This is a genomic window from Microcoleus pseudofavosus SVA1_A4 (assembly GCF_036700565.1).
Classification (GTDB): domain Bacteria; phylum Cyanobacteriota; class Cyanobacteriia; order Cyanobacteriales; family Microcoleaceae; genus Microcoleus.
The window spans coordinates 1-44329 of the sequence record NZ_JAUBPE010000069.1 but is presented as its reverse complement, the minus strand read 5'-3'; the positions used below and the strand labels follow the sequence as shown (position 1 = coordinate 44329).

42 protein-coding genes are annotated in these 44329 nt (G+C 45.8%); 23 read left to right on the top strand and 19 right to left on the bottom strand.

Annotated features, from left to right (window positions below; all coding sequences use genetic code 11):
- The first annotated feature begins 48 nt into the window (after positions 1-48).
- Together QUA02_RS24930 and QUA02_RS24925 are read left to right on the top strand one after the other, a co-directional pair.
- Positions 49-237, top strand: coding sequence for a DUF4926 domain-containing protein (locus tag QUA02_RS24930; RefSeq protein ID WP_445305205.1), 189 nt, complete (start codon positions 49-51; stop codon positions 235-237).
- A 241-nt stretch (positions 238-478) separates the two neighbouring features.
- Positions 479-2221: a cellulose-binding protein gene (locus tag QUA02_RS24925; RefSeq protein WP_445305204.1), complete on the top strand. Its 1743-nt coding sequence runs from the start codon at positions 479-481 to the stop codon at positions 2219-2221.
- Between the two features lie 16 nt (positions 2222-2237).
- Here the strand turns inward: QUA02_RS24925 and QUA02_RS24920 are convergent, their stop codons facing one another.
- The 4 genes from QUA02_RS24920 to msrA form a co-directional block, all read right to left on the bottom strand.
- Positions 2238-2819, bottom strand: coding sequence for a DUF948 domain-containing protein (locus tag QUA02_RS24920; protein WP_333031720.1), 582 nt, complete (start codon positions 2817-2819; stop codon positions 2238-2240).
- 37 nt (positions 2820-2856) lie between these two features.
- Positions 2857-3198, bottom strand: a complete 342-nt coding sequence (locus QUA02_RS24915; protein ID WP_333031719.1) for a YtxH domain-containing protein — start codon at positions 3196-3198, stop codon at positions 2857-2859.
- Positions 3199-3319: 121 nt separating this feature from the next.
- The gene (locus QUA02_RS24910; protein WP_333031718.1) at positions 3320-3625 is read right to left on the bottom strand and encodes a hypothetical protein; all 306 of its coding nucleotides are present in this window, start codon (positions 3623-3625) and stop codon (positions 3320-3322) included.
- 350 nt (positions 3626-3975) lie between these two features.
- Complete coding sequence (msrA, locus tag QUA02_RS24905; RefSeq protein ID WP_333031717.1) at positions 3976-4629, bottom strand: peptide-methionine (S)-S-oxide reductase MsrA; 654 nt, start codon at positions 4627-4629, stop codon at positions 3976-3978.
- Between the two features lie 317 nt (positions 4630-4946).
- Between msrA and QUA02_RS24900 the strand changes: the two genes are divergently transcribed.
- Positions 4947-5084: a hypothetical protein gene (locus QUA02_RS24900; RefSeq protein ID WP_333031716.1), complete on the top strand. Its 138-nt coding sequence runs from the start codon at positions 4947-4949 to the stop codon at positions 5082-5084.
- Between the two features lie 265 nt (positions 5085-5349).
- Here the strand turns inward: QUA02_RS24900 and QUA02_RS24895 are convergent, their stop codons facing one another.
- Together QUA02_RS24895 and QUA02_RS24890 are read right to left on the bottom strand one after the other, a co-directional pair.
- Positions 5350-6264: a DUF6999 family protein gene (locus QUA02_RS24895; protein ID WP_333031715.1), complete on the bottom strand. Its 915-nt coding sequence runs from the start codon at positions 6262-6264 to the stop codon at positions 5350-5352.
- Positions 6264-8132: a 3-oxoacyl-[acyl-carrier-protein] synthase III C-terminal domain-containing protein gene (locus QUA02_RS24890; RefSeq protein WP_333031714.1), complete on the bottom strand. Its 1869-nt coding sequence runs from the start codon at positions 8130-8132 to the stop codon at positions 6264-6266. Before QUA02_RS24890 ends, QUA02_RS24895 begins: the two co-directional genes overlap by 1 nt.
- 215 nt (positions 8133-8347) lie before the next feature.
- Here QUA02_RS24890 and QUA02_RS24885 point away from each other — a divergent pair, with 215 nt between their 5' ends.
- Complete coding sequence (locus QUA02_RS24885) at positions 8348-9364, top strand: hypothetical protein (RefSeq protein WP_333031713.1); 1017 nt, start codon at positions 8348-8350, stop codon at positions 9362-9364.
- 170 nt (positions 9365-9534) lie between these two features.
- Here the strand turns inward: QUA02_RS24885 and serS are convergent, their stop codons facing one another.
- The 5 genes from serS to QUA02_RS24860 form a co-directional block, all read right to left on the bottom strand.
- A complete protein-coding gene (gene serS / locus QUA02_RS24880; RefSeq protein ID WP_333031712.1) occupies positions 9535-10815 on the bottom strand; it encodes a serine--tRNA ligase in 1281 nt (426 codons plus the stop codon).
- Between the two features lie 370 nt (positions 10816-11185).
- Positions 11186-12817, bottom strand: a complete 1632-nt coding sequence (locus QUA02_RS24875; RefSeq protein ID WP_333031711.1) for an iron uptake porin — start codon at positions 12815-12817, stop codon at positions 11186-11188.
- 230 nt (positions 12818-13047) lie between these two features.
- Positions 13048-14052: an ABC transporter permease subunit gene (locus QUA02_RS24870; RefSeq protein ID WP_333031710.1), complete on the bottom strand. Its 1005-nt coding sequence runs from the start codon at positions 14050-14052 to the stop codon at positions 13048-13050.
- Positions 14049-15593: a sugar ABC transporter ATP-binding protein gene (locus QUA02_RS24865; protein ID WP_333031709.1), complete on the bottom strand. Its 1545-nt coding sequence runs from the start codon at positions 15591-15593 to the stop codon at positions 14049-14051. The genes QUA02_RS24870 and QUA02_RS24865 overlap by 4 nt, the downstream gene beginning before the upstream one ends.
- A gap of 257 nt (positions 15594-15850) precedes the next feature.
- Positions 15851-16831 carry an ABC transporter substrate-binding protein gene (locus QUA02_RS24860; RefSeq protein ID WP_333031708.1) on the bottom strand — a complete coding sequence of 327 codons (981 nt, stop codon included), beginning with the start codon at positions 16829-16831 and terminating at the stop codon, positions 15851-15853.
- Between the two features lie 668 nt (positions 16832-17499).
- Here QUA02_RS24860 and QUA02_RS24855 point away from each other — a divergent pair.
- Entirely contained in the window at positions 17500-18666 is a 1167-nt protein-coding gene (locus QUA02_RS24855) for a glycosyltransferase family 4 protein (RefSeq protein ID WP_333031707.1), read from the top strand.
- Between the two features lie 106 nt (positions 18667-18772).
- Entirely contained in the window at positions 18773-19153 is a 381-nt protein-coding gene (locus QUA02_RS24850) for a hypothetical protein (protein WP_333031706.1), read from the top strand.
- A 224-nt stretch (positions 19154-19377) separates the two neighbouring features.
- Here QUA02_RS24850 and QUA02_RS24845 read toward each other — a convergent pair whose 3' ends face one another.
- Positions 19378-19626 (bottom strand): CRR7 family NDH-1 assembly protein, encoded by a 249-nt coding sequence (locus QUA02_RS24845; protein ID WP_333031705.1) that lies wholly within the window; start codon positions 19624-19626, stop codon positions 19378-19380.
- 264 nt (positions 19627-19890) lie between these two features.
- Here QUA02_RS24845 and sir point away from each other — a divergent pair, with 264 nt between their 5' ends.
- The 6 genes from sir to QUA02_RS24815 all read left to right on the top strand — a co-directional run bounded on the left by sir (position 19891) and on the right by QUA02_RS24815 (position 25132).
- Positions 19891-21879 (top strand): sulfite reductase, ferredoxin dependent, encoded by a 1989-nt coding sequence (gene sir / locus QUA02_RS24840; RefSeq protein WP_333031704.1) that lies wholly within the window; start codon positions 19891-19893, stop codon positions 21877-21879.
- A gap of 343 nt (positions 21880-22222) precedes the next feature.
- The gene (locus QUA02_RS24835; protein ID WP_333031703.1) at positions 22223-23047 is read left to right on the top strand and encodes an RsmE family RNA methyltransferase; all 825 of its coding nucleotides are present in this window, start codon (positions 22223-22225) and stop codon (positions 23045-23047) included.
- Positions 23041-23358 (top strand): hypothetical protein, encoded by a 318-nt coding sequence (locus QUA02_RS24830; protein WP_333031702.1) that lies wholly within the window; start codon positions 23041-23043, stop codon positions 23356-23358. The genes QUA02_RS24835 and QUA02_RS24830 overlap by 7 nt, the downstream gene beginning before the upstream one ends.
- Positions 23348-23695 carry a type II toxin-antitoxin system PemK/MazF family toxin gene (locus QUA02_RS24825; protein ID WP_333031701.1) on the top strand — a complete coding sequence of 116 codons (348 nt, stop codon included), beginning with the start codon at positions 23348-23350 and terminating at the stop codon, positions 23693-23695. Before QUA02_RS24830 ends, QUA02_RS24825 begins: the two co-directional genes overlap by 11 nt.
- A gap of 106 nt (positions 23696-23801) precedes the next feature.
- Positions 23802-24242 (top strand): lysozyme inhibitor LprI family protein, encoded by a 441-nt coding sequence (locus QUA02_RS24820; protein WP_333031700.1) that lies wholly within the window; start codon positions 23802-23804, stop codon positions 24240-24242.
- 137 nt (positions 24243-24379) lie between these two features.
- Complete coding sequence (locus QUA02_RS24815; RefSeq protein ID WP_333031699.1) at positions 24380-25132, top strand: pre-peptidase C-terminal domain-containing protein; 753 nt, start codon at positions 24380-24382, stop codon at positions 25130-25132.
- A gap of 18 nt (positions 25133-25150) precedes the next feature.
- Here the strand turns inward: QUA02_RS24815 and QUA02_RS24810 are convergent, their stop codons facing one another.
- Positions 25151-25375 carry a YgiT-type zinc finger protein gene (locus QUA02_RS24810; protein ID WP_333031698.1) on the bottom strand — a complete coding sequence of 75 codons (225 nt, stop codon included), beginning with the start codon at positions 25373-25375 and terminating at the stop codon, positions 25151-25153.
- Complete coding sequence (locus QUA02_RS24805) at positions 25365-25688, bottom strand: DUF4258 domain-containing protein (RefSeq protein ID WP_333031697.1); 324 nt, start codon at positions 25686-25688, stop codon at positions 25365-25367. The genes QUA02_RS24810 and QUA02_RS24805 overlap by 11 nt, the downstream gene beginning before the upstream one ends.
- Before the next feature lie 108 nt (positions 25689-25796).
- Between QUA02_RS24805 and QUA02_RS24800 the strand changes: the two genes are divergently transcribed.
- A complete protein-coding gene (locus QUA02_RS24800) occupies positions 25797-26954 on the top strand; it encodes a tetratricopeptide repeat protein (protein ID WP_333031696.1) in 1158 nt (385 codons plus the stop codon).
- 105 nt (positions 26955-27059) lie between these two features.
- Here the strand turns inward: QUA02_RS24800 and QUA02_RS24795 are convergent, their stop codons facing one another.
- A complete protein-coding gene (locus QUA02_RS24795; RefSeq protein ID WP_333031695.1) occupies positions 27060-27521 on the bottom strand; it encodes a hypothetical protein in 462 nt (153 codons plus the stop codon).
- Between the two features lie 317 nt (positions 27522-27838).
- On the opposite strand from QUA02_RS24795, the gene QUA02_RS24790 reads away from it, so the two are divergent.
- The 4 genes from QUA02_RS24790 (at position 27839) to QUA02_RS24775 (ending at position 29887) form a co-directional block, all read left to right on the top strand.
- Positions 27839-28456, top strand: coding sequence for an esterase/lipase family protein (locus QUA02_RS24790; RefSeq protein WP_333031694.1), 618 nt, complete (start codon positions 27839-27841; stop codon positions 28454-28456).
- 2 nt (positions 28457-28458) lie between these two features.
- A complete protein-coding gene (locus QUA02_RS24785; protein WP_333031693.1) occupies positions 28459-29070 on the top strand; it encodes an esterase/lipase family protein in 612 nt (203 codons plus the stop codon).
- Positions 29071-29159: 89 nt separating this feature from the next.
- Positions 29160-29432, top strand: a complete 273-nt coding sequence (locus QUA02_RS24780; RefSeq protein WP_333031692.1) for a hypothetical protein — start codon at positions 29160-29162, stop codon at positions 29430-29432.
- 2 nt (positions 29433-29434) lie between these two features.
- Positions 29435-29887 carry an HNH endonuclease gene (locus tag QUA02_RS24775; protein WP_333031691.1) on the top strand — a complete coding sequence of 151 codons (453 nt, stop codon included), beginning with the start codon at positions 29435-29437 and terminating at the stop codon, positions 29885-29887.
- A 135-nt stretch (positions 29888-30022) separates the two neighbouring features.
- Here QUA02_RS24775 and QUA02_RS24770 read toward each other — a convergent pair whose 3' ends face one another.
- Positions 30023-30454: a VOC family protein gene (locus QUA02_RS24770; RefSeq protein ID WP_333031690.1), complete on the bottom strand. Its 432-nt coding sequence runs from the start codon at positions 30452-30454 to the stop codon at positions 30023-30025.
- 11 nt (positions 30455-30465) lie between these two features.
- Between QUA02_RS24770 and QUA02_RS24765 the strand changes: the two genes are divergently transcribed.
- The gene (locus QUA02_RS24765; protein ID WP_333031689.1) at positions 30466-31305 is read left to right on the top strand and encodes a DUF92 domain-containing protein; all 840 of its coding nucleotides are present in this window, start codon (positions 30466-30468) and stop codon (positions 31303-31305) included.
- Between the two features lie 176 nt (positions 31306-31481).
- Here the strand turns inward: QUA02_RS24765 and hetR are convergent, their stop codons facing one another.
- The 3 genes from hetR to QUA02_RS24750 form a co-directional block, all read right to left on the bottom strand.
- Complete coding sequence (gene hetR, locus QUA02_RS24760; RefSeq protein WP_333031723.1) at positions 31482-32387, bottom strand: heterocyst differentiation master regulator HetR; 906 nt, start codon at positions 32385-32387, stop codon at positions 31482-31484.
- Between the two features lie 995 nt (positions 32388-33382).
- Positions 33383-33598: a heterocyst-inhibiting protein PatX gene (patX, locus tag QUA02_RS24755; RefSeq protein ID WP_333031688.1), complete on the bottom strand. Its 216-nt coding sequence runs from the start codon at positions 33596-33598 to the stop codon at positions 33383-33385.
- 96 nt (positions 33599-33694) lie between these two features.
- On the bottom strand, positions 33695-35605 hold the full coding sequence (locus QUA02_RS24750; RefSeq protein ID WP_333031687.1) for an FAD-dependent oxidoreductase: 1911 nt from the start codon (positions 35603-35605) through the stop codon (positions 33695-33697).
- A gap of 329 nt (positions 35606-35934) precedes the next feature.
- Between QUA02_RS24750 and cysC the strand changes: the two genes are divergently transcribed.
- From cysC to QUA02_RS24725, 5 genes are all read left to right on the top strand, one after another.
- Entirely contained in the window at positions 35935-36459 is a 525-nt protein-coding gene (cysC, locus tag QUA02_RS24745) for an adenylyl-sulfate kinase (protein WP_333031686.1), read from the top strand.
- Between the two features lie 37 nt (positions 36460-36496).
- A complete protein-coding gene (locus QUA02_RS24740) occupies positions 36497-38089 on the top strand; it encodes a polysaccharide biosynthesis/export family protein (protein ID WP_333031685.1) in 1593 nt (530 codons plus the stop codon).
- 140 nt (positions 38090-38229) lie between these two features.
- A complete protein-coding gene (locus tag QUA02_RS24735) occupies positions 38230-40557 on the top strand; it encodes a GumC family protein (RefSeq protein ID WP_333031684.1) in 2328 nt (775 codons plus the stop codon).
- A gap of 277 nt (positions 40558-40834) precedes the next feature.
- Entirely contained in the window at positions 40835-42202 is a 1368-nt protein-coding gene (locus tag QUA02_RS24730) for an NAD-dependent succinate-semialdehyde dehydrogenase (RefSeq protein WP_333031683.1), read from the top strand.
- Between the two features lie 159 nt (positions 42203-42361).
- Positions 42362-43999 (top strand): acetolactate synthase large subunit, encoded by a 1638-nt coding sequence (locus QUA02_RS24725; protein WP_333031682.1) that lies wholly within the window; start codon positions 42362-42364, stop codon positions 43997-43999.
- The last annotated feature ends 330 nt before the right edge of the window (positions 44000-44329 follow it).

Here is a 44329-nt window from a genome sequence, read left to right as displayed (position 1 = left end):
TTGCCCAACAATAGCTCAAAACCTCTGCCCTAGTATTTCTGAGTATTTATACTCATCGCAAAAGTGACACGCTCCCTGCCAGTTGGACTTGTGGGAACTATTATTGAAGTGTATGATACGGGAAAGGAATGTCAGTATTTAGTGGAGTTTGCTGATAGTCAAGGGATTGAATATGCTATGGCTATGTTGAAAGCCGATGAAATTTTAGTTCTGCAATATGAACTTGCGGTTGCTTAGTGATTTGAGGAGAATAGAAGTTAGATAAGGGCGATCGCACTTGGGAACAGAAAGGGCGATCGCCCCTCCACTGAGAGGCAAAAATGTTAATAATCTTATAGCTGATAGTTTTAGAAGGAACTTTTTGATAAGATATCAAAATTAAAACTGTCTTACCGCTCGGATTTTACCTAAAAAAATCAAATTAGCCAAATTTATGTCTCGATTAAGTATCCGATCGAACAAAAAAGCTCTGGGCTTTGTGCTGGGTTTATTAATTTTTGTCATTTTCATTCCCGGATGTTGGGCTTTAACAACTAATATTGCTCCCACAGTAGCACGGCCAGCAGATAACAAAGTAGCTGTGCGTGCAGATGTACAAAATACATCAAATTCTCGCTCTTCTTTAGGAGTTGGGCTTAATGGTATTGCTGACTCGTCAACACAATTACCCTTTTTAGATGCTTTCAAATCTTCTAGACAATGGATAACTCAATGCGTTAGCGGACAACCAAACTGTAAAGGTGAATGGGATACAGAGGAGTATAATCTTTTAAACCTTGATGAAAATGGGTGGGTGAAGTCTCTCCCATCTCCCGAAGAGGCTCCTAAATATACTAGGGTAAGTACGCTATTACTTAGGGAAATCCCCAATCGCTATCCTTCAGGGCAGTATATTGTTACTTATGAGGGTGAAGGTGCGATCGAATATAAATTTGATTCCAAAAAAGATGAGGCTGCGTCGAAACCCGGGAGGGATATCATTAATGTGGATGCCACACAAGGCGGAGGCATAATGATTACAATTACTGCTACCGATCCAAAGAAAACAGGGAACTATATTCGCAATATTAAAGTTGTTCGCTCCCAAGATGAACAGCTTTATCAAAGCGGTGAAATATTTAATCCGCTGTTTATAGACAAGATTAAAAAGTTTAAAGTTTTGCGTTTTATGGACTGGATGGGAACAAATGGTTCGCAACAAAAAGACTGGTCAAACCGACCTAAACCAGAGAGCGTATCCTATGCTTATAGAGGAAGTGTTCCCATAGAAGTTATGGTGAATTTAGCTAATAAAGTCCAAGCAGAACCCTGGTTTAATATGCCGCATCAGGCTACTGATGAATATATGACTAACTTTGCTAAAAGGGTAAAAGATAGTGTAGATCCCAAGCTGAAAGTTTATGTAGAGTATTCTAATGAGGTTTGGAATTGGTCATTTCCACAATCGCATTATGCTTTGGAACAAGGTAAAGCGAAGTGGGGAGATAAAGGCGATGCTTTTATGCAATGGTACGGAATGCGTACTGCTCAAATGTGCGATATCTGGAAAGGTGTTTTTGAGGATCAAAAGAATCGAGTTGTCTGCGTGTTGGGAACTCAAAGAGCCTGGAGAGAGTTAGGAAATTATGCTTTAGATTGTCCCTATTGGGTAGCTGAGGGCAATAAACCTTGTTATCAACACGGCATTGATTCCTATGCTATAGCTGGATATTTTAGTGGCAACTTGGGCGGTAAAGAAAGTGTCAGCACAGTAGAGTCTTGGTTGAATGACGCCGATGGCGGGTTTGGCAAAGCTTTTAAGCAATTAAAAGAGGGCGGGTTGCTCCCTGGCTTCAAAGATAGTTTGCCCGATGTGGATAATGACTTTAGGTATTTCTTAGATGTGGCTCAAAAAAAAGGTCTCAAGTTATTTGTTTACGAGGGCGGTCAACATATTGTAGGTATTGAAGGAGTTGAGAATAATGAAAAACTGACCAAGTTTTTTATGGAATTAAATAGGCGGCCAGAAATGTATGAGATATACACGCAATTACTGAATAGTTGGAAACAAGCTGGAGGCAGTCTTTTCATGCACTTTGTGGATGTGAGTTCATTTAGTAAGTGGGGAAGTTGGGGGGCTTTGGAGTATGTGGAACAAAAGGGTTCGCCTAAGTATGATGCTTTGATGGATTTTATTGATAAGAATCCTTGCTGGTGGGATGGGTGTGCTGTGGAGGGATGATGAGGAATTGGTGCAATCAAGAATCGTTCGATCGCACTTCCTCAAACTCTTCCGCATCCCCCGGCAAACCCGAACCCTCGCTACCCCTCAACCGGGGCGATTCCCCATTACTCGCACCCGCACCGTAAGCCCCAGAATACCTATCCTCCAAACCCGAATCCCTCAGCGAAATCGCACTTCTTTGACTCGGCGACAATCTCTCTGTCGATCGGCGATTTGTCCCAGAAATCGGCGGCTTCCGAGTTAAAGTTTTCCAAGCAGCCTTAATCCCAGTCACCACGCTGCGAGTTGTTACCTGCACGTTTTGCGCCTGCTTTTTAGCGCTACCAATACTTCGATCGACCTGTTTGACAACCTCCCCCGCACTTTGCACCCCATCGCTGACATCATCCGTCAACTCGCTAATTTCCAGCCCCGTCAACCGAATCGCCTCCAAAGTGGGCGGAAATTCGCGAGAAAGCGTGTCAGCGAGCTTTTCCACGCTGCGGGCAGCCCGGGCCAGCGCTTGCACTGCAGGTATTAAAGTCACTAAAACAGCAGTCAGGCTAACTGCCACTAGCAAAATCGAAAGTCCTAGCCAAAATATAGGATCGCTCACTTGAATCTGGGATTGGGGGTTGAGAATTTCATGCCATTTAGCGGATGGGAGGGCGCGACGGGGGACTCACTTGAGCTTCAGTTTCCGACAGTATTTGGCGTTCCCGCTGAGTCGCTTCCAAACCTGCCGCGATCGCCTCTTTGAGTCTAATCAAAGTTTCGTCCCAATTTCTGATTGCAGTTTCAGAAAGTCGATCGGCCTGCAACTGCACGCTAGTCGATAAATCTTCCGCCAACTCCGGCAAAGCATCGGCCGATTTTTTCAATATCTGCCGCGTCTCCTTGCCCGTTCGCGGCGCCATCAGCAACCCAGTCACGGCCCCGATCGCAGAACCCACAAGCAAACCGCCAATAAATAATCCTGAACGTTTAGTTGACATTTTTATAACTTCTCTCCATACACCAATTTTAGGGGCGTTTGCCCGATCGCAGCCCTTTACAAAGGTAGAAATATTGTTGAAAATCCTACGGAGTCAGCACGGGCGGCAGTTTTAGGATAGCTTACCTCAAAGGTCGATCGCGCCTGGGCCAAAGCATCCGTCCCAAACCCAGCAATCCCAAAAGTTGCTGAACCTGTTGCAGTTGCAATTCCAGTTGTTGATAGCGCCGTCGCAGTTGGCGGGCACCTTGCTGCCTGTTACCAAGGAAATCCGGCGACATACTGAGGACATTGCTGCTACAGCGTTCGATTAGTGCGATCCGAATTTCCAAACGTGCGATCGTCCGCCTGATTTTCCACACCTTCGCAGCGATATAAAAGCAAACCAGAGATATTAGTAGATTGATAATTACAACAGCACTCAACATTTAATACCTGTTTTAAACTACTAACATATTCAGCTTTTTGTGGCTGCCTAGAAGCCCTCTTGTGTAGGGACACAACAATGTTGTGTCCTCATCCATTTTGTAGGGACACAACATTATTCATTAGTATCAACTTAACTTCAAACCCAGTCACAGACCGCTGTTTGACTTTAAATCTCGATCCCCCCTAGCCCCCTTAAGAAGGGGGGAACCGGAAATGCTCAAAGTCCCCCTTCTTAAGGGGGATTTAGGGGGATCGAGACTCGGCTATAAACGAGAGATACAAAGGTTTTCAGACTTAAGTTGACACCAATGAACATTGTTGTGTCCCTATCCATAAGCTGGCTCAAGTTTTAAGCCTGAGACATAGCAGGCAAACAAACCTTAGTACCCCCCAAACCGCAATAACCGTTCGGGTTTTTAGCAAGATACTGCTGGTGATAGCTTTCTGCGTAATAAAACTCAGGAGCCTCAATAATCTCAGTGGTAATCTTGCCGTAACCGGCCGGGGTCAAAGCTTGCTGGTAAGCATCGCGCGAAGCTTCAGCTTGCTGCATTTGGGTAGCTGAATACGTGTAAATGCCCGATCGGTACTGAGTACCAGAATCATTGCCCTGACGCATTCCTTGAGTAGGATTGTGACTTTCCCAAAAAACTTTTAGCAGCGTTTCGTAACTAATTACTTTCGGATCGAACACAACCAGAACTACTTCATTGTGTCCCGTCATCCCGCTGCAAACTTCGTCGTAAGTAGGATTTGGAGTAATCCCGGCTGCGTAGCCAACAGCCGTCGAAAAAACTCCATTTTGCTGCCAAAATTTCCGTTCTGCTCCCCAAAAACAGCCCAGGCCAAACAAGGCAGTCTCCATGCCGTTTGGAAAGGGAGGTTTGAGCGGATTGCCGTTAACAAAGTGAGTTGCCGGTACCGACATCGACTCTGCCCGTCCGGGTAATGCCTCTTGGGAAGAGGGCAGGCTCGACTTTTTGCCAAATCCAAATAGCACCATAAGTTTGTGAGGGGATCTCTGATAAACGTCTTTACCTTACTTAATAATATCATATCTACACTAAAATAGTCGCTCTCTTGAAGGTAGAAGGTAAAAGCCAAAAGGCAGATTTTTTTTACGGATGCTTTTTGGTGATACTGCTCACTGCAAACGCAGTTTTCAATCACATTAGGCCGCTGCTCGCTGTCACCAAACCATACCTAAAATATCACCTATTGTTGAGCTATAAATCACGCGGATTTTATGCAAAACAGCCGATTATTAAAAGTATGGTGTTGTAGTAGTTATTCAATACCATTTATTGGGAGTGTGTACAAATGGCCGCTAAACCTTGCAGTGAACCTTTAAAATCCAATCCGTTTATTACTTACCGCGACCCGATTACAGGTAAATGGATTGTTGTGAATCAGAATTTGCCCAAAGCAGCAGAACAAGCACAGCTAGCAGCAGCTTGAGTTCTCCTCTTAACTTTACCTGAAAAATAAACTATAATTTCTGATTGCGTAAGGGCGGGTTTTACCAACCATCAATGCCTAAAACAAACAATCTCGTAAACCCGCCCCGATCAACGGTCAATTGGAATCTACATTTTTTTTATTCCCAGAAATGGTTGATGTAGATTATTAGTTGTATGGGGCGGGTTTAGGTAGATTGTTTGCGGTTATTAAATATTTTTAGTAAAACCCACCCCTACGGTATTTATGGTTATTTAATCGGAGTTTAGTTCATCTCTTTTTGCAGTTCCAAATACCGATAGAGATATTCCGAAATTATCCCGTGCAAAAACAAGTCGCGTGCCGCATTAAACGGACTGTTTGGCGCTAGCGGATGGCGGTTGACAATTACATGATTCCAGTCGCAATTTCCAGTAATCTCGCTGACGTAAACTCCGAAGTTTTCATCTAACTGAAGCGACATCACTGCTCGCGCAAATTCGTCGCTAGTCAAACACAGAGAATAAAATACTTTAAACAATTCGATCGCCGATTCCAAATCCAGAATTTTTAGCCATCTGCGTTTTTCAAAATCTATTGCAACTTCTACTGGTTGAATGCTATCATAATTAATTCCCCGTTTTTTGACGACCTGCAACCAGTTAGGATTTGTCAGCATTGCCTGGTTGTAATCCCAGACAAAGTTATAGAGAATTAAGTCATGTTCGAGAAACGCATTGTCAGCTAAATCGCTAACTGTGCGCGGATAAAGCTTTGACTTTTCAATCTGGGTGTCGGGGCCGTTGTCAATCAAGAAGTTGATAATGTTGGAGCCGGCGCAAATGTGTCGCACAATTAAATAACAAGCTTCTGGCGAGACAAAGTTATTGAGGAAAAATGCAGCCGATTTGTGCATTAAAGTGTAAGCGCGAAATTGAAAGGGCAATAAGCGCTTTGTTGTCATAATTACCGCCAGCAATACGTTAGCAATTACTTTGATCGGGATGAGCAAATAATTGCGAGTCCAGCTTTGCAAATCCCGCATCATGTAGGCTTTTGCCGCTAAATCGACGGGAATCGACCGATCGCAAAACAGCACGTCCCAAACATTCGGATCTCGGCGGTTGTAGGGTTTTGTAGCGTAAGGGATTTTTCGCTCATCTGGGAGATTTTCGGTATCTTGTTTTTGCAGCTTTTGCATTAGCGCATTTCCTCCAATTGCAGCAAATATAAACGAGCAGTGACGCGAGCGGTTTTGACAATGCGGCGGGCTATATCATCTGTCATCCATTCAGCATTAATCAAATTTTCCAGTTTGCCGAGGTGCGACTCGTCGTTAGCTCCGTGATAAGCTAAAAACGATACTTGTTCATCTTGCAAACCGAGAGTTTCTTGAATTTGTTTTGCCCATTTTCCTGCCAACCGATTGCCCAATCCTTCGATGATAAACATACTGCCAATTAAATCAACCGGATTTTCCCGCGATGCTTGGTGGAAGATAAAAGCTGACAGTGCTTCGCTGCCAATATTCTTATCATATTCCACAATTTGTGACAATTCACCGCCCACAGCAACATAATTTTGTTCTAGCATTTGATAGTCGCGGTGTTCGTCTTGGGCGTGGCCGATAAAAGTCGATCGCAGTCGAAAATCACTCATGTTAGAAGCAGCGCGAGCAATCCAGCGAGCTCCCTCGACAACTTGCGGGCGCAGATTGCAAAGTAAAGCTTGATAGTCTTCTATTGTAAACTCTCCCCGGTACAATTTGCGGACAATGGGAACGGAACGAATTTCGCGATCGAACTTCAGCCAAATCCATGCTAACTCCCGCAGCAAATAAGCTTGCGGAGAGTTGTGGATTTCCGGTTTAACGTTGGCGAGGGAAGACGCTTCGGGAATTTCAAGGGAGTTATAACTTTGAGAAATCATTGATTTATTGGTATTTTCGACAGCAGTTAACATGATGTAAGCGGTTGTAAATCGCCCGCTTTCCGGCACAAAGCAAAAGATTTTATGTCCGGGCTGCAACTTGTCAGAGTTGAACAATTCCTCTAACATTAAATAAATCGAGGCACAACCTGTATTTCCGCGACTGTACAAGTTTGTAAACCATTTTTCTTCAGGAATCATGCAGCCTGCTTGTTCCAGAAGTTCTACAATTTGTCCCCGGAAAAAGTGAGACGAATAGTGGCACAGCAGCCAGTCGATTTCCTGCGGAAAAACTCGCCCTGCTTTTATCAACCGCAGCCAACCTTCAACGCCTAATTTCATTACATTGTCCAGCAAGCGAATATTTTGCCGCAAGTCAAAAGCTCCCGCTGTGGCTGCATCGAGGTAGGAGGAATAATCCAGCCAGCTTTTGGTTGATGTTTCGTTTGCTAATCCTGAATACATACAAACAGGATAGGCGTTGGCGTGGGAAATTAGCTCAATCCATTCTATCTTTAAACTAATTCCTGTCGCGTTGGGATGGTTTTGCAGCAAAAATGCTCCGGCACCGTCTGATAGCATCCAGCGCAAAAATTCTGTATCGAAAGGCAGGGATTTTCCCGCTTGCACGGAAGTTTGTGCTTCAAATTTGGTGCTTTTGAACAAGCGTGAGGGAAATTCGGAAGCGACGGCAATTGCTGTTTGTTTTTTGCCGAGTTCGAGTTGAGATGCGGCGTAATTTAAGGCAGTAACTCCGGCACAGCAAACTCCTTGAGCTGACACTATTTCTAGGGGAGATAATTCGGAAAGTTCCCCGTGTACTGTGCTGGCAAATCCCGGTACTAATAAGTCTGGTAAAGTCGTAGCGCAGGCCAGTAAGTCGATCGCCCCCGGTTCCAAATTTGCTTGAGCGATCGCGTCGCGGACGGCAAACGCTGCCATTTGGCTGTTAGAATATAGTGTTTGCTGCTGTTTGTCGATCGCGTAATAGCGCTGTTGAATCCCGTTGCTGTTGAGAATGCGCTGTCTGACTCTCGAAGGGCGCGAGGCAATTTTTCCCAGATATTCTTCCATCTCATCGTTATTAATTGGTTCTCCCGGCAAAAATTTTCCAATCCGATTGATATAAGCGCTGTACATGGCGTAAACCTCTAAAAATCCGATAAGAAATGGTATAAAACCGATCTTGCTTTGTGAAGCAGTGAACTTGCAAGGAGAAACCAGCTATCTTGTAAAGCTTCTCGAAATCACAGAAATCGAGCAACAGCGAGCACAAGTAACCTGAAGCAGGGTGAAGTTTTTTCGGAAATTGAGCCAATATGTAAGTAGAGTTCCTTCACTGCTTGGCAACTACAATGGATTTTGCACAACTAAATGCTTGGTATTCTCAATCTCAACGCCGCACCGCTGTTTCGCTGTTGATGAAACGAGTCGGCGTAACTCGCACTAGGGCTGAATGCTTTGTCAGGCTTTGGGTTTACTTATCAGTGAAACACCTTCAGGAAAGCCAGCCCCGAATCAAACCGCCGCTGGCGAAACTGGAATTGCTACAAACAGAAGTTCAGTGTACCCACCGGGAAGCCGCAGAACTATTTTACTGCGATTCCGATCGGGGGAGCGATCGTGCCGCCGGAATGATGTTAGATAAATTAGCAGCCCTCGGATTAATTAAAAAACACTTTGACGGTAACACTACTGAAATTGAAATTCAACCCGTTCCAGAAATTTTAAATATCGCCGAACCTCAAAAGCCTGTACAACTTCAATTAGATAATTTTAACCCTCGGTGCGATGCGATTCCTGTGGCAAATTTATTAGCAACTAATTACAACTGGATGAACCGCAGCACTAACGCCGTCCCCTACAAAATTGTGAAAATCCTGCGGCTTTTGGCTAGTCAATACTCAAAGGGAATGCGAGTTTTGCGCCGCTGCGATAATCTCAATCCAGTGGGGTTTTACTTACTTTATCCCACCGCTACCGAATCTGAAGTAAATTTTTTTAACGCTCCTAGCAAAAGCCTTCATTTAAGTTCTATTTCCGATATCGATCCTTTCAATATGGCGCTACCAGGAGATCCAAATTGCCAGTCAGTATTTGTCCGCAGTTGGATGATCGATCCGCAGTATTTGGAAGAATACCGAATTGCTTTTCTCGAAGACACACAAAAAGTTTTAGCTCAAATGCAAACAGATTTTCCGAATCTTTGCGACTTGTACACGCTGATGATTCACCCCCTGTACGAAAAACAGGCCCTGGCTTTGGGATTTCATAAGACTAGCAGTGACGCTCAATTATCTGTTTACTGGATGTATCTAGCATTGGATAGATTTTTGGCACTGGATATCAAGGAAACTGTAAGAAATTTGTAATATAGTATCAATTCCGGCTGCGCCGGAATGATAAGCGAGGATACGGCAGTGCCGTATCCCTACGGTGATAAATTGTAGGGACACGGCACTGCCGTGTCCTGATTTCGGGTAATATTAATTCCGATGCAACGGGAATTAATATTACTCGGCGATTTCAATCGCCGAGTGACTTATAAAACTTCGCGTCCCAAATAGGGTTGTAAGGCTTCCGGCACTTTTACAGTTCCGTCTGGCTGCTGATAATTCTCCAAAATTGCCGCCATTGTGCGGCCCACAGCTAAACCGGAACCGTTCAGCGCGTGCACGAATTGAGTGCCTTTTTTCCCCGTTTCTTTAAAGCGAATATTCGCCCGCCGCGCCTGAAAATCTGCGACGTTGGAACAACTGGAAATCTCGCGGTATTTGCCCGCAGATGGCAGCCACACCTCTAAATCGTAGGTTTTTGCCGCCGCGAAACCTAAATCGCCGGTACACAGTGCGATCGCCCGATAAGGCAATTTCAGCGCCTGCAAAACTCCCTCAGCATCCTGCACTAACTTTTCGTGCTCTGCCTCGGAGGTACTCGGATGCACAAGTTTTACCAATTCAACTTTATTAAATTGGTGCAGTCGAATTAATCCCCTCGTATCTTTGCCGTAACTGCCGGCTTCTCGGCGAAAGCAAGGAGTGTAAGAACAGTGATAAATTGGCAACTGTTCTGCTGTCAAAATTTCACCTCTGTACAAATTGACAACCGGAACCTCGGAAGTAGGAATTAGCCACAAATCGTCTTGGTCGCACTTAAAACTTTCTTCGGCAAATTTGGGCAGTTGACCAGTGGCTGTGAGAGATTCGGTGTTGACTAAAAATGGAGGAATTACTTCTATATAACCTGCTTTTGTGTGCCGATCGAGCATGAATTGAATAATCGCTCTTTCCAAGGCTGCACCAGCTCCAATTAAGCACACAAAGCGGGGCTGAGCGATTTTTACTGCCCGTTCAAAGTTGATAATCCCTAATTTTTCGCCGATTTCCCAGTGCGGTAAAATACCGGAATTTTGGGGAATGTATTCGTCTCCCCAGCGCCGGATTTCGACGTTTTCATCTTCATTTTTGCCGATCGGCGTTGACTTGTCGGGCAAGTTCGGCAGCGGCAATAATAGAGCTTCTATTTGAGCTTTTAGGTCTTTTTCCTGTGCTTGCAGTTCGTTCGACTCGGTGCCGACTTGGTTGCCTTCTGCTTGCAAAGTCTGAATTTCGGGAGATTCGAGGGGTAAACCCGATTTTCTTTTTTGCCCGATGAGTTTGGCAATTTCGTTGCTGCGGGCTTGCAGTTGCGATCGCTTCCCTTCCAACTCCCGCTGCTGTTTGTCTAACTGCACGATCGGCTCGATTTCATAGTTGCCTCCGCGCAGGTTGAGGCTTTCTTGCACGGCTTGCGGGTTTTCTCGGATTAATTTGAGGTCTAGCACAGATTTATTCTAAATCTTAAATTTTAGATCGGCTGGGACAAAACGAGATGATACAGAAGCTTTGTCAATGATTGGCGCATTCAATCATAACTTATTCTGATCTAAAATACCCGTTGGGTATCACCCATGAAGGGTGACACCCCACAAATGTCTGCTATACTTGCAAATATTAGTAGATGCACCCTGATAATTTTCTACCCCAGCCAGCAATGGCCGGGTTTTTTTTTGGCATGGAATTTAAGTCCTGGACGCACTATCAGTCTAAAAAACCCGGTTTCTCGCGATTGTCGTCTCAAATCCGGCAATTACGTTAAGAAACCGGGTTTTTGCGTCCCGGACTAGGTAAGTAAGTCCTAAAATATCTTTTCGGTTAAAAGTTAAAGCCAGTGCGAACCAACCAAACCCATTGAGTGTCGTTGCGGCTGTCATTCTCAGGATTAACCACGGCCCAAACACCAGGGGTGATCGAAATGTTGTCGTTGACCTGAAAGCGATAGAACGCTTCAATGTGATAGGAAGTATCTCGATCGCGCCGCACGTTACTGCTGGTCACGCGACCTGGCAAACCCACCAAAATCCCCGGTAAGTTGCCTTCACCTCCCACATCTGGGAAACTGATCCCGATCGCTCCATACACAATATCAGCGCGATCGTCGCCGTCAACATTTAACAAAACCACGCCGCCTCTACCATCAGAAACGCTGCTAACACCAGAATTTTCTGCATTGGCGCGAGTATAAACGCCCCAACCGTGAACTTGAAAGCGGGGAGCAAGGCGGTAGAATCCTTGTACGGCTACAGAATCGCTGGATGTAGCAATATTGTCCCCAAACGGTCGCGCAGCCAGAAAACTGCCCGTACCGCCTGTGAGGTCGGCTTTACCGCTTGGTGCAAAGGTACGAGAATAGGCTACGCCAATTGCTCCGCGATCGCCCCGGTAGGCAAGCTGAAGCAGAGCATTGTAGGAACCGTTGAATAAACCGTTACTTTGCTGCGAGAGATTGGGATCTGCTGCTATATAGCCCACAGTCAGGGTGAGGTTTTTGGCGACAGTCCAGTTGACAGCGCCACCGCCACCTCCCCGGCGGTAGAGGGGACTGTATTGTCCGAACTTCGAGGGAATTCCATCACTATCGCTGGCGATCGTTGGAGGAGTTAGCAAATCCGTAATATCGGGATACCCAACACCTGTCGGGCCGACGGTCAGCGAGAGATTAGAGGTCAGGGGGGTGACATACAATATGTGAGGGACGGTGATTGTGTTATCGACATTGCCATCAAAGTTCAAGGCCGTCATATTTGTACCCGTCTTGTCGGCAATCCTGCCCAAGTTGCCGAATTCCAAACGGGTTCTCAGCATATCGCGACCGGTGAAGCTGGTTTCCAAATTTAATCGCCCCCGGTTGGCAACAATAGTGTTGGTGCGATCGCGCGAATCCCCAACACTGTTACCGGAGGTATCTGTTACCACCACGATAATTTCCGCATTCAGTTTCGTCGTAGTCGAGAACTGATTGGCTTCTAGTTCGGCTGTGCGTGCATCGAGAGTATCGACTCGACCACGCAACACCGATAATTCAGTGGCAAATTCTGCTTGCAGCTTTTGGACGATCGCTAAATCTTCCCCAGTAATCTGGTTGGTTGTTCCTGTGGCAATTAGTTCGCTGACTCGATCGAGACAGCTATTCAATCCTGCGGCAAATTCGTACCGCGTCAGCGCCCGGTTTCCTCTGTAAGTTCCGTCGGGATAACCGGCAATGCAGCCGTAGCGTTCTACTAGAGATTGCAGCGCCTGAAACGCCCAGTCAGTGGGTTTTACATCCGAGAGTTGAGAGACAGAATTCACCTGCGCGAAGGGTTTTTCTGTCAAGGGATTTAACGGTTCAGGAGCAACTAATCTATCAATTGGGGCCGCAAAACTTGGGGATGATGTTAGCAGAAATACACCCGGTGTTCCCAGTATAAAAGCAGTAATCAGGTGAGGAAAATGCTGGATGTGCATAGGACAAAGCTCCGCATAAAAACCGATCTTGCATCATTCTCAAGAACGGGCAAGATGCCCGTTCCACAAGAAAATTCACTCTTTGTGGAACGGGCATCTTGCCCGTTCCTAAACAAGTAATTGAGAAAGGTGCAATATCTCAGTTACATCCGTTAAATTCGTTACAGAATCCTTTACGGAACTTCCTTCTTCCTTTTCCCCCTTTGGGGGGCAGGGGGGGTTGGCTTCCCCTACGCTGCGCTTGAACCGGTACGAACTTTGTCGATCGTCACTGCGATAATTATCACCAGACCTTTCACAACTAACTGCCAGAAGAAAGACACGTTCATGAGAGTTAGTCCATTGTTGAGCAGGGCAATAATTAAAGCCCCCAGCAAAGTACCCCAAATAGTACCAATTCCACCTGTAAAACTGGTTCCTCCCAAAATTACAGCAGCGATCGCATCTAATTCGTAGCCTTGCCCCAACATCCCCGTCGCACTGTAGAGGCGCGACGCGCTCATAATTCCACCTAAACCAGAAAGCAAGCCACTGACGCCATAGACAAATAACAGCACGCGACTCACCTTAATACCTGTCAATCGTGCTGCCCGAATGTTGCCTCCCACGGCGTAAATATGCCTCCCCAGAACAGTCCGCCGCAAAACAAACCAACTCGCTAAAACTGCTAGCAAAGCGATAATAACTAACCAGGGAATTGGGCCGACATAATTGTTACCTATCCAAGCGAAATTCAGATTTCTATTGATAACTGTAGTGCCGTTAGCGACTAAATAAGCAACTCCCCGCAAAGCTGTGTAAGAACCGAGGGTGACGATGAATGGAGGCAAACCTAAATAGGCAACTAGCGAGCCGTTAAGCAATCCCAAAAAGACTCCGGCTATTAACGCAGCCGGTACGGCAAACCAACCCAGACCTGGAACTAAGGAAACCAGCACCCCGACAACTGCCGTCACGCCCAAAATTGACCCGACTGAAAGGTCTATTCCGCCAGTCAAAATCACAAAAGTCATGCCAGTAGCAAGGACAATATTGATCGATGCTTGCCGAATGACATTGATAAAATTTCCTACGGAAAGAAAGTTGGGCGTTACCAGGGAAAAAATTACACAGATGGCCACCAAAATCGGCAGGATACCGGCAACTTGGATGAAATTTTTCCAAGCTACGACTTTGCTCGCTTTCTGCCGATCGCTCCCTGAACTTCTGCTGGTTTTTGTTTGCGTTTGACTCATGATTTTACTACCTCTTTTGCACCAGTGGCATAAGCCATAATGTTTTCTTGCGTAATCTTTTCCCCAGTCGATCCGCCTACTTCACCGACGAGGCTTCCCGATCGCATCACTAAGACGCGATCGCTCATTCCCACAATTTCCGGCAGTTCGCTGGAAATCATCAAAATACCTACACCCTTGGCTGCCAAATCGCTAATAATTCGATAAATTTCGCTTTTGGCGCCAATGTCCACACCCCGCGTCGGTTCATCTAGCAAAAGTACCTTTGGGTTGATAGCCAACCAACGCGCTAGCAGCAACTTCTGCTGATTTCCCCCAGACAAATCCATTGCCCTGATGCTCGGACTTGCAAGGCGAATCTGCAAATTATTAATAGCATCATTGACAATTTTCAACAGAAATTTTGAGTTGATAATGCCAGCTTTTGCTTCTCGATCGAGGACATTCATGGTGATATTTTCACCAGAACTTGCCTCCAAAAATAGTCCTAGAGCCTTGCGATCTTCTGGCACGTAAGCAATTCCGGCGGCCATTGCTTCATCGGGTGTCGAGACATTGAGAGGACGATTTTCGAGTTTAATTTCACCGCTTGTCTTTCGATCGGCACCAAAAATTAGGCGGGCAAGTTCTGTTCTGCCGGCGCCAACTAAACCCGCTAAACCCAGAATTTCGCCCGCATGAAGTTGAAAAGTGGCCGGCTTTACTTTGCGGCCGTCGCTTAAATTTGTTACCTCAAGAACAACAGCACCCGGTGTTATTTGATGCTTGTGTTCGTACAAATCCTGTAAAGAACGACCCACCATCATTTCCACCAGGCGATCGGCAGAAATTTCGTGCTTTTCAAGAGAGCCAATATACCCGCCATCTCGGATGACGCTCACGCGATCGGCAAGGGCATAAATTTCTGCCATTCTGTGGCTGATATAAATAATAGCAATGCCCTCATTCCGCAAGCGGCGAACCACTTCAAAAAGCTTATCTGTTTCGCGGTCTGAAAGCGCGGCCGTCGGCTCGTCCATCACTAAAATTCGGCTATTGTGTTTGAGCGCCCTAGCTATTTCCACTTGCTGCTGTTCGGCAATTGAAAGTGTCGAAACCAGGTCTCCAGCCTCAAAATTTGCATCGAGGTTTTTCAAGACCTCAGATGCCTTGCGCCGCATTTCATCTTGGTCTAAAAATGTACCTCCTTTCTTCAGCTCGCTGCCCATAAAAATGTTTTCAGCAACTGTCAGATTGGGGGCGAGATTTAGTTCTTGATAAATAATCGCTATCCCTAAATCTCTGGCTTGAGCGGGGTCTGTCATCTTAACAGCTTGACCGTCAATTCTGATTTCGCCTGCATCGGCTATGTAGGCTCCCGCCAGAATTTTCATCAGCGTACTTTTGCCCGCACCGTTTTCCCCCATGAGGGCGTGAACTTCACCCGGGTAAACGGTGATATTTACATCGTGCAAGGCTATAAAACCGTGAAAGGTTTTTTTAATACCTTGCATTTCGAGTACGGGCTTAGTTTTTATTGAAGCTTGAGTGCTATTTACCATCGTAAATACCTTAAGGAAATCTGCTTGACTATTAAACTTATATCCCCCCTAGCCCCCCTTAAGAAGGGGGGGACAAGATTCCGATCAAAGTCCCCCTTCTTAAGGGGGATTTAGGGGGATCTAGACTTGACTATAAACGAGAGAGGGGGGAACAGGATTCCGATCAAAGTCCCCCTTCTTAAGGGGGATTTAGAAGGATCTAGACTTGACTATAAACGAGAGATACAAAGGTTTTCACGCTAAGTTGACATCTATGGTCACTCGCTTGTCCAGCCTTTATGTTGATTGACGTTTTCGCGAGTAATCAGCGCGACTGGAATCAGAATGTTTGGATTGGCTGGCTTGTTTCCTTTCCGAATGTCGTTCCCGACTTCAACTGCCTTGGCTGCCATGCGAAATGGATCTTGAGCTGCTGTAGCCACAAAGAGACTGTTGTTCTGCTTGAGGGCATCTAAAGCTTCAGGTGCGCCATCGACTCCCACAATAAAGAATTCGCTTCTTTGTGCTTGTTTGGCTGCTAATTCTGCACCAATGGCACAGGGGTCATTAATTGCAAAAACAGCATCAATTTTTGGGAAGGAAGTAAGGACATCACTCATCACTCTCAATCCGCCATCGCGGCTGCCTTCTGCGTTCTGATCTTTGGAAAGAACCTTGAGATCGGGATATTTGGAGAAGACTTTCTGGCATCCCTGAACTCGCTCGACTACTGAAGCGACGGGAGGCCCGTTGATAATCACAACGCTGCCTTTTCCTTTCAAGCGATCGGCTATATATTGACAGCTTACTTCGCCAGCTTGCACGTTATTTGAAGTAACTGTGGCATCAACGCCTCCCTCGGCGGCGGTATCAACTGCAATTATCGGAATTCCGGCTTGCTTGGCTTTTTCGACAGCGGGTGCAATGCCTTTTGTGTCCGCAGCATTGAGTACAATCATGCTGACCTTAGAGGCAATAAAGTTTTCGATTTGATTGAATTGCTGATTTAAATCGTCGCCGCTGGAAACGAGAGTTGTCCTCACGTTTGCACCGCCGATTTTCTTGGCTTCGGCCTCAGCGCCCTTGCCAACTTGTACAAAGAATGGATTACCTAGGTCGCGGACTGCTACAGCAACTGATGAAAGTTCGGAGCTGCTTGGTTGTATGCTGTTTTGAGCGTTCTGGGAAGCTGCGGTGCAACTTGCCAGAGTGCTGCTGAGTAGACTAAAAAGACTGAGTGCGATCGTTACTCGTTTCACCTCAAACTCCAATGAATTCTCGTTTGGAGAGAGTCGCTCGTAAATATGACGTTGCCAACCTAAGATTAGCTTTTGTCAGGTTTAAGCTCGAATACCTAATGTTTTAGGTGACAGGCTTTTCCTCGTACATGATTGTACAAAACCTTGTTTCTTGTCTGCTCGTAAAACTTTCTTGCTCGGCTCGTTAGACTGCTTTTGCGAACAGAAAAGATAGGAATATCCAGTCTCTGTCCTCCCTGCAAAAAAAATCAACGAGGCTTGAATTTTTTAAATGCTTTATTAGCATTAATTTTATCAGTGTGTGAGAAAATTTTAGGAGAATATTTTCGACAAAATTTTTCAGAAATTGTTTTTAAAACCTGGCCGAGTCATATTGAATTTAACTCTCTATGTTTGCTGATGATAACAGTTTAAAACCTGCTCGATATCTATCTTTGGATAGACAATACTTTTACCAAAAACTAAAGATGCGAGAGCCTCGATCGACACCGATAATACTAACCCGCATTCTGGTCTGATTCCGCCAACTCAATAATTCTTAAAGTTTGCTCGGTGCAGGATATTGTAAAAATTCATTAAGTTTAGATTCCGTTAGGGTCGATTATAGTAAACTGTAATTGCCATTTTTTTGCAAAGTCACTTTACAGCAATAATTGTCCGCGCTGTGAATGCGTAAATCTGAGATGCGATCGACAAATTACCTATTCTGCTTCTTAGAAATATTTGCCAGCGAAGGCGGCATTCAATCCTACGTTCGAGACATTCTGAAAACTTACGTGTCAATAACCGCAGGCACAAACTCGCCGCCGCCAGCTCAAGTTTTGCTGTTGCGAGATTCTCCAGACTGCAACAATCCTTACGAGTCAAAAAATATTAAATTTTATTACCTCAAAACCGATCGTCCTTGGTTTGGTCGTCTTAAGTTTGCTACAATGTTGCTAACTTGCTTGGTGCAAAAACGACCGCAGCGAGTTTTTTGCGGTCACATCAACCTCGCACCGCTTATTCAAACTTTGTGCCGGCCGCTGGGAATTCCCTATACAATTTTAACTTACGGCAAGGAAGTGTGGGAACCGCTGGCTCCGAAATATCAAACAGCAATGAGACAAGCGGACAGGATTTGGACGATTAGCAGGTACACGCGCGATCGCACTTGCCAAATTAACAACTTAAATCCCGAAAAATTCCAAATAGTGCCTTGTACGGTAGATGGGAATATATTTACGATCGGCCCAAAATCGCAACATTTATTAAAACAATATAATCTAATTAATGCTAAAATATTGATAACAGTGGCAAGATTGCGATCGACTGATATTTACAAAGGCGTCGATGTCACAATTCAAGCTTTGCCACAAATCGCAAAAACGTTTCCCAATGTGAAATACTTAGTTATTGGCAGAGGAGACGATCGCTCTAGATTAGCCAAACTCGCTGATGATTTGGGAGTTGCTGAAAGAGTAATATTTGCGGGTTTTGTACCTACAGAAAATTTAGCAGCACATTATCGGCTTGCGGATGCTTGCGTGATGCCTTCCCAGGAAGGATTTGGCATAGTTTATTTAGAAGCGCTGGCTTGCGGAATACCCGTGCTCGCGGGGGACGCGGACGGGTCGGCAGATCCGCTGCAAGATGGTAAACTGGGATGGCGAGTTCCTCACCGAGATTCGGCAGCAGTAGCGGTTGCTTGTATCGAAATGCTGCGAGGAGAGGATAAAAGGTGCGATCGCGACTTCTTGAGGGAACAAACCCTGGCAAGATTTAGTTTTGAATCCCTTTGTCAATCCTTACAAGGAATTTTTCAACTCTCTGACTCAGATAAACTTATGCAGTAGAGAGCGGTTTCTGGGTGTACAATGGGAAGATTAACTCGATCGACCGCCTGAATTTCTGAGTAGGATAGAGTTATGCCTACCTGCAAAGACACCAAAGGAGACAACCGTGAACCAAGGCACCCCCAAAATCTCTTTAAAGCTACCCCGTATTAGCAATTGGCTGATACTGTTGGGCATCGCGTGTTTGTTGGTGTCAATAGGTTTGGGTTGGATAGTTAAATCATTGTTGATTGTAGTAGCTTTTTTGCTGCTGACGCCTGTGGTCGCATTTTTCGCGCTTCAGTGGTGGCTGAAACGCAATTTAATTGAGGACAATTGTCCAGTTTGTCAATACGAATTTACAGCTTTAAATCAAACTCAGTTTCAATGTGCCAACTGCGGCGAACCTCTGAAAATAGAGGAAGGTCATTTTAGTCGCTTGACACCGCCCGGTACGATCGATGTTACCGCAGTTGAAGTGTCATCGGTACAACAGTTGGAAGATTAACCATTGGGAATTGGGAATTGGGCGAAGCGAAGCGGAGGGATGGGGAATTGGGAATCGGGCATGGGGAATGGGGCATCGGGCATAGGGCATAAGTTATTTGTTGGTTGTTATTTGCTATTTGCTATTTGTTACCTGTTGGTTGTTATTTGTTACTGGTTGGTTCTAATAACCAATGCCCGATGCCCAATTCCCAATGCCCGATGCCCGATGCCCGATGCCCAAAATTACTTTTCCAAACGCACTGCATACCACTGCAAAAACTTTCCGGCCCCGACATCTAATTCACAATAAGTATCAATTAAATACTTGGCTTGACCTTCCACAGAAGAGAATTTTTGCACATCCCGCGGCAAATCTTCCTGTCCAGAAGCTAAGACTGCTTTCAGCTTTTCTAATAGTTCTGCCGCCGTTACGAACTGCTCCGGCTGGTTTGTTTCTAACACTACAAATGTGTCTTCGTCATACAGTGACATAGTTTCAGATGTTGAGGTTAATTATTTCTAAAGTTTTGTGCAGTTGAGCGATCGAACTATAAAGTCTTATTTAGAGCTGCAAGGCCCCTGAGCGATCGTGTTACAATTAAACACCGTCAGAATTCCTATCGGATTACCGTTATTAACTTAGTTGTTAACCGAGCCGATCAAGCACTTCTGAGGAAATTTGTCAAGTGCAAATTTGTCAACTCAAGAAATATTCGACCGATCCCGATCTAATTATAACGGACACTACACATTCCCATGATTAAATCTTCCACTTCAGCGCCCGCAGCGCGCAAGCCGTCTAAAGCAGAAGGTCTCAAAGAACGGAGCAACTATTTGCGAGAACCCGTTGCGACTGAACTTTTACAAGAAACCACCCACTTCACCGAAGAAGGGATTCAGATTCTCAAATTTCACGGATCGTACCAGCAAGACAACCGCGACAATCGAGTTAAAGGACAAGAAAAAGACTATCAGTTCATGCTGCGCACCCGCAATCCCGGCGGGTTCGTTCCGCCGCAGCTATACCTGGCCTTAGACAAGCTATCCGAAGAATACGGCAACCACACGCTGCGCGTCACGACGCGCCAAGGCTTCCAAATTCACGGCGTGTTGAAAAAAAATCTTAAAGCAGTGTTTTCCTCAATTATTAAAAATATGGGGTCAACCTTGGGAGCTTGCGGCGACTTGAACCGCAACGTCATGGCACCGCCAGCACCGTACAAAAATCGCCCAGAATACCAGTATGCGCTGCAATACGCCGATCGTGTCGCCGATTTGCTGACACCGCAAACGGGGGCTTATTACGAAATTTGGCTGGATGGGGAAAAGGCGGTTTCGGCCGAGGAAGATCCCGCTGTGAAAGCGGCGAGACAGTCAAACGGCAACGGTACAACATTTCACGATGACAAGGAAGAACCAATTTACGGCGCTCATTATATGCCGCGGAAGTTCAAATGTTCCGTGACAGTGCCGGGAGACAATTCGGTTGATTTGTACTCTCAAGATTTGAGCTTGGTGGTATTTACCAATGAAGCTGGGGAGTTGCAAGGTTTTGACGTGTTTGCCGGCGGCGGTTTGGGTCGCACTCACAATAAGGAAGAGACTTTTGCGCGGGTTGCTGATGAGATTTGCTATGTGGGCAAGGATGATGTTTACGATTTGGTCAAGGCAATTGTAGCAACTCAAAGAGATTACGGCGATCGCACAGACAGGCGGCACGCCCGCTTAAAGTACCTGATTAACGACAAAGGCGTACAGTGGTTTAAAGACAAAGTGGCCGAGTATTTTGGCAAGCCGCTAGCAGCGTTTAAACCCTTGCCAGAATGGAAGTATTTCGATTTCTTGGGGTGGCACGAACAAGGAGACGGCAAACTGTTCGTCGGCATTTCTGTAGAAAACGGCCGGATTAAAGATGAAGGTTCGTTCCAGCTAAAAACAGCTTTGCGGGAAATCGTGCAGAAATACAACTTGCCGATGCTGGTGACACCGCACCAAAACGTGTTGATTTACGAAATTTCGCCGGAAATCAAACAGGACATTCAGGGCATTCTCTCGCGCTGCGGCATTCAGGGTGAAACTGCGATCGATCCCTTAGTGCGGTATGCTATGGCTTGTCCGGCAATGCCGACTTGCGGGCTGGCGATTACCGAGTCAGAGCGCGTGATTCCCAGCATCTTAGAGCGGATTCGGGCGCTTTTGACCAAAGTTGGCTTAAAAGACGAACATTTTGTGGTGCGGATGACCGGTTGTCCCAATGGATGCGCCCGCCCTTATATGGCAGAATTGGGGTTTGTCGGGAGTTCGCCTGAATCTTACCAGATTTGGCTGGGGGGTTCTCCCAATCAAACGCGGCTGGCAAAACCAATTGAGGAAAAGCTGCACGTCAATGATTTTGAAGCTTTTCTGGAGCCGATTTTTGTTTATTTTAAGCAAAAACGGCAACAGAGTGAGAGTTTTGGCAATTTTTGCGATCGCGTCGGGTTAGAATCTATCCGTCAATTTGTAACCAACTACCAATCTACTTCCTCGATGACAACTGAGATTAATGAATTAGAAGTTACGTCTAGTAACGATGACGGAAACGAGACAGTCGCTGCTGGTGGCAAAGTCCGCCGCCGAATTAGCGTCCGCGATGAAATTTACAATGAGCTCAAAGAAGAAGCAGCCCGTCAGGGCAAGCCAATCACGCAGCTAGCTACAGAGGCGATTTCCACTTATTTGAAGAAGATTAAGGAGGAAGCATAAGCCGATTTTCAATTTTTGATTTTTGCTCGCATCAAATAGACCTCACGCAAAAATAACATAAGGGCAGAGCATTTGCAGAAAAAAACTGGATTTTTAACATAAATCTGGTTGTAAATGCTTTGCCTTTAAACTTACAAACAAAAAACCTATAGCGGTTCTCAAAAAAGTGAGGTATGCCCTATGCCCTATGCCCTATGCCCTATGCCCTATGCCCTATGCCCAGTCGTACCTCATCTTTCTGAGAAAGGCTATATCTCTTCTCTTCCTCTCTTCCTCAGCGTTCTCTGCGTTCTCTGCGGTTAAATAAAAAAAATCTAATATAAAACGAGCAATCTAAAATTCAATGCCTCAATTACAAAGATTAGCAGTAAATCCGGCTCAAATTTACGATCGCAAAATCGACTTAACCCTCGAACAACAGCATTATTTACATCGAGTGTTGCGGTTGAATAATAGCGATCGATTTATTGCGATGGACGGCCGAGGACATTGGTGGTTAGCAGTTCTAGAAGCCCAGGAAACAGGGTTGATTGCGTCAATAACAGACGAAATTACTGTTAACAGGGAGCTTGGTGTCGAGGTGACTTTGATGGCGGCATTGCCCAAGGGAAACGGGTTTGACGAGGTTGTGAGACAGGCGGCGGAGCTGGGTGTGGCAAGTATTGTTCCGGTGACGAGCGATCGCACTTTGCTGAAACCGAGCCCTCAAAAGGTCGATCGGTGGAGAAGGATTGCTGCGGAGGCGGCGGAACAGTCGGAACGTCAATTTGTGCCGACTATTTTTGAGCCGATTTCGTTTGATTTGGCTGTGAAAGATTGCTGTCAAAAATATCGATATATTTGTGTTGCTCGCGGGGATAATCGGCATTTGTGGGATTGTTTGATAGCTGGTTTCGATCCCCCCCAGCCACCCTTAATAAGGGGGGAGCAAGATGGGGCGACTGGTTTCGATCCCCCCCAGCCACCCTTAATAAGGGGGGAGGAAGATGGAGAAGAATTAGCGATTGTGATTGCTGTTGGGCCGGAGGGCGGGTGGACGGAGGGTGAGGTGAAAAGGGCGATCGAATTTGGTTTTGAACCTGTTTCTTTGGGTAGTAGAATTCTGAGGGCGGTGACTGCGCCGATTGTGGCTTTATCCTTAGTTGGCGCGGCATTTGAGAAGTGCTAATATTCACAAAAAAGTACGGAGACTTGCTGGGTTTGGCGATCGCAGCTAAAATGTCAATAGCTAATTATCAGAGGAGTAAAATGTTACAGTCAGTAGAGGGTATATATCGAAATGGCAAAATTGAGTTATTGGAAACACCTGCCGACATAGAAGAAGCGCAAGTTATTGTTACTTTTATGCCAAAATCAGGGTTAGTAAACTTGCAATCTCGCGGTATCGATCGAGAGCAAGCAGCAGATTTACGGTTTCGGTTGAGCAGATTTGCTCCAGATTGGGAACGACCAGAAATGGATGCTTACGATGCCTTATAATCGAGGTGATGTAGTGCTGGTTTTGTTCCCCAACGCAGACTTGCGTACTGCGAAACGCCGTCCAGCTTTGATAGTTCAAGCTAATAATCTGGGTACTGGTTTACGGCAAACAATTGTGGCAATGATTACTAGCAATTTAGCCCGATCGGGACACCCAAGCCGGGTTTTTGTTTCCCTAGCAACACCGTCCGGGGAACAAACGGGATTGCTAGCTGACTCGGTAATTATGACAGACAATCTTGTGACGCTTCTAGAAAATGAAATCGATCGCAAAATTGGTGTTTTGTCGGATATGGTGGCAGTAGATGCAGCACTCAAGCACACTTTGGGAATCTGATAAACAAGGCTATCTAATTCAGGAAATATAAAAAAATACTTAAACCAATCAAATCAATTTTGTCTTGTGTTAAGAGAATTCATCAGATAGATGGGGTTTACGGATAATGAAAATAGGTTTGAAGAAAGGTCGATCGCTCTTTTGGTCGATTCCCTACGGGATAGCTTCGCTTCACGCGCTTTTGGCAATTTTCGGTACAACATCAGTTTTTGCACAATCTGGGCGCTCTGTCATTGCTCAACAGATTAATTGCGATCGCCCGCAAGGAGATGTAGAAGTCAGAACCTGTATTCGGTTTAGATATGAAGCGGAAGACAAGCGGCTGAATGAGATTTACAAACAACTGATTTCTAACTTGAGTAAGGAAGAGCGATCGCTACTTTCCGAAGCACAATTAGGATGGATTAAAGTGCGAGATAAAACCTGCGAATTTGAAGTGTATCAAAATCGCGGCGGTACGGGTTATCAAGGTTTTCTAAACGAATGTTTGGAGCGAATGACCAAACAACGCACAGCCGAGTTGCAGCGGTATCTCAAGGAGAGATAAAAAAGGGGGATCGAGCTAAGCTCAGAACTCGTATCTACCTCTGCCTTCATCCGCGTTAATCTGCGTGCATCTGCGGTTAAAAAATAATAAAATACGATCGCTGCAAAAAGTTTCTACCAAAAACCGGAGAATAATTCATGAAAATGCGATCGCCCATCACCCTCCCCCTCACCATCTTCTCAGCAATTGTAACCGCCATCACACCAGCAGTCTTGGGCCAACCACAGCCACCAGCCAACGAAATCTACATCGATAAAAATTGCCACCGCAACCAGCAACTACCCCAACTTGAAAGATTTACTATCTTTAGCAGAAACGAGTTTACAACTAGCGGTCAAAACTATTTGTTCTACGCCGCCCGCTATCAAGATGGAGGCGTACTTCTCTGCATATCAAAACCAAATTTTAACCAACCCAAACCTTTAAATGAACAAAAAATCCAAGCCAATTTTATTGACAAAATAGCCCGAGACCCCAACAACAAAACAGCCTTTATCATCGCAGTCATAGAAGGAAATGGCCCCGAGGCCCCCGTGACAAATTACGGCTTAAATTTGAGCAATGTCGATCGACCAAAACTCACATCCCTTTCCATCCTACAGCAGCGGGGAACCCTCACAGACGGCGAATCCCGCCAACACACATTTCAAGGACGGGCAGGTCAATCTATTACGATCGACCTCAAAAGCAGAGCATTCGACCACAACATAACACTGTTCGACACCAGCGGCAAAAAGATTGCAGAAAAACAAGGTACTTCCAAAAATCAGCGAGAGTCAGAAATGACCGTAAAATTGCCCAATAACGGTACTTATAAAATAGTTGTTAACGGGCGCGATCGCACAAGCAAAGGTTCCTACAGCTTAAGCATTAATTCCAATCAACTTTAACTGAACTTTAACCAACCCCTAAGCAAATTCAAAAACAGATGTTTCAATCACCCTAGTCGGCTTTCTATCTTCCCAAATCATCTTCTGCAACTGTTCCACAGTTTCAGGCGAAAAAAATCGCTCTCCCGTTTCCAAACACACTCTAGCAGGAACATTTTCAATAATAATAAACTTACCATTGATTTCAAGGGTATAACTTACTTTTTGTTCCACCATTGTTTCTTGCCAAATATCATTGTTCATTTTGATTTATCCTTAACTTAAAATCCATCCAAATTTTCGGATCTGGTTCGTATAAAGTAATGATTTTTACCAAAGGACGAGATGGATAACTGCACTGAACGTGCAAAGGTCTATTGGCAATGGTGAAGCCGAAAATCAAACAGCTTGGGCCATATTTGTCATTCGGATACTCTTCGATAACTTCACCAGCCATTATTGCTTCCCGGAGTTCTTGTACCCTGATACGGCGAACTATGCTTTGGTTTGCTGCGTGTTGTGAAAGCTCAAAATCATTTTTTACAATTTTGACACGTATTTTTTCAATGATTGTCATAGTTTCATATCATATCTATAACTTAACACAAGAGCCAAAATTGTTAACCAGTAGCGGAACCAACCAAACATCAGCCAAGATAGAAACAACGCCATTCCCGCAAACGCCATGACAGACATCAACCAAATAGCCGCCGCCCTAGAGGGCAAAGACTACAAACAAGCCGCCCAACTCATCAAACAACTGCAAAAAGAATCCCCCGATAATCCGTGGGTGCAATACTACATCGCCCGCTACTACGAACTCACCAACAACCTCGAAAAAGCCCAAACAACCTATAAACAAATACTCCGCGACATCACCAACCCCAAAATCGTCTCCCAGACCCGCCAAGGTATTCAACGGATTGAAACCGCCCAACAAAACCTCCGCCAACAAGCCATAGAAACCGCCAAAAACGACCCCAGCAACCTCGAACCCGCGCTCCTCATCCTCGAACCCGTGAGTGCCGAAAACAAGCCCGCAGCCGTACAAAATATCAGCAGAATCTTCAAAATCGACGCCTACACAACTCGGATGCAAATTCAAAGCCGCGGCTGGAGACTCTACAAAACCGGCCCCATCGCCGAACTCCGAATTTACGGCAAAGAACTCCTCAACGCCGGCATTCCTGTATTTTGGGCAACCCTAGCCGATATTCAAAAAATCCAAATCTTCCGAGTGCAACACTTCCAATCTCTCTCTTCCCCAACCGTTGTTTGTAAAGATAACCTAAATAGACTCGGTGCGATCGAATTTAACTGGTCAGAAGTCAGCCAAAGAGTAGAAGGCTTATTACCCATGTTCATCGAAGTCATGGACTACTCGCCCAACCGAAGAACCGAGCAATTTCGCCACAGAGAAATCACCCAAGATTACGCTCAAATCTGTGACTTGCACATTCCCAGCAGAAACTGCATTCTGCGAATTTGCGACCAAAGTTACGAATTTCAAAAAGGAGTTGACTTCACCAAAACTTCTGCAGAGCTCCCCACTTCATCGAACCCAAAAAACAAAACATCCAGAGTCAAAAATTCCCAACAAATCCATCAAAGTACCACGAGAATTAACTGGAATCACTTACTGGAAATATTCGATCGCCAGTTTGACGTTACAGTTTGGTCAGAATTCACTTCCTTTGCCGAGACAGTGCTCGATTACACTAATATGTTGAGCAAGATCGAATCTCATATAGAAGTAGAGCGCAAATCCGAAACTCCTTGGGACTCAGCTTTTCAGCTATACAGCGGATTAGCCTTCCTCAGAAACCAAGAAAATAGGGAATAGAACAAAGAGTTAAAATTAAAAATGAGTAATGCCATTTTTTAAATTTTTAACGCCAGCATTTGGAGTTATCCCATGCCCAATTCCCTATTATCAATTCCCAATTTCCTACTTCGTTTTCACCTGACGGGCCATTTCCCGGAAATTGTTCATGCTGGGGCCGGGGCCACGACGAGTTGCATTTGATGTCGGCATTAAATTATTAGGAGCAAAAGTCCGATTCGGTTCAGGTTGACTCGGCACTTTCCCGTTAGTTGCTGCCGCTGCTGGTATCTTAGCGGGTTCCGCATTATTAGCAGGAACGCTAGCAACTGGTTCCTTTTCTTTCTTGGACTTTTTCTCTACCTTAGCCTTCTTCGCCGGTTCTGACTTCTCTGACTTCTCTGACTTAACAGGCTCAACTTTTGCAGGTGCGATCGCAGCAGTCTCAGCCTTCGCAGGCTCAACTTTAGCTGGTTCCTTCGCTCCAGATTCGCCCAAATCTAGGAAATATTCAGACTTTTTCAAGCCCAACAGTCTGCCGAAAAAGCCGAAAATACCGCCGAAGAAATTTTTGATAAAACCAAACATTACACTTACTCCTTTTGTTCTTTTAGAGAAATTTGTACGAGCTTGTCAACAAAGTTAGACTACGAGGTAAGGCAACCTTTGTCTACATTTATTCATCAAAATTTACATTTTGCTGTATCTAAGCTGCCTCATCAAAGCAAATTATAGGTATAAATACCAGCACTGCTTTGCACTTATTTACAAGTATCTCAGAATTTGTTAGCGATTCCCACTAATTGTCGATCGTACCTCGATCCGATTCGCTAGCTGTCCTAGTAGGGGTCAAACTCCCTAGGTGAGTAATCTATGCTGTAATCAGCAAGTAATTTTCTTTTCAAATGAACAGTTCGCTCGATCGCAATCCCGTCATCCTCATACACGGCATCTGGGACACAAAGATGATTTTCAGCCAAATGTCCGCCCGCCTCACCCAACTCGGATGGTCAGTCCACAGCCTCAACCTCACCCCCAACGACGGCAGCCTCGGCCTCGACTTACTGGCCAAGCAACTCGCAGACTACATCTCTGAAACCTTCGATCCAGAACAGCCTTTAGACATAGTAGGCTACAGCATGGGCGGCATCGTCAGCCGCTACTACGTCCAGCGACTCGGAGGAATCAACCGCGTACAGCGTTTCATCACCCTATCTTCCCCTCACCGCGGCACCCTCACCGCCTATTCCCTACGCCTACCAGGATACCTGGATATGCGCCCCAATAGTGGCTTGCTGCGCGATTTGAATCAAGATGCGACCGTACTCAAACGCATAAACTTTACATCAATGTGGACGCCATTTGACATAATGATTGTACCGTCGAACAGCTCCCAAATGCCAGTAGGTAAAGAAGTTAAAGTCAACGTTTTGCTGCACCGCCAAATGGTGACAGAACCCCAAAGCATTAACGCATTAGTTGAAGAACTCAAAGCACCTATTAACAATAAAATTCCTACTTAACAATGAATAGCAACTTCAGCCGCAATCCAGTCTTGCTAATTCACGGAATATTCATAAAATCGATAATTTTTTACAAAATGTCTGCCTATCTCACCCAACTCGGGTGGTCAGTCTACACCATCAATCTCTCGCCCCATTGGGGCAACGCCAGCATAGACGAATTAGCCCAACAAATAGCAGATTATATAGACAAAACCTTTGCGCCCGAACAGCATCTAGATATAGTAGGATTGAGCATGGGCGGTTTAGTAACTCGCTACTACCTGCAAAGGTTAGGCGGCATTAACCGAGTGCAGCGCTTTATTGCCATATCTTCTCCTCACAGCGGTACTTGGATGGCTTACACTCTCTGGGGAAAAGGCTGCATCCAAATGCGTCCGGGCAGTGCTTTTCTAGAAGATTTAAATCGAGATGCTGCCTTGTTGGAAAAGCTCAATTTTACTTCGATTTGGACAGATTGGGATTTCATCATCGTACCCGCTTCTAGTTCCCAAATATCTGCTGCCAAAGAAGTAAAATTGTCTGTTTTCGCCCATGTCATGATGGCGAGGCATTCCAGCAGTTTAAAAGCGGTCGCTGAAGCACTATCAGAACCCTTGAAAGTTCATAAATAGGTCAATTAAATGAAACTTAAAACGCTCTTTTTTATATCCCCGACTTCCTTCTGCTATAATCTTCATTGAAACCCATAAAATCAACAACTATGATCGTCCTGCCCAAACTGGAAAAGCTGCGAGATACTCTACCTATAGAAGGAGCTGTTCGCATTGAATTAGTGGAAGGAATACCCATTTTTCGAGCCTCCACCACTGTTAAAAATCGCATAGAAGAACTGTTGGAAAAACAGCAAGATTTGCCACTCAATCCCGAAGAAGAGCAGGAACTCAATCTTTACGAAGAAATCGACGATTACCTCAGTTTTGTCAATCGGACTGTCCGCAATCTTTTCTGGGGCCAGATTCAGCCTACAGTATAGAAATGTCCGCTCGCCGTCAAATTCCTGAAAATATCCAAAATCAAGTTCGTCAGAGAGCAGACTGTCTGTGCGAATATTGCCATGCTTCCGAACAATGGCAGTACGTAGAGTTTACGATCGAACACATCATTCCTCTCACTAAAAATGGAACTAACGATATTGACAATTTGGCACTAGCTTGCTTTCACTGCAACCGCAAAAAATCAGATAAAACTACAGCAATAGATACCCAGTCGGGTGTAGCAGTACCATTGTTTAATCCCAGACAAGATACCTGGAACGAACATTTTATTTGGTCGGCGGATGGATTATCAATAGTTGGTTTAACTACAATTGGACGAGCTACAGTTACAGCATTAGTCTTAAATCGAGAAAGAGTTATTAATATTCGTACTGCGGACAAAGCTATAGGGCGACATCCACCAGCAGGTGATTTGATTCAATCCGAAAGTTGATATGCTGTTGGGCATCTTGCATTGTATTTTTGGGGCGGGCGAGACGCCCACCCCACAGGACTTTTCTTAAACTTGACTATACAATTTAAATGCACTTCAGCTTATGCTGCAAATGGTTGTTATTTCGCGCAGCCATCAAACAGCGTCGCCAACTTCAGCGTATTCGCTGCGGCCAAAAATTGCTTCAGCTTCACAGTAATACTTGAACTCCAGTATATTGTGGAAAGGGTCTTCTAAGAAGAAAGTACGGTGCTCTGTAGGTAAACCGACAAATCGCCGTCTCGGTTCTTGATAGAAATTTAAGTTGTTTTGCTGGGCTTTTTCTAACAACCCTTCCCAGTCAGCCTCGGAAGTAAAAATTAACCCAAAATGCCGGGGATAGATGCCTCGCTGAGGCGTCAAAGGTTCGTGGTTGACGTGAGCGACAATTTGATGGCCGCACAGACCCATAATCGCAGAATTCGGCGATTCGCGACCTAGTTCGCAGCCCAGCCCGTCTACATAGAACGCTTTGGTTTGGGCAATATTGGTCACGGGGAAGGCAAGATGAAATAAGACTTGGTTCATGGAGGTACTAAATGCAGAATTCAGAATTGTTCTTTAATTATTTATCTTGGTCTAATCCTTGGTTGGTGGCGATCGCCCTAAATACAGTTTTACTCGCGATCGGCACCATTGCTCCTAAAAAATTGCTCACTCCCGCTGGCCAATTTCACGGCTGGGTATTGGGCGTCCTCATCTGGGGCTGTTTGGGATGGCAAGGCTATGCTGTGGTGATGTTTTACTTTCTTGTCGGATCGGGAGTTACCAGCATCGGCAAAGCCCAAAAAGAAGCAGAAGGCATAGCTGAAAAGCGTTCAGGCGCCAGAGGCCCAGAAAATGTCTGGGGATCGGCTTTAACTGCTACTCTTTGCGCTTTGGGAGTTTTGGCATTATCTATTTTAGCAGAGACAGGCAAGATGTCTATTTTAGGAGAGACAGGCAAGATGCCTGTGCCGCAAGATGCTATTTCCCTGTTATTGCTGGGTTACGCCGCCAGTTTTTGCACCAAACTTTCCGATACCTGCGCCAGCGAAGTCGGCAAAGCTTACGGTAAGCGGACTTTTTTGATTACCAGCTTGCAGCCTGTACCTAGGGGTACCGAAGGGGCTGTAAGTTTGGAAGGAACGATCGCGGGTATTGTCGGCTCAATTCTGATCGCACTCTTGAGTTGGGCTGTCGGTTTAATTGACTTGACAGGAATTGTTTTTTGTGTTATTGCAGCTTTTATTGCCACGAACATCGAGAGCGTGATCGGGGCGACGGTGCAATCAAAGTTTGAGTGGCTCACGAACGAGGTAGTAAATTTTTTCAATACACTCATAGGAGCGATCGCAGCGATCGTTTTAGCGGCGACCTGGAGAACTTTTTTAGCTTAGTTAATCCTGGACGCATTCGCGAGCCAAGAAACCGAGTTTTTTACGATAATTCAAGGCATTAACGCAGTATTTTTTGAAAAAAAAACCGATTTCTTCCTTCAGGGGTATTAGTTATTAGTTATTAATCATTAGTCTCCAGCAATCAACTCATGACTAATGATTAATAACTAATCGAACTAAGCGTCGTCTTGCGGCCCAAAAACCATTTGTACAATCATTGTCGGTTCGCCCCGCTTGTGATAGCGATCGGCCCAATTGCGAATAATTTCATCTAATTCCTCAAGGGCTTGGTCGAGCCGTTCCGGCGGAATATCCAAAGTTTCCATAATTCGCATCACTTTCGGTTGTTTGTCCGCCCAATCCTTCATCAGCCGGAAATATCTAGCCGTATCCTCAACCATAGTAAATGTCCGCTCTTCCTGCTCTGCCGGAGAGTAAGTAGCGCGGCTGAGGGCATAAAACGGCATTCCCCAAGGAGCATCAATGCGAGTAACTGTTCCCGAATAGATCAAGCGCCGCTTGATGTGTTCTGCTAAAGCTTCGCTCAAAGGCATTCGCCTTTCTGGAGGCATATCTTCTTGCGATCGCCTGTGCAGAAACTCGATCAACTCCATAAACTGAAAAGAATTGATCAGTTGAGCGTCAGGCGGATTAGGAGGTATCTTGCCTTCGAGATATTTTTTTTCATCCGCAGTCAAGCTGTTTCCAGGAATGCGAGGGCGTCCCGGAAGCCAAGCATACTGTTCCAGCCAGACATAAGGAAACTGAATTAAATATCTAGGTTCCTGGGAACCGAGCATTTTCAATAATTTTCCTTTAGTCAGAGCTTCCTGGACTTCCTCGACAATCACCTTCACCCGTTTAGGCTCAATGTGATGCAAGTGTCCGGTCATCCGCAGGTTGTTTTTCTCCTCAATATAGGTCATGTAAATAGCACACTTAGCCGCCGTTGCGGCCGCGTCTAGAAACGCCCCGTGCCTGTGCCCACTGGTTCTCATGGCGCTAAACGCCAGATATAGCATGATCTGATCCATTGCACTAGGGCTGAGGCTTTTGACCAGATCCAAAGAGTCATTTTTCATCACTATCCCCGAAATAGCCAAACTGGGAGGCATCTTGTCATCCTCCATTAAATTATTGCGAGAGCGCCAAATCAAGCATAGCCGACGGTCGCCCGAAAGCTTGCCAGCTACTCTAAATATTTAGGCGAGTTAATTTCCCTGAGTTCAATGGGGCATGGGCTTAAAGGCGATCGACACCGAATAAGTGGTTCTTATTGGCGAATTTAAGTCGAGTGCTGCACCCTCTGCACTCAGCGTTTACCTATATATAAGTTAGTTATCGCAGGTTAATTATAGTGCAGCCGTTGAAAATTAAACCCCACCTGTGGGGGGTCAAATGTAAATAAGTATTGCGATCGGAGGAATCTGAGGCGAGCAAAGCCGATCGGCTTTGCTCGTCGAAGCGAAAGATTATCTGTTATGTTTGAGGGGGAGAGGGGAATTTGGGGAGAGCCGAAGCGTTTTCAAGACAAAACCGCCACCTACTAGAGTCTATCTCTAGGTAGATGGCGGTTCCCGGTTTATATGCTAACATATATCACACAAAAAAATCTCCGCAAGACTGTCAACAAAAGTGCAGTTGCCGTTTAACCGCTTCTAAAAACCTACAGAAATCTGTAAATCAAACTTAGCAGTTTATGTTTAGCCTAGACTAAGTGTTATAAGCTTCCTGATTGCTCAGATTGGCCGAATCTTCCCAGTTAGAGACTGCCTTGATTAGCAGAGGACTTGAAATATTTGGTTTTTTGATGATTAGTTTGAGCAAGAGTGTGTTTCTGTGGTTTTCACGCCCAGTCACCTTTATTCTTCCCGCACTAATCAAGCGTTTCTCCAGTTTATAACGATTATTGCTTGCTTTCGTCAAAGTCTGAAAAATCAAGAGTTGTCTTGATTTTTAGGCTGCTGTTTTAAACCCGAAAAACTAGAATCCCAGAAAATCAGTTTGATAGATCGAAATCAACGGCCCGAACCAAGTCAGTTGCGGCACTCGCTGGCGTCCGATGCCCTTAGAAATCTTATAGCGGATGAGTAACATTAGGCTGGGTAAAACGTCTGCGTCCGCTGCCCCTCTCAGGACCGCGCTCGCCCTTTTGTTGAGTTTGGGCTGACAACATATATTGGGCGGTGGCAGTTTCGAGCATTTGAACTGGAGGTTCAAAAGCTTTAGCAGCGCTGGCACTCAAGGTAATGCCCAACAGGCTCAGTAAAGCAATTGCAGTGTAGGTTTGCATGGGTAGTATCCGTGTCAGTGTCTATTACCTGATACGGACTTGCCCCGATCGATCAGGATAGATTTCTGGCCAATTTTCGGATCTGTGCAAAAAACCTCACCCCTTCAATTTTACCGATCCCGCCAGCAGCCAAGCACCGGCAAAATTCAGTCTGCCCCATACTGTAAGAGGCTTTTCGGTTTCGCAACTCTGTAAAAATCTGTCGGTTTCCCAGTCCAAAGTCACGAGTTGCCAAGTTTGACCGGCTACGGATGCGGGACTTGTCAACGCGAGTGTCCAATCTTGTGCGCCGAGGCGATGGAAAATCCCCGAAAATTGGCTTTGGATATTTGCTGTTTTACTGCTTGGACTTAGGCAGAAACCGGGTGCAAACGTCAAGCTTCTGGGTTGAAATGCAGAACTTTCCTTGAGAAACCGGGTTTCTAGATCGCTTTTGCTTGAGTTGTGACACAAGCGCTTCTCTACCGACAAAGGACATTCGCCGCTAGCGGGATATGCTTGAGGTCGATCGAGATAATAGCGCTGCAGATCGAGCCAGTCCGATCGATCCGGTGTCAAATTAAATAAAGGAATAACCGCCGCCCTCGCCTCGGAATCTTGCAGCAAAGCTTCTTGCAAAACTCTGACCGGCAAATCCCGCGGCTGACATCCAGATTCCGCGCACAAAGCCGCAGCCATCCCCGCAGCCTGTCCGATGTTCATTACCGTCGGTTGCAAGCGAGTTGCACCGTTGGCGATGTGAGAAACGGAAATATTTTTTTCGCAGACTAGCAATCCGTCTGCACTCGCAGGAATTAGCGCGCTGTAAGGAATGGTAAACGGAGTTCCCGTCCAGCGGCCGCCCCAGCGAATAGATTTGGGCTGCAACGGAATGTCGCCACTGGTGTAGTGGTGGTCGTTGGCATAGTTGCCGATCGCAATTGTTTCACAAATGCCCTGATAATTTATCGGCAACTTCGCGACTCTTCCACCGACAACAGGCAAAATATCTTGTTCTGTGACTGTACTTATCCCTCGCAAGCGGCGACTTTCTCGGTAGTAAGGATGTAAGGCAAAGGAAGAAAGAAGGGGAGAATTTTGTTGATTTTCGATCTTTGAAATCGGGAAAATATTCTCTGCTAAGCCGTAGCGGGGGCCGAGTTGGGTTTGAATGAAGCGGGCGAAACTTTGAGTGTGCCACAGACTTTCTTGCAGGAATTCTTGTCGAGATGCTTCAGATTTAATGAGTCGATCGACCCCTTCACCATAATCATTACCTCGAATCGGCCAATTAATCATCAACAATCCGCCCGGAAGTCGGCCGTAATTGAGAAATTGTTCGGGAGTGTAACCGTCCCAAGCACCGATAAATCGATCGGGATTGTCAACAGGCGGCGCGGGAATTTCAGGCGCCACAGCACCCTCACCAAAATCCTGCATGATTGCCACCCAAGTCGGAGCTTGCACCGAATACCGCTCTGTGAGATGATTGGGAGCGATCGGCGCGCTGGGTTCTCCCCACTCGGCTTGGAATTCCCAACCCCAGCGGTGCCCAACTTCCGCTAAAGCCAGCAAATCTCCCAATTCCGTTGCATCCAAAGTGATTTTGGCCGACACCGTAAAATCGGCAAACCGAACGCCAGAAATGCGAGATCCTTCCACTAGCACATCTTGAGCAATTTGTCCAGAAATCCACTGCAAGTTCGGCAAAAATTTAACCCAATCAGCAAAAATTTCAGCACCGATGCGGGGATCGCAAGTAAAAAAACTTACCCAGCCCCAATCCAAACCTCCCGGCTGTCGCTGTTGGAGTTCCCGGAGAAACGCGCCCCACAAACCGGTTTGAAAAGCTGCTAATTCATTGCCATCGGGGGCAGAAACACCAGCCGAAGTCAGCATTCCTCCCAGCCAGGGGAATTCGCTGACTAAAATAGTTTTGGCACCTCGGCGGGCTGCTTGCACGGCCGCAGCGGTGCCGCCGGTGCCGCCACCCACTACCAAAACATCTGCTTTCAAAACGGAAGACATAGGCAATACCATTTGAGATTTTAGGTTTTAGATTGCGAAAGGCTCAGTCAGGCGATCGGTGCGCTACGGATAGATGTTCGGCGTTGGTTATCCCGCATAGAATGTAAGGTGCACGGCCCGGCGCATCCTACGGATTTTAAGATTAGCTATTTCTCATCTTCCCTCTTCCTCTGTGTCCTCTGCGTCCTCTGCGGTTAATAAAAAAATTAGTTATTGTGAAAGTCAGAGCGCATCTCAAATCAGAATGAATCAGAAAATGGGGAACCGCGACAGTAAAATAATAAGTCGCGTAATTTCCCCACTATTCACTACTAACCAAGCAATTGAAAATGGAAAAAGGTTTTATTTTGTGGTTCACCGGGCTGAGCGGTTCCGGCAAGACAACTATCACCAAAGCTCTCGAACCTGAATTGAAGGCAAGAGGCTGCAAAGTTGAAATATTGGATGGAGATGTAGTTCGCACCAACTTGTCAAAAGGTTTGGGATTTAGCCAAGAAGACCGAGATACTAATATTCGGCGGATTGGATTTGTAGCGAACCTACTGAGCCGCAATGGAGTTGTGGCAATTACGGCAGCTATTAGCCCCTACAGAGCAATTCGCGACGAAATTAGAGCAATCGAGCCAAATTTTGTTGAAGTATATGTCACAGCGCCATTAGAAGTGTGCGAAGGTCGCGATGTCAAAGGGCTCTACGCTAAGGCGAGAGCAGGAGAAATTAAGGGTTTTACGGGAATTGACGATCCTTATGAAGAACCGCTCAATCCTGAGATTATTTGTTACACAGAGCGAGAAAGTGTGGAAGATAGTGTTAAAAAAGTTCTGAGGAAGTTAGAAGAGTTGGGTTACATTTGAGGTTGGCGGGGTTGGAACAGGATAGGGGCAAAAATCGATGGTGGTGAAAAACTATTCAAAACTCAATACTGTCAAAGGTTTAATTGTCAAAGGTTTAACAGTGTCAGTGCTGGCGGCGGCGGGTTCATCTCCGGCGGCGGCCCAGTTTATGCCTCCTCCTCCTCCTCCTGGTGATGCGGGTTCTCCTGTTCCCGTACCCGTGCCCGCAGTTCCGGGATTTCCGGCGGTTCCGGCAAGTGCACCTTCAAGTGTCCGATCGGAAGTTTACACTTTGGGCGCGGGCGATCGCATTCAAATGGACATCTTCAACGTCCCGGAATACAGCGGGCCCAACGGTCAACACCAAGTACAGGCAGACGGTTCCCTGAGTTTGCCGTTAATTGGCAGCCTTTCGGTGGCAGGAATGACCTTAGAACAAGCTTCTAATGTTGTGAAAGAGCGATACGGCAAATACCTCAAACGTCCTTGGATTACCCTAAAACTGCTGGCGCCGCGTCCTTTGCAAATTGCGATCGCGGGCGAAATCAACCGCCCCGGAGCCTATACAATATCCTCAGCAGCGGGTCCCGGAGGCACAGCAGAGCAAATGGGAACTCAAATGCCAACGATATCGCGAGCTCTGCGAATGGCCGGCGGAATTACGCAGTCAGCAGACGTGCGGCAAATCAAAATCCGCCGCCCCCAGCGCAACGCACCGGAACAAATTATTAGTGTGGATTTGTGGGAATTATTGCAAAACGGCGATTTGCGGGCCGATATGACTTTGCGCGACGGCGATACTATATTTATTCCTACTGTAACTAGCCTCAACCGCCAAGAAGCACCGACTTTAGCCGTAGCTAATATTACCGGACAAAGCACTCAACCAATTAATATTGCTGTGGTGGGCGAAGTAACTCGTCCCGGTACTTATACTCTGGCAAGAGATGTTCAAAGTAGGGTACAAGAGAATGAAATGGGTGCAGATTCTGGTTTGTTTGCTGCTAGAGAAACTCCCGGCTCAGGGGAAACTGTTTTGCAGCAAACTGTAACGAGAGCAATTAAAATGGCGGGCGGCATTACGCCGGTAGCTGATATCAGACAAATACAAGTTCGCCGCCTGACGCGGGCGGGTACAGAACAAATTATTAATGTGAATTTGTGGCAACTTTTGGAAGGGGGAGATGTATCCCAAGATTTAGCGCTGCAACAGGGAGATACGGTAATCGTTCCCAAAGCCGAAAATCTCGATGCAGCCGAAGGCTCACAAGTGGCTAATTCTAATTTTTCACCGGATACGATTAAGGTAAGTCTTGTGGGAGAAGTCGTGAAACCGGGAGCTTTTGCGCTCTTGCCCAACACTACTTTAAATCAAGCGCTAGTAGCAGCGGGAGGGTTTAATAAAGGGCGGGCAGAAATGGATTCGGTGGATTTAATTCGCCTCAATCCTAACGGCACTGTTTCGCGCCTAACTGTTAAGGTTAATTTTTCCGCAACAGCCAATGAGGAAACTAATCCCCAACTGCAAAATAATGATGTAATCATGGTAAGGCGATCGGGCCGCGCTGCGTTCTCGGATAATGTAGGCGGGACTCTCGCTCCTTTAAGCCCGCTGTTAGGAATATTTCGGTTGTTCGATATTTTTCGGTGATTTGAATAGACTGGCATTAAGACCTCAGAAACCCGCTTTATAAAAAAAGGCGGTTTGGCAATCAAACATTTAGGAATCAACCGATTTCCTGAAACTGCGCCACAATACAGACGTTTAAACAAATAAGTTGTAGAAATCAAATGAAACCAGGGAAAAAATCTCAATTAGCACTGTTTAATAACAATAAAAAAATCGTTGAGCAGCAAAAAAAATCTTCTTTACTGTATGAAGAAGATCAATTTTTATACAGGGACAAAACAGAAGAAGAAGAGTTAAGTTTTTGGGAAGTTTGCCGCAGTCGCTCCATCTTAGTCATCGGCGTAGCAGCGGCAGTGACCACCGGGGTTTTCGCCTGGACGCTGAATCAAAAAAGCGAGTACGAAGGGCGCTTTCAATTATTAGTAGAACCCGCAGTTACGCAAAATGCTTTAGCGAAAGTCTACTCCGGCGAACTGAAACTGCAACCAGCAGCCCCCGCGACGCCAGAAAATCCAGGTTTTGACTACGAATCGCAAATACAAGTTTTGCAAAGCCCGCAAGTAATGTCGCCGATTATTAAACAGTTGCAGGCTAAATATCCAGAAATAAATTACAACTACCTTTTGAACCAAAAAGCAGATAATCTGCCGTTTTCTGAGCAGACAAGGCTGTCAATTAATCGCTTCAAAAATACCAAAATTATCGAAGTTAAATATCGGGATTATGACCCGAAAAAAATTCAGTTTGTTTTGGAAAAAGTTGCACTAGGCTACCGCAACTATAGCGTGCAAGATACCAGAACTCAAATTAGTCAGAGTCTGGATTTTGTGAAATCGCAAATTCCCAACCAGCAAAAGCGCCAACAAGCTCTGCAAACCGAAATTCAAAAGTTGCGGCAGCAGTACAATTTCATCGATCCACAAATTCAAACCCAACAACTCGCGCAGCAAATCAGCCAACTTCAAGCGCAAAGATTGGACGCGCAAACGCAGCTCAACCAGCAGAGATTCCTCTATTCCAATCTGCAAAATCAGCTTGGATTAAACCAGCAGCAAGCGCTGATGGCCTCGGCTCTGAGTCAAGCTCCCCGCTATCAAGCGATGCTGACTCAATTGCAGCAATTAGAAGGGCAAGTTGCGATTAACTCGGCTACGTTTACAGACCAAAGTCCGCAACTGCAACTGTTGCGAGAACAGCGCAAAAACCTGATTCCTTTGTTGAAGAAAGAAGCCCAACAGGTTCTGGGAACTGATTTGGCTAAGGTAAATTCGCAAGTGCTGGCTTTTCAAGATCCGGTGCGGATTAAGTTAATCGAGGAGTTTATCGGTACTGCTAATTCTATTCAAGTTTTGGGGGTGCGGAATCAAGTTTTGGAACAAGCTGCTAAGCAGTTGAATCAATATTCTCAAGGATTCCCGGTGATTTTGCGGCGCTATGGGGATTTGCAACGGGAGGCGGAGTTGACTAACAGTACGCTGAATAGTTTGCTGGCAAAACAGCAAGCTTTGCAGCTTGAAGCTGTGGGCAAAAAAGAGGTGGCTTGGGAAGTTATTGCTAAACCGGAAATTCCGCGCTACAAAAATGGCGAGTTGATGGCTGTTGCTCCGATTATGCCTTTGAATTTGGCTTTGGGGGGATTGGCTGGTTTGCTGTTCGGTATGCTGGCGGCGCAGTTGGCGGAACGGTTTAATAATAAAACGGTGTTGCAGACTCCAGAGGATGTCAAACAGTCGATTCGGCTGCCTTTGTTGGGGGTAATTCCTGCTAGCGATAAAATTTTGAGGCTTCCTCCTGCTGAGACAACTTCGGTGGATGTGGCAAGTTCGCCGGTGCCGACGGATGCTTTTCAAGAGGCTTTTCGATCGCTCAATGCTAATATTCGCTTACTAAACGTTGATAGTCCGATTAATTCTTGTGTAATTACTTCTTGTCAAGTAGCTGACGGCAAGTCTACTGTAGCCGTAAATCTGGCGCGGGCGGCGGCGGCAATGGGCCAGCAAGTGCTGTTGGTGGATGCGGATTTGCGGAGGCCGCAGGTGCACGAAATGCTGGGTTTGCCGAACTGGCAAGGCTTGCACAATGCGATCGCGGATGATGTGGATGTGGAACAGTTAATTTTGCGATCGCCCCGCGATGAAAATTTGTTTGTGTTAACATCGGGGCCGGTTCCTCTCGATCCGACAAAGGTGCTTTCTTCTCGAAAAATGCAGCATTTAATGGCAGCTTTGGCAAGTCATTTTGACTTAGTTATTTACGATACTGCGCCGCTTTTGGGTTTGGCGGATGCGAATTTGTTGGCGGCTCACACTAACGGATTGATGCTGGTAGTGGGGCTGAATCAAACTGAGCGGGAGGCGCTGTTGTTGGCTTTTGAAGATTTGAAAATGGCGGGGATTCCGCTGTTGGGAATGGTGGCGAATAAGGATAAAGGCAGCAGGTATTACTATCAGTCTTACGTGCAGAATTACATCGAGGAAAAATCTGTTTGATGCGGTGAGGGCTGAGTTTAATGAGTAAGGTGTGCAGTGCGCACCCTACCTTGAGAATCCTCCAAGCAAGATAAAGACGAATTTTCTTAAGATTTGCGATCGACATATTGGACTATAATCAAAAATTGAGAGTTTTAAGAAAATTGCGACACTTGCAAATTGACAAGACTTGAAAACGTGGCCGACAAATTCCGATTTTGTAATACCTTGATACAACTCCCCGCCTAGCTTGAAAACTAGAAGGGAGTTTTGTGTTTTTCACGCAGGAGATAAAACAATGGCTATTGCTACTATCAACCCGGCAACGGGAGAAACGCTGAAAACTTTCGAGCCGATCGCGGATGAGGCAATAGAAGCTAAGCTGGAATTAGCACAGCAAGCTTTTAACAAATACCGCAGACTGCCCTTTGAGCAGCGAGCTCTGTGGATGCAGAAAGCTGCGGACATTTTGGAGCGCGATCGCCAAATTTACGCCCAAATGATGACCTTGGAAATGGGCAAAACGCTCAAATCTGCGATCGGCGAAGTGGAAAAATGCGCCTTAGTTTGCCGCTACTACGCCAAAAATGCTGCTCAATTTATGGCAGACGTGCCGGCAACCACCGACGCTAGCAGCAGCTTTGTCCGCTACCAACCGCTGGGCGCTATTTTGGCCGTCATGCCCTGGAATTTCCCATTTTGGCAAGTTTTCCGGTTTGCAGCGCCGGCGCTGATGGCGGGCAATGTAGGCTTGCTCAAACACGCTTCCAACGTACCGCAGTGTGCTTTGAAAATAGAGGAAATTTTCACGGAAGCGGGCTTTCCCGAAGGTGTTTTTCAAACATTGTTAGTGGGATCGGACAAGGTAGCTAATATAGTTGCGGACGATCGCATCAAAGCAGCAACTCTCACCGGTAGCGAATCAGCGGGTGAAAGTTTGGCAGCAAATGCGGGCAAAAATTTGAAAAAAGTAGTGCTGGAATTGGGAGGAAGCGATCCATTTATTGTGATGTCCAGTGCCGATTTAGCAGCAGCTTTATCAACTGCTGTCACATCGCGGATGCTGAATAACGGTCAATCTTGCGTCGCCGCTAAACGCTTTATTTTAGCAGAAGAAATTGCGGACGAATTCATCAAAGGATTTGTGGAAAAATTCGAGCAATTAAAAGTAGGCGATCCGATGTTGCCCGAAACCGATATCGGCCCTTTGGCTACCCCCACAATTCTCAAAGACTTGGACAATCAAGTGCAAGCTTGCATCCAATCGGGAGCAAAACTTCTGACAGGCGGCCGCCCATTGTCAGAGAAAGCGGGCAATTTCTACTTGCCAACTATTCTGGCAGACATTCCTCCGGATGCAGCGGCGCGTCAAGAAGAGTTTTTTGGCCCCGTAGCTTTAGTATTCCGGGTTGCAGGCATCGATGAGGCGATCGCCCTCGCCAACAGTACATCCTTTGGCTTGGGTGCGACGGCTTGGACTACAGTAAGCTCAGAAGGCGATCGGTTTATTTCCGAACTAGAAGCCGGCGCCGTATTCATCAACGGTTTAGTAAAATCCGATCCGAGATTGCCCTTCGGCGGCATCAAACGCTCCGGTTACGGACGCGAATTGAGCATCCAAGGAATCCACGAATTTGTTAACATTAAAACAGTCTGGGTAAAATAATATCCCACTCTATCAACAGCTCGCAAAAATCTCAATTAATCTGTATTGATTGTGGCACGGGCGTCCCGCCCGTGAATCATCGGTTAAAAAATCAAAATTAGTATTTTTGCGAGCTGTTGAAAAAGAGAACAAATCCCCATTAATCGAGAAAAAACAGAAATGAACACAGCTCAACTACTGGTCAAATGTTTAGAAAACGAAGGCGTGGAATACGTCTTCGGACTTCCCGGAGAAGAAAATCTAGAAGTTCTAGAAGCCCTGAGAAACTCTTCAATTAAATTTATTACTACTCGCCACGAACAAGGCGCTGCTTTCATGGCCGACGTTTACGGTCGCCTCACAGGCAAAGCCGGCGTTTGCTTGTCCACCTTGGGCCCTGGCGCAACTAACTTAATGACAGGCGTTGCTGACGCCAACTTAGACGGTGCTCCTCTAGTAGCAATTACCGGACAAGTCGGCACAGATAGAATGCACATAGAATCGCACCAATATTTAGATTTGGTCGCCATGTTTGCGCCAGTTACTAAGTGGAATGCTCAAATTGTCCGACCCAGTACGACGGCAGAAATTGTCCGCAAAGCCTTTAAAGTAGCTCAAAGCGAAAAGCCGGGAGCAGTTCACATTGACTTGCCAGAAAACATCGCAGCAATGCCTGTGGAAGGAAATCCGCTCACAAAAGACAACCGAGAAAAAACTTTTGGTGCTTACCAAAGTCTTAATAAAGCTGCTGTCGCAATTTCCAAGGCAAAAAGTCCTTTGCTTCTAGTAGGAAATGGCACTATTCGGGCTAACGCCAGCGATGCTTTGACAGAATTTGCTACTCGATTAAATATTCCCGTAGCTAATACTTTCATGGGCAAAGGCGTCATTCCTTACACTCATCCTTTGGCACTTTGGACGACGGGATTGCAAAAACGGGATTACATTAGCTGTGCTTTTGAAGAAACGGATTTAGTGATTGCTGTTGGCTACGATTTGATTGAATATTCCCCGAAAAAGTGGAATCCTGACGGCAAAATTCCGATTATTCACGTTGGAGCTCTGCCCGCAGAAATTGACAGCAGTTACATTCCTACTGTAGAAGTTGTGGGGGATATTTCTGATTCGCTAAATGAAATTTTGCAGCGTGCCGATCGCATGGAGAAAACAGACCCTTTTGCTAAGCAATTGCGGGCGGATATTCGCGCTGGGTACGAACAATATGCAGCCGACGACGGTTTCCCGATCAAGCCACAAAAACTCATTTACGATTTGCGGCAAGTCCTGGGCCCGGAAGATATTCTTATCTCTGATGTGGGAGCTCACAAAATGTGGATCGCGCGGCACTATCATTGCGATCGCCCGAATACCTGTTTGATTTCCAACGGATTTGCGGCGATGGGAATTGCGATTCCGGGTGCGGTGGCTGCAAAACTCGTTTATCCCGATCGCAAAGTAGTAGCAGCCACCGGAGACGGCGGTTTTATGATGAATTGCCAAGAGTTAGAAACTGCTTTGCGCGTCGGTACTAATTTTGTTACTCTCATCTTTAATGACGGCGGTTACGGGTTAATTGAATGGAAGCAGCAAGATTATTTTGGTCATTCAGATTTCATCAAATTTGGCAATCCCGACTTTGTAAAATTTGCCGAAAGTATGGGTTTAAAAGGCTATCGAGTTGAATCTGCAACTGATTTAATTCCGATTCTGAAAGAAGCCCTTGCTCAAGATGTTCCTTGCGTGATTGACTGTCCGGTAGACTACCGGGAAAATGCGCGTTTCAGTCAATTATCTGGGGATATGAGTTGCAATTTGTAAGTTAGAAATTAGGAAACGGCACTGCCATAAATCAGGATACGGCAGTGCCGTTTCCCTACAATTAACCTGTCGATGGATTATTTTGGGGTAGGGACACGGCAATGCCGTTTCCTCCATCGGCGTGTTGTTGGTGGTTATATTCTTAGAGTGCGATTCCCTACGGGATAGCTGCGCTCGCGCGTACTTTTCGACAAGTTGGGATGTAAGGGCGATCGCTAAACTTGTCAGGTAATTATGGTAATTTAAAAGTTAGTAGGACTTACGCATTGACAAAAAACATCATCTATGAATTCTAGATAATGAGATCACTGTTAAGGTTGGCAAAAATAT

Coding starts and splice junctions, on each gene's coding strand:
- QUA02_RS24915 (WP_333031719.1), bottom strand. CDS start 3,198: ATGTCAACTAAACGTTCAGGATTATTTATTGGCGGTTTGCTTGTGGGT.
- QUA02_RS24910 (WP_333031718.1), bottom strand. CDS start 3,625: ATGTTGAGTGCTGTTGTAATTATCAATCTACTAATATCTCTGGTTTGC.
- msrA (WP_333031717.1), bottom strand. CDS start 4,629: ATGGTGCTATTTGGATTTGGCAAAAAGTCGAGCCTGCCCTCTTCCCAA.
- QUA02_RS24900 (WP_333031716.1), top strand. CDS start 4,947: ATGGCCGCTAAACCTTGCAGTGAACCTTTAAAATCCAATCCGTTTATT.
- QUA02_RS24895 (WP_333031715.1), bottom strand. CDS start 6,264: ATGCAAAAGCTGCAAAAACAAGATACCGAAAATCTCCCAGATGAGCGA.
- QUA02_RS24890 (WP_333031714.1), bottom strand. CDS start 8,132: ATGTACAGCGCTTATATCAATCGGATTGGAAAATTTTTGCCGGGAGAA.
- QUA02_RS24885 (WP_333031713.1), top strand. CDS start 8,348: ATGGATTTTGCACAACTAAATGCTTGGTATTCTCAATCTCAACGCCGC.
- QUA02_RS24875 (WP_333031711.1), bottom strand. CDS start 12,817: ATGCACATCCAGCATTTTCCTCACCTGATTACTGCTTTTATACTGGGA.
- QUA02_RS24870 (WP_333031710.1), bottom strand. CDS start 14,052: ATGAGTCAAACGCAAACAAAAACCAGCAGAAGTTCAGGGAGCGATCGG.
- QUA02_RS24865 (WP_333031709.1), bottom strand. CDS start 15,593: ATGGTAAATAGCACTCAAGCTTCAATAAAAACTAAGCCCGTACTCGAA.
- QUA02_RS24855 (WP_333031707.1), top strand. CDS start 17,500: ATGCGTAAATCTGAGATGCGATCGACAAATTACCTATTCTGCTTCTTA.
- QUA02_RS24845 (WP_333031705.1), bottom strand. CDS start 19,626: ATGTCACTGTATGACGAAGACACATTTGTAGTGTTAGAAACAAACCAG.
- sir (WP_333031704.1), top strand. CDS start 19,891: ATGATTAAATCTTCCACTTCAGCGCCCGCAGCGCGCAAGCCGTCTAAA.
- QUA02_RS24835 (WP_333031703.1), top strand. CDS start 22,223: ATGCCTCAATTACAAAGATTAGCAGTAAATCCGGCTCAAATTTACGAT.
- QUA02_RS24825 (WP_333031701.1), top strand. CDS start 23,348: ATGCCTTATAATCGAGGTGATGTAGTGCTGGTTTTGTTCCCCAACGCA.
- QUA02_RS24820 (WP_333031700.1), top strand. CDS start 23,802: ATGAAAATAGGTTTGAAGAAAGGTCGATCGCTCTTTTGGTCGATTCCC.
- QUA02_RS24815 (WP_333031699.1), top strand. CDS start 24,380: ATGAAAATGCGATCGCCCATCACCCTCCCCCTCACCATCTTCTCAGCA.
- QUA02_RS24810 (WP_333031698.1), bottom strand. CDS start 25,375: ATGAACAATGATATTTGGCAAGAAACAATGGTGGAACAAAAAGTAAGT.
- QUA02_RS24805 (WP_333031697.1), bottom strand. CDS start 25,688: ATGACAATCATTGAAAAAATACGTGTCAAAATTGTAAAAAATGATTTT.
- QUA02_RS24800 (WP_333031696.1), top strand. CDS start 25,797: ATGACAGACATCAACCAAATAGCCGCCGCCCTAGAGGGCAAAGACTAC.
- QUA02_RS24795 (WP_333031695.1), bottom strand. CDS start 27,521: ATGTTTGGTTTTATCAAAAATTTCTTCGGCGGTATTTTCGGCTTTTTC.
- QUA02_RS24790 (WP_333031694.1), top strand. CDS start 27,839: ATGAACAGTTCGCTCGATCGCAATCCCGTCATCCTCATACACGGCATC.
- QUA02_RS24785 (WP_333031693.1), top strand. CDS start 28,459: ATGAATAGCAACTTCAGCCGCAATCCAGTCTTGCTAATTCACGGAATA.
- QUA02_RS24780 (WP_333031692.1), top strand. CDS start 29,160: ATGATCGTCCTGCCCAAACTGGAAAAGCTGCGAGATACTCTACCTATA.
- QUA02_RS24775 (WP_333031691.1), top strand. CDS start 29,435: ATGTCCGCTCGCCGTCAAATTCCTGAAAATATCCAAAATCAAGTTCGT.
- QUA02_RS24770 (WP_333031690.1), bottom strand. CDS start 30,454: ATGAACCAAGTCTTATTTCATCTTGCCTTCCCCGTGACCAATATTGCC.
- QUA02_RS24765 (WP_333031689.1), top strand. CDS start 30,466: ATGCAGAATTCAGAATTGTTCTTTAATTATTTATCTTGGTCTAATCCT.
- hetR (WP_333031723.1), bottom strand. CDS start 32,387: ATGAAAAATGACTCTTTGGATCTGGTCAAAAGCCTCAGCCCTAGTGCA.
- patX (WP_333031688.1), bottom strand. CDS start 33,598: ATGCAAACCTACACTGCAATTGCTTTACTGAGCCTGTTGGGCATTACC.
- QUA02_RS24750 (WP_333031687.1), bottom strand. CDS start 35,605: ATGTCTTCCGTTTTGAAAGCAGATGTTTTGGTAGTGGGTGGCGGCACC.
- cysC (WP_333031686.1), top strand. CDS start 35,935: ATGGAAAAAGGTTTTATTTTGTGGTTCACCGGGCTGAGCGGTTCCGGC.
- QUA02_RS24740 (WP_333031685.1), top strand. CDS start 36,497: ATGGTGGTGAAAAACTATTCAAAACTCAATACTGTCAAAGGTTTAATT.
- QUA02_RS24735 (WP_333031684.1), top strand. CDS start 38,230: ATGAAACCAGGGAAAAAATCTCAATTAGCACTGTTTAATAACAATAAA.
- QUA02_RS24730 (WP_333031683.1), top strand. CDS start 40,835: ATGGCTATTGCTACTATCAACCCGGCAACGGGAGAAACGCTGAAAACT.
- QUA02_RS24725 (WP_333031682.1), top strand. CDS start 42,362: ATGAACACAGCTCAACTACTGGTCAAATGTTTAGAAAACGAAGGCGTG.